58 protein-coding genes, 1 tRNA gene and 1 pseudogene are annotated in these 56,093 nt (G+C 50.6%); 34 read left to right on the top strand and 26 right to left on the bottom strand.

Annotated features, from left to right (window positions below; genetic code table 11):
• Positions 1 to 4: 4 nt before the first annotated feature.
• The 4 genes from ACO0LL_RS24510 to ACO0LL_RS24495 all read right to left on the bottom strand — a co-directional run bounded on the left by ACO0LL_RS24510 (position 5) and on the right by ACO0LL_RS24495 (position 4,012).
• Positions 5 to 433, bottom strand: a complete 429-nt coding sequence (locus tag ACO0LL_RS24510; RefSeq protein ID WP_422953427.1) for a VOC family protein — start codon at positions 431 to 433, stop codon at positions 5 to 7.
• A 90-nt stretch (positions 434 to 523) separates the two neighbouring features.
• Complete coding sequence (locus ACO0LL_RS24505) at positions 524 to 1,156, bottom strand: hypothetical protein (protein WP_422953426.1); 633 nt, start codon at positions 1,154 to 1,156, stop codon at positions 524 to 526.
• Between the two features lie 158 nt (positions 1,157 to 1,314).
• Positions 1,315 to 2,571: a DUF4861 family protein gene (locus ACO0LL_RS24500; protein ID WP_422953425.1), complete on the bottom strand. Its 1,257-nt coding sequence runs from the start codon at positions 2,569 to 2,571 to the stop codon at positions 1,315 to 1,317.
• A 37-nt stretch (positions 2,572 to 2,608) separates the two neighbouring features.
• Positions 2,609 to 4,012, bottom strand: a complete 1,404-nt coding sequence (locus tag ACO0LL_RS24495) for a glycoside hydrolase family 88/105 protein (RefSeq protein ID WP_422953424.1) — start codon at positions 4,010 to 4,012, stop codon at positions 2,609 to 2,611.
• Positions 4,013 to 4,283: 271 nt separating this feature from the next.
• Here ACO0LL_RS24495 and ACO0LL_RS24490 point away from each other — a divergent pair, with 271 nt between their 5' ends.
• The gene (locus ACO0LL_RS24490) at positions 4,284 to 5,300 is read left to right on the top strand and encodes an alpha/beta hydrolase fold domain-containing protein (RefSeq protein WP_422953423.1); all 1,017 of its coding nucleotides are present in this window, start codon (positions 4,284 to 4,286) and stop codon (positions 5,298 to 5,300) included.
• A 26-nt stretch (positions 5,301 to 5,326) separates the two neighbouring features.
• Here ACO0LL_RS24490 and ACO0LL_RS24485 read toward each other — a convergent pair whose 3' ends face one another.
• The 7 genes from ACO0LL_RS24485 to ACO0LL_RS24455 form a co-directional block, all read right to left on the bottom strand.
• The gene (locus ACO0LL_RS24485; RefSeq protein ID WP_422953422.1) at positions 5,327 to 5,644 is read right to left on the bottom strand and encodes a hypothetical protein; all 318 of its coding nucleotides are present in this window, start codon (positions 5,642 to 5,644) and stop codon (positions 5,327 to 5,329) included.
• Positions 5,645 to 5,694: 50 nt separating this feature from the next.
• Positions 5,695 to 6,177 carry a hypothetical protein gene (locus tag ACO0LL_RS24480; protein WP_422953421.1) on the bottom strand — a complete coding sequence of 161 codons (483 nt, stop codon included), beginning with the start codon at positions 6,175 to 6,177 and terminating at the stop codon, positions 5,695 to 5,697.
• Positions 6,178 to 6,274: 97 nt separating this feature from the next.
• Positions 6,275 to 6,682, bottom strand: coding sequence for a hypothetical protein (locus ACO0LL_RS24475; RefSeq protein WP_422953420.1), 408 nt, complete (start codon positions 6,680 to 6,682; stop codon positions 6,275 to 6,277).
• A complete protein-coding gene (locus ACO0LL_RS24470) occupies positions 6,679 to 7,176 on the bottom strand; it encodes a hypothetical protein (protein WP_422953419.1) in 498 nt (165 codons plus the stop codon). The genes ACO0LL_RS24475 and ACO0LL_RS24470 overlap by 4 nt, the downstream gene beginning before the upstream one ends.
• Positions 7,177 to 7,205: 29 nt before the next feature.
• Positions 7,206 to 7,469: a hypothetical protein gene (locus tag ACO0LL_RS24465; protein WP_422953418.1), complete on the bottom strand. Its 264-nt coding sequence runs from the start codon at positions 7,467 to 7,469 to the stop codon at positions 7,206 to 7,208.
• Positions 7,470 to 7,910: 441 nt separating this feature from the next.
• Positions 7,911 to 9,926 (bottom strand): sulfatase-like hydrolase/transferase, encoded by a 2,016-nt coding sequence (locus tag ACO0LL_RS24460; protein ID WP_422953417.1) that lies wholly within the window; start codon positions 9,924 to 9,926, stop codon positions 7,911 to 7,913.
• Between the two features lie 329 nt (positions 9,927 to 10,255).
• The gene (locus ACO0LL_RS24455; RefSeq protein WP_422953416.1) at positions 10,256 to 10,798 is read right to left on the bottom strand and encodes a hypothetical protein; all 543 of its coding nucleotides are present in this window, start codon (positions 10,796 to 10,798) and stop codon (positions 10,256 to 10,258) included.
• Positions 10,799 to 10,905: 107 nt separating this feature from the next.
• Between ACO0LL_RS24455 and ACO0LL_RS24450 the strand changes: the two genes are divergently transcribed.
• From ACO0LL_RS24450 to ACO0LL_RS24420, 7 genes are all read left to right on the top strand, one after another.
• Complete coding sequence (locus ACO0LL_RS24450; protein ID WP_422953415.1) at positions 10,906 to 11,799, top strand: LysR family transcriptional regulator; 894 nt, start codon at positions 10,906 to 10,908, stop codon at positions 11,797 to 11,799.
• A 90-nt stretch (positions 11,800 to 11,889) separates the two neighbouring features.
• Entirely contained in the window at positions 11,890 to 12,297 is a 408-nt protein-coding gene (locus tag ACO0LL_RS24445; RefSeq protein WP_422953414.1) for a RidA family protein, read from the top strand.
• Positions 12,298 to 12,665: 368 nt separating this feature from the next.
• Positions 12,666 to 12,848, top strand: coding sequence for a hypothetical protein (locus tag ACO0LL_RS24440; protein WP_422953413.1), 183 nt, complete (start codon positions 12,666 to 12,668; stop codon positions 12,846 to 12,848).
• Between the two features lie 72 nt (positions 12,849 to 12,920).
• Entirely contained in the window at positions 12,921 to 15,119 is a 2,199-nt protein-coding gene (locus ACO0LL_RS24435; RefSeq protein ID WP_422953412.1) for a TonB-dependent receptor plug domain-containing protein, read from the top strand.
• Positions 15,120 to 15,163: 44 nt separating this feature from the next.
• Positions 15,164 to 15,562, top strand: coding sequence for a glutaredoxin family protein (locus tag ACO0LL_RS24430; protein WP_422953411.1), 399 nt, complete (start codon positions 15,164 to 15,166; stop codon positions 15,560 to 15,562).
• A 62-nt stretch (positions 15,563 to 15,624) separates the two neighbouring features.
• Positions 15,625 to 15,771 carry a hypothetical protein gene (locus ACO0LL_RS24425; RefSeq protein WP_422953410.1) on the top strand — a complete coding sequence of 49 codons (147 nt, stop codon included), beginning with the start codon at positions 15,625 to 15,627 and terminating at the stop codon, positions 15,769 to 15,771.
• A 98-nt stretch (positions 15,772 to 15,869) separates the two neighbouring features.
• A tRNA-Gly gene (locus tag ACO0LL_RS24420) sits at positions 15,870 to 15,943 on the top strand.
• Positions 15,944 to 15,967: 24 nt separating this feature from the next.
• Here ACO0LL_RS24420 and ACO0LL_RS24415 read toward each other — a convergent pair.
• Positions 15,968 to 16,228, bottom strand: coding sequence for a type II toxin-antitoxin system RelE family toxin (locus ACO0LL_RS24415; RefSeq protein WP_422953453.1), 261 nt, complete (start codon positions 16,226 to 16,228; stop codon positions 15,968 to 15,970).
• Positions 16,229 to 16,257: 29 nt separating this feature from the next.
• Positions 16,258 to 16,476 (bottom strand): type II toxin-antitoxin system prevent-host-death family antitoxin, encoded by a 219-nt coding sequence (locus tag ACO0LL_RS24410; protein WP_422953452.1) that lies wholly within the window; start codon positions 16,474 to 16,476, stop codon positions 16,258 to 16,260.
• 210 nt (positions 16,477 to 16,686) lie between these two features.
• Between ACO0LL_RS24410 and ACO0LL_RS24405 the strand changes: the two genes are divergently transcribed.
• The 3 genes from ACO0LL_RS24405 to ACO0LL_RS24395 all read left to right on the top strand — a co-directional run bounded on the left by ACO0LL_RS24405 (position 16,687) and on the right by ACO0LL_RS24395 (position 19,647).
• On the top strand, positions 16,687 to 17,709 hold the full coding sequence (locus ACO0LL_RS24405; protein WP_422953409.1) for a ribonuclease T2 family protein: 1,023 nt from the start codon (positions 16,687 to 16,689) through the stop codon (positions 17,707 to 17,709).
• A 223-nt stretch (positions 17,710 to 17,932) separates the two neighbouring features.
• A complete protein-coding gene (locus tag ACO0LL_RS24400; protein WP_422953408.1) occupies positions 17,933 to 19,150 on the top strand; it encodes a hypothetical protein in 1,218 nt (405 codons plus the stop codon).
• Positions 19,151 to 19,311: 161 nt separating this feature from the next.
• Positions 19,312 to 19,647, top strand: coding sequence for a hypothetical protein (locus tag ACO0LL_RS24395; RefSeq protein ID WP_422953407.1), 336 nt, complete (start codon positions 19,312 to 19,314; stop codon positions 19,645 to 19,647).
• Between the two features lie 57 nt (positions 19,648 to 19,704).
• On the opposite strand, the gene ACO0LL_RS24390 is transcribed toward ACO0LL_RS24395, so the two are convergent.
• A complete protein-coding gene (locus tag ACO0LL_RS24390) occupies positions 19,705 to 20,613 on the bottom strand; it encodes a substrate-binding periplasmic protein (RefSeq protein ID WP_422953406.1) in 909 nt (302 codons plus the stop codon).
• Between the two features lie 383 nt (positions 20,614 to 20,996).
• Here ACO0LL_RS24390 and ACO0LL_RS24385 point away from each other — a divergent pair, with 383 nt between their 5' ends.
• The 6 genes and pseudogenes from ACO0LL_RS24385 to ACO0LL_RS24360 all read left to right on the top strand — a co-directional run bounded on the left by ACO0LL_RS24385 (position 20,997) and on the right by ACO0LL_RS24360 (position 26,755).
• Positions 20,997 to 21,890 (top strand): lysostaphin resistance A-like protein, encoded by an 894-nt coding sequence (locus ACO0LL_RS24385; RefSeq protein ID WP_422953405.1) that lies wholly within the window; start codon positions 20,997 to 20,999, stop codon positions 21,888 to 21,890.
• A 181-nt stretch (positions 21,891 to 22,071) separates the two neighbouring features.
• Positions 22,072 to 22,173 (top strand): annotated as a pseudogene (locus tag ACO0LL_RS24380) (IS30 family transposase); the annotation flags it as partial.
• Between the two features lie 144 nt (positions 22,174 to 22,317).
• Positions 22,318 to 23,496: a basic secretory protein-like protein gene (locus tag ACO0LL_RS24375; protein ID WP_422953404.1), complete on the top strand. Its 1,179-nt coding sequence runs from the start codon at positions 22,318 to 22,320 to the stop codon at positions 23,494 to 23,496.
• A gap of 31 nt (positions 23,497 to 23,527) precedes the next feature.
• Positions 23,528 to 24,097, top strand: coding sequence for a DUF922 domain-containing protein (locus ACO0LL_RS24370; RefSeq protein ID WP_422953403.1), 570 nt, complete (start codon positions 23,528 to 23,530; stop codon positions 24,095 to 24,097).
• A 167-nt stretch (positions 24,098 to 24,264) separates the two neighbouring features.
• Positions 24,265 to 25,815, top strand: coding sequence for a DUF4214 domain-containing protein (locus tag ACO0LL_RS24365; protein WP_422953402.1), 1,551 nt, complete (start codon positions 24,265 to 24,267; stop codon positions 25,813 to 25,815).
• Between the two features lie 133 nt (positions 25,816 to 25,948).
• Positions 25,949 to 26,755, top strand: a complete 807-nt coding sequence (locus ACO0LL_RS24360; RefSeq protein WP_422953401.1) for a hypothetical protein — start codon at positions 25,949 to 25,951, stop codon at positions 26,753 to 26,755.
• A 14-nt stretch (positions 26,756 to 26,769) separates the two neighbouring features.
• Here the strand turns inward: ACO0LL_RS24360 and ACO0LL_RS24355 are convergent, their stop codons facing one another.
• Complete coding sequence (locus ACO0LL_RS24355) at positions 26,770 to 27,324, bottom strand: carboxymuconolactone decarboxylase family protein (RefSeq protein WP_422953400.1); 555 nt, start codon at positions 27,322 to 27,324, stop codon at positions 26,770 to 26,772.
• Positions 27,325 to 27,462: 138 nt separating this feature from the next.
• Between ACO0LL_RS24355 and ACO0LL_RS24350 the strand changes: the two genes are divergently transcribed.
• The 4 genes from ACO0LL_RS24350 to ACO0LL_RS24335 all read left to right on the top strand — a co-directional run bounded on the left by ACO0LL_RS24350 (position 27,463) and on the right by ACO0LL_RS24335 (position 30,976).
• Positions 27,463 to 27,810 carry a winged helix-turn-helix transcriptional regulator gene (locus ACO0LL_RS24350; protein ID WP_422953399.1) on the top strand — a complete coding sequence of 116 codons (348 nt, stop codon included), beginning with the start codon at positions 27,463 to 27,465 and terminating at the stop codon, positions 27,808 to 27,810.
• 20 nt (positions 27,811 to 27,830) lie between these two features.
• Positions 27,831 to 28,964 (top strand): tetratricopeptide repeat protein, encoded by a 1,134-nt coding sequence (locus tag ACO0LL_RS24345; protein ID WP_422953398.1) that lies wholly within the window; start codon positions 27,831 to 27,833, stop codon positions 28,962 to 28,964.
• A 21-nt stretch (positions 28,965 to 28,985) separates the two neighbouring features.
• On the top strand, positions 28,986 to 30,227 hold the full coding sequence (locus ACO0LL_RS24340) for a metallophosphoesterase (RefSeq protein WP_422953397.1): 1,242 nt from the start codon (positions 28,986 to 28,988) through the stop codon (positions 30,225 to 30,227).
• Positions 30,228 to 30,427: 200 nt separating this feature from the next.
• A complete protein-coding gene (locus tag ACO0LL_RS24335) occupies positions 30,428 to 30,976 on the top strand; it encodes a hypothetical protein (RefSeq protein ID WP_422953396.1) in 549 nt (182 codons plus the stop codon).
• Between the two features lie 265 nt (positions 30,977 to 31,241).
• Here the strand turns inward: ACO0LL_RS24335 and ACO0LL_RS24330 are convergent, their stop codons facing one another.
• The 3 genes from ACO0LL_RS24330 to ACO0LL_RS24320 all read right to left on the bottom strand — a co-directional run bounded on the left by ACO0LL_RS24330 (position 31,242) and on the right by ACO0LL_RS24320 (position 34,495).
• Positions 31,242 to 32,366 (bottom strand): DegT/DnrJ/EryC1/StrS family aminotransferase, encoded by a 1,125-nt coding sequence (locus tag ACO0LL_RS24330; protein ID WP_422953395.1) that lies wholly within the window; start codon positions 32,364 to 32,366, stop codon positions 31,242 to 31,244.
• A 77-nt stretch (positions 32,367 to 32,443) separates the two neighbouring features.
• A complete protein-coding gene (locus ACO0LL_RS24325) occupies positions 32,444 to 33,622 on the bottom strand; it encodes an MFS transporter (RefSeq protein ID WP_422953394.1) in 1,179 nt (392 codons plus the stop codon).
• Between the two features lie 93 nt (positions 33,623 to 33,715).
• Positions 33,716 to 34,495, bottom strand: coding sequence for a substrate-binding periplasmic protein (locus ACO0LL_RS24320; protein ID WP_422953393.1), 780 nt, complete (start codon positions 34,493 to 34,495; stop codon positions 33,716 to 33,718).
• Positions 34,496 to 34,690: 195 nt separating this feature from the next.
• On the opposite strand from ACO0LL_RS24320, the gene ACO0LL_RS24315 reads away from it, so the two are divergent.
• From ACO0LL_RS24315 to ACO0LL_RS24305, 3 genes are all read left to right on the top strand, one after another.
• Positions 34,691 to 37,408, top strand: a complete 2,718-nt coding sequence (locus ACO0LL_RS24315; protein WP_422953392.1) for a TonB-dependent receptor plug domain-containing protein — start codon at positions 34,691 to 34,693, stop codon at positions 37,406 to 37,408.
• Positions 37,409 to 37,899: 491 nt separating this feature from the next.
• Entirely contained in the window at positions 37,900 to 38,382 is a 483-nt protein-coding gene (locus tag ACO0LL_RS24310) for a hypothetical protein (RefSeq protein WP_422953391.1), read from the top strand.
• 11 nt (positions 38,383 to 38,393) lie between these two features.
• Positions 38,394 to 39,671, top strand: a complete 1,278-nt coding sequence (locus ACO0LL_RS24305; RefSeq protein WP_422953390.1) for a phospholipase effector Tle1 domain-containing protein — start codon at positions 38,394 to 38,396, stop codon at positions 39,669 to 39,671.
• A gap of 64 nt (positions 39,672 to 39,735) precedes the next feature.
• Here ACO0LL_RS24305 and ACO0LL_RS24300 read toward each other — a convergent pair whose 3' ends face one another.
• The 5 genes from ACO0LL_RS24300 to ACO0LL_RS24280 form a co-directional block, all read right to left on the bottom strand.
• A complete protein-coding gene (locus ACO0LL_RS24300; RefSeq protein WP_422953389.1) occupies positions 39,736 to 40,179 on the bottom strand; it encodes a thioesterase family protein in 444 nt (147 codons plus the stop codon).
• A 67-nt stretch (positions 40,180 to 40,246) separates the two neighbouring features.
• On the bottom strand, positions 40,247 to 40,951 hold the full coding sequence (locus tag ACO0LL_RS24295; RefSeq protein WP_422953388.1) for a hypothetical protein: 705 nt from the start codon (positions 40,949 to 40,951) through the stop codon (positions 40,247 to 40,249).
• Between the two features lie 325 nt (positions 40,952 to 41,276).
• The gene (locus ACO0LL_RS24290) at positions 41,277 to 41,651 is read right to left on the bottom strand and encodes a nuclear transport factor 2 family protein (protein WP_422953387.1); all 375 of its coding nucleotides are present in this window, start codon (positions 41,649 to 41,651) and stop codon (positions 41,277 to 41,279) included.
• A gap of 16 nt (positions 41,652 to 41,667) precedes the next feature.
• Complete coding sequence (locus ACO0LL_RS24285; RefSeq protein WP_422953386.1) at positions 41,668 to 42,276, bottom strand: transglutaminase-like domain-containing protein; 609 nt, start codon at positions 42,274 to 42,276, stop codon at positions 41,668 to 41,670.
• Between the two features lie 55 nt (positions 42,277 to 42,331).
• The gene (locus tag ACO0LL_RS24280) at positions 42,332 to 42,745 is read right to left on the bottom strand and encodes a GNAT family N-acetyltransferase (RefSeq protein ID WP_422953385.1); all 414 of its coding nucleotides are present in this window, start codon (positions 42,743 to 42,745) and stop codon (positions 42,332 to 42,334) included.
• Between the two features lie 352 nt (positions 42,746 to 43,097).
• Here ACO0LL_RS24280 and corA point away from each other — a divergent pair, with 352 nt between their 5' ends.
• The 3 genes from corA to ACO0LL_RS24265 all read left to right on the top strand — a co-directional run bounded on the left by corA (position 43,098) and on the right by ACO0LL_RS24265 (position 45,075).
• On the top strand, positions 43,098 to 44,066 hold the full coding sequence (corA, locus tag ACO0LL_RS24275; RefSeq protein WP_162043097.1) for a magnesium/cobalt transporter CorA: 969 nt from the start codon (positions 43,098 to 43,100) through the stop codon (positions 44,064 to 44,066).
• 37 nt (positions 44,067 to 44,103) lie between these two features.
• A complete protein-coding gene (locus ACO0LL_RS24270) occupies positions 44,104 to 44,499 on the top strand; it encodes a VOC family protein (RefSeq protein WP_422953384.1) in 396 nt (131 codons plus the stop codon).
• Positions 44,500 to 44,664: 165 nt separating this feature from the next.
• On the top strand, positions 44,665 to 45,075 hold the full coding sequence (locus tag ACO0LL_RS24265) for a VOC family protein (RefSeq protein ID WP_422953383.1): 411 nt from the start codon (positions 44,665 to 44,667) through the stop codon (positions 45,073 to 45,075).
• Positions 45,076 to 45,078: 3 nt separating this feature from the next.
• Here the strand turns inward: ACO0LL_RS24265 and ACO0LL_RS24260 are convergent, their stop codons facing one another.
• A complete protein-coding gene (locus ACO0LL_RS24260; protein ID WP_422953382.1) occupies positions 45,079 to 46,278 on the bottom strand; it encodes a DUF4272 domain-containing protein in 1,200 nt (399 codons plus the stop codon).
• A gap of 216 nt (positions 46,279 to 46,494) precedes the next feature.
• Positions 46,495 to 47,310: a substrate-binding periplasmic protein gene (locus ACO0LL_RS24255; RefSeq protein WP_422953381.1), complete on the bottom strand. Its 816-nt coding sequence runs from the start codon at positions 47,308 to 47,310 to the stop codon at positions 46,495 to 46,497.
• A gap of 312 nt (positions 47,311 to 47,622) precedes the next feature.
• On the opposite strand from ACO0LL_RS24255, the gene ACO0LL_RS24250 reads away from it, so the two are divergent.
• From ACO0LL_RS24250 to ACO0LL_RS24220, 7 genes are all read left to right on the top strand, one after another.
• The gene (locus ACO0LL_RS24250) at positions 47,623 to 48,651 is read left to right on the top strand and encodes a YHYH protein (RefSeq protein ID WP_422953380.1); all 1,029 of its coding nucleotides are present in this window, start codon (positions 47,623 to 47,625) and stop codon (positions 48,649 to 48,651) included.
• Between the two features lie 121 nt (positions 48,652 to 48,772).
• Complete coding sequence (locus ACO0LL_RS24245; RefSeq protein ID WP_422953379.1) at positions 48,773 to 49,435, top strand: SCO family protein; 663 nt, start codon at positions 48,773 to 48,775, stop codon at positions 49,433 to 49,435.
• Between the two features lie 1,000 nt (positions 49,436 to 50,435).
• The gene (locus ACO0LL_RS24240; protein WP_422953378.1) at positions 50,436 to 51,452 is read left to right on the top strand and encodes an SPFH domain-containing protein; all 1,017 of its coding nucleotides are present in this window, start codon (positions 50,436 to 50,438) and stop codon (positions 51,450 to 51,452) included.
• A 14-nt stretch (positions 51,453 to 51,466) separates the two neighbouring features.
• Entirely contained in the window at positions 51,467 to 52,444 is a 978-nt protein-coding gene (locus ACO0LL_RS24235; protein ID WP_422953377.1) for a sugar kinase, read from the top strand.
• Positions 52,445 to 52,665: 221 nt separating this feature from the next.
• Positions 52,666 to 53,604, top strand: coding sequence for an ADP-ribosylglycohydrolase family protein (locus ACO0LL_RS24230; protein WP_422953376.1), 939 nt, complete (start codon positions 52,666 to 52,668; stop codon positions 53,602 to 53,604).
• The gene (locus ACO0LL_RS24225) at positions 53,601 to 54,059 is read left to right on the top strand and encodes a macro domain-containing protein (protein WP_422953375.1); all 459 of its coding nucleotides are present in this window, start codon (positions 53,601 to 53,603) and stop codon (positions 54,057 to 54,059) included. Before ACO0LL_RS24230 ends, ACO0LL_RS24225 begins: the two co-directional genes overlap by 4 nt.
• A gap of 73 nt (positions 54,060 to 54,132) precedes the next feature.
• Complete coding sequence (locus ACO0LL_RS24220) at positions 54,133 to 55,179, top strand: ADP-ribosylglycohydrolase family protein (protein WP_422953374.1); 1,047 nt, start codon at positions 54,133 to 54,135, stop codon at positions 55,177 to 55,179.
• Between the two features lie 35 nt (positions 55,180 to 55,214).
• Here ACO0LL_RS24220 and ACO0LL_RS24215 read toward each other — a convergent pair whose 3' ends face one another.
• Complete coding sequence (locus tag ACO0LL_RS24215; protein ID WP_422953373.1) at positions 55,215 to 55,835, bottom strand: hypothetical protein; 621 nt, start codon at positions 55,833 to 55,835, stop codon at positions 55,215 to 55,217.
• Positions 55,836 to 56,093: the final 258 nt, after the last annotated feature.

Genomic DNA, 56,093 nt, shown 5'->3' with positions numbered 1-56,093 from the left:
ATTGCTATTGCTCACCATCTTGCTCCCAGGCCGGATTCCACACTACTTCCCACAGATGCCCGTCAGGGTCCTGGAAGTAGCCTGAGTAGCCGCCCCAGAAAGTATCGTGCGCAGGCTTGACGATCCTGGCCCCGGCTGAGTCCGCTTTTGCCATGACGGCATCCACCTCTGCTTTCGATGCCACATTGTGGCCCAGCGTCATTTCTGTCGCGCTTGCGGTTTGCACTTCAATGCCAGTGTCATGTGCAATACTCTTGCGTGGCCACAGGGCGAGGCGCAAACCCGCTTGCAGTTGAATGAATACCACGGCACCGTATTCGAACTCTTTACCGATGATACCTTCAGTGGCAAAGCCCAAACCATCGCGGTAAAAATGCAAGGATGCTTCCAGGTCATCGACGCCCAGGGTAATGACGGTGATTTGTGGTTTCATGGCAGGCCTTTATTGGAAGCTTTGTCAGAAGCGGGTTATTGTCAGCACTTATTGTAAGCTGCTACTCATCAGGCAAATGCCATGAATTATTCAGCAGAACACAATTGCCGTCTTGTGTTCGAGGCTAAGGCGTGCGGCTTCAAACAGTGTGACCCATGTTTCCAGCTCACGGTAGCAGGCAGCTTCTTTTTCGGTTTGTTCCTGTATGCGCGCCACTTCAGCATCTGACAATTGCCCGTTGTCGAGCTGTATGCCCAGCGCCGGTGCAACCAATATCAACTCTTCCATCAGGCGGTAAGTGGAGCCGAGCATGCCGCCTGGCAAACCAGTCTCTTCACTGTCGAACAGAACTTCATCAAAATCGACAGGCACATAATAGCCTTCTGCATCTGAATGGCAGACGAGATGGCTATCGAGATTGTCATATTCTGCCTGCAATGCCTCGTCCTGGCCCGGGTCTTCGTTGTCTGCCAGCGGTGTTGCTAGCCATGCAGGGTCTGCCTTGCGGTGTGCATAAGCACGGCGCAGATAATGCAGGAAGGAATAGGGGAAACCATCAAGCTGCGCACGGGATTGCAGTGCAGGCAAAGACCTGGGTTCTACGTGCGCAGGCAAACCGGCTTGTGCCAGCACGGTGTTAATTGCCGCAAAATCCTCCTGTGACCATTCAAGCTCTTCATCATCGCAATCTGCCAGAGTGCCTATGCTGATACCCAGTCCCATTACTTTCTCCTGTTGGCGCACCATACGATGCAAAGACGCATTGCCTTAAAATAGCAATGGTAGCTGCTCAACTGAGGAGATGCAACGTGAAAAAAAACCAGAAATGCATGGCGGCATATCTGGTTCTTTTTGAATGACACAGGACACAAGTGTCAATATCAAGGTTTGCTTACCGCCACAATCTTGACAGGATGTTGCATTCTCTCGGCATGGGCCTTCACATAGGCCTGCCATTTTTCATTGCTGTTATAAGGGCTGGCTCTTTCCCATGCAGCCCCTATGTAATAACGCAGTGGTTTACCGGATGAGACGTTAGCCAAGATCATGTCATTGAGCTTGTCTTCAGCATAGCCCTCTGCTGTTGGCAAAATAATGGCTGTGCCAATCGAACCGTTGCTGGCCTGGTCTACCCATTGGGTGATGGATGGCGTAGCCTGGTTTTTGCTTAGCTTGATGACGGGGTTCTGGCCCTTGTCTGTCGGCGTCTTGTTCAGGCCGAGAGCGACCTTCAGTTGTGCCGGGCCGCTGAAAGTGAAAGTGCTTTCCATTTGGTCAAACAAATGTCCGGCATCAACGGTGAAGCGTTTGACTTCAGACACCTTGACGCCAGCCGCATCCCAGTTATCGTAATTGAGTTCAAACACGGTGCGTATGGGGCCGTTGGCGATGATTTTCCAGGTGGCGTAGTTGGCGCTGGTATACAGGGTCTGACCATCCCAGATACCGGTGCCGCCGCAGCCACGTGAACGGCCGACGTTATACATGTCCATGCCCTCGCCTTCGTCCTTGTGGTAATGGTCGTGGCCTTTGTTGTACCAGCGATCGACGATAGGGTAGGACACACGTTTAAACCAGATGTCGAGGCCGCTGCTGCGCAGGACTTCTTTATTGCTGCCTGCCGGTGCAGGCGCCTCAAGTGCCGGGCCATAGGTACGGTGGCCTATCTTGTCATTCTCCCAGGCGAAGTCGTCCAGACGTTCTGGTATGTAGCGGGCAAAGGCCTTGGTTTCAAATACCGGTATCAGGGTATCGATTTTTTCTACGCTGAAGACAGCCTGCTTTTCACCTGGCGCAAAATCATACTGGAAAATCAATTCGCCATAAGCAATGCCTTCACCCTTGGGGTCTTTCGACAAAGGTGCAACATTGGTGACCTGGTGCGCCAGCACTTTGCCTTTGGCATCCTTGACCGCGATGCGCTGTATCAGTGCACCTGGCAAGGCCTTGTTGACTTCTGACCAGGGCAGCGTAATGGTTTCAGATGGGCGCGCGGCCTCAAGATCATGGCTGACCTGAATAGTGAGCTTGTCGGCAGCGTGGGCCGTTCCCGCACCAAACAGGCTCAGCAATACAAGCGGAAGTATCTGATGGCGCAGAGAAAGATGCAGAGTCTGTTTCATGGCGATGGATTTCATTGTTGGGGTCCTGTTGGTGTCCGTAAGATGTAATGCATCAATGGTGTTCGCGATAATCTGTCTTGCTGTTGCCAGCAGGCAGATAGTGGTAAGTGCGCACCTTGTGCTGGATTTCAATTGCCGGATTTTTCAACAATTTGATCATTTCAGCACCAGCCAGCAGCATGGGGCCGTAGCCATGCAGGGCATCAACACTGGTCGGGCGGTTATAGTAATACACCTGATCACTCGCAAAGGTGGTACCTACGCATGTGCCTTCGACCTGGCCTTTGGCATTAATGCGCGGGTACAGGGCATTCCAGCCAGCCTGGGCAATGGAGCCATAAGTCGTGGGACTGATCCAGCCCTGGTTGATGGCATGGGCAAATACATACACATACATGGCGCTGGCCGAGGTCTCAAGGTAAGAATCATTGCGGTCCAGCATCTGGTGCCACAGGCCCTGGCCAGACTGCAACTCGGCTACGCCATTCAGGGTGGCACGCAGTTGCGCCAGTACTTTGGGATAACCCGGATGATCCTTGGGCAGCACATCGAGCAAGTCAGACATGGTCAGCACTGCCCAGCCATTCGCGCGCGCCCAGTAAAAACGCGGCGCGTCAGGGTTATTCGCATTCCAGCCGTGGGTGTAGATATTCGCCTGCTTGTTGAACATATAGGCAGACATTTGCAGCACGTTGTTGACAGCATCATCAAAGTGGCTGCGGTCTTTGGTGTAATGCCCTATTTCACCAAGCGGCATGACACCCATATACATATCGTCAGCCCAAAGGGAAGATGCCTGCGGGCGCTTTCTGGCGAGCGTGCCGTCGGCCAGCCTGTACTGTTGTTTGGCGACGAAATTGCTGCACACCTTGATCATGTTACTGAGGTCTGGGCCGATATTGGCAAACCTGGCCCTGATCAATGCCGCACACATGGAACCGGCATCATCAAGCGAGCGCGGGTCCAGGAAGCGGGCAAAGCTGTTGGCGCGCTCAAGGTGGAACTGCTTTTCCTGCGCATCAAAATAAGGCATGGTCTTGGCAAAGAACTGGAAATGGCGCTCAGTCATGGCGGTGAATTTTTTGTCGCCCGTGACTTCTGCAGCCTTCATCAAACCTGCATGCACGACCCCCATTTCATAGACCAGGATGCCAAAGTCACCCTTGCTTGGCTCAAAAATCGCATCGGCAACCGGTGGCTTGCTGAAGTCTGTGATCTCGGCACCCGTATTCTTCTGGATCACGCGGGTAGGCGTGACTGATTCCATATACGCGCGTATGCGGTGCAGGGCTTCGGTGATTTCTGCCACTTCCGGCTTTTGGTAAGGCACAGGATAAGTACCCTCGCCTGCATCCTTGAGGTCTTTATTGTCCCTGTTACGGTAACCGCCATCAGCATAGGCCGTGGCACACAAAAACGAGGATGCGATGACCGTAGTCAATAAGCTTCTGGACAATAAGCTTTTGGTCAAAAAGTTTTTAATAAGGGTAGAACTTGGTTTCATGTGCGCCCGCCTGGAAGATTTGTTGGTTTGTCTCGTTTGGGTTTTTATTGAACTCATTACCTGAAGCGATATTATTGCTCTTAATTGGTCAGACCATTCTAAATTGGTCTGTCCAATAATGCAATGTGGACTAGCCGCTTATTCTGTGATTATGCGATAATTCTTGCGCCTGCCTTCTGCAGGCAAGCAGCAATATTGATATAAATACATGAAGGAGCAGTGCTTGAAGCCAGCCATCATCACCCTGTTTGCTTCTGTATGCATGGCAGCAAGCCCGCTCACGGCATGCGCAAAGCCAGCTCAACCCCAGCCGGCTGACTATGCCTATACAGCCGAGAGCACCTATAAAAAGCTGGCGGGGACTTACCCATACATCCACATTGCCAGCAAACAGCCGCCTGCGACTGTCAGGGTCTTGCGCAATATCAGCTATGTCAGCAATCAGGGCCAAGCCCTGCAACTGGATGTGTTCATGCCAGCCCGCAGCAGCAGTAGCAGCAGCGCAGCCGTGCCAGGCATAGTGCTGGTGCATGGCGGCGGCTGGCGTTCAGGCACACGCGACAACCTCGCCCCCATGGCGATACGCCTGGCAGAATGCGGCTATGTTGCTGCCACCATCAGCTACCGCTTGTCAGATGAAGCGCGTTACCCCGCCGCCATCCATGACGTGAAGGCAGCGATACGCTGGCTGCGCACGCATGCGGTTGAATACCAGCTAGACCCCACGCACATAGCCGTGGCCGGTGGCTCGGCAGGCGGCCAGATCGCCGCACTGGTGGGTGTCACCAATGACAGGCCAGAGTTTGATCCACAGGCACAGCACAGCGCGGTTTCCAGCGCCATTTCCAGTGCAGTGCAAGCCATCATCAATATCGATGGCCTGTCTAACTTTACGTCAGAAGAAGCGCGCAAGTATGAAGACGACCCGCGCAAGCAGCCTTCTGCGGCGGGTGCCTGGTTTGGCGGTACCTATGCTGAAAAAACCGAAGTATGGAAAGCAGCATCACCACTGACGCATGTCAGCAAAAATACCCCGCCCATCCTGTTCATAGGCAGCGCACAAAAACGCTTCAGTCTGGGGCGGGATGAGATGGTGGAGAAATTAAATGCTCTTGGCATCGCCAATCATACCGTGCTGCTACCGGATACACCGCATAGCTTTTGGTTGTTTGATCCATGGCTGGGGACAACGGTGGAGGCGATGGCAGTGTTTTTGGCGGGCGTGTTTGAAAAGCCCTGAACCTGCCAATTCATTGCCACACTGTTTCACTTAGGAAGGCGAATATCGATATTCTTCAGTTTTACCCAGGCACAAAATGCCTCGGGATCTTTGGGTGTAATCAATACTTGCCGCGTAAACCATCCATGCTTTTTCTCAAGCATGAAGCTACGGCCAAGAAAGCGATTTTTGAAATTATAGGTATTCCATGCGCCAGGCAATAATGGATGTGTTTCTACCACCGACTTGATGTTATCAACATCAAGGTGATGAACCGTCCATATTCTGAAGAGAAAAAAACGTATGCCGCTTTGATCGGGCTCCACATCGTAGAGCCAGGAGAACAAGCTGATCGGCTTAATCATTTGCACCTTGAAAATTAACTGCCCACCGCTTAGATAATTTTACTTAAATGCTATATCTGCCTGGGCACCTGTGACCTCGCATGCTCTTCAAAACCGAGAAGACGGCTCAATTCAAAGCATAGCAAGCCCAGCACGCCGATGCCTCCCAATGCGACCAGAATCATTCCTGCCACAAAAAACTCAACGCCAGATTCAGTTTTTTGTGTCAAGAACAAGGCCATCAGTGGTCTCGACAGCAAATTCAGCATACCTACCGCAGCACCAATATACAAGGCAAACACACCTGTCATGCGCAATACGCGCGCAACTCCTTTGACAGGAAATGAGATCAAGGCCTGTGGATTAGCAATGACAGTAATCACGCGGTAAGCACCAAGCAACAGCATGACAATTGGCCCAACATAAGGAATTCCCACACCACCGCCCATCGCAAGAGCAACCCAGCCAGAACTCGCCAGCCCCATAGGAAGCACCGCCGCGAGCAGCGCAATTGCATAGGCAATTTTAAGTTTACGTGAGGCGACCAGTTGCATGACAATGACTCCAGATGTGAATTCGACCCGCATGCTAGCATGCCTGTTCCGGGATTAGAATTGATTTCATCTAAGAGATGTGTATGGAAAAATTGATTCAATGTGCATGAACATCATCGCCATCTCCGTTTTCATCAATAGCATTGGGGCCAATAGAATAAAAGCTATACGACAGCAAGCTATTGTTATTGCGTTTGTACACAAGCGCATTTCCCCATGCATCACGTGGCGGAAACTTCCCGAGTTCTAAGACACTGATCCCTTCGCTTTCTTCAGGTATCCTGCCATTTTCATCAATCCATGTTTTCAAGGCATTATCGCAAAGCTTCAGCAATGCCTGAGTCCGCGCAAGATTCACAGCATCCTGATCCTCATCAAGTGAGCGCGACATCAGCCAGGCAATCAAGCCAATAATACTTATTGAGATCATCAATATAAAGACATATATTTTATTCCTGCCCTTGTTGATGAATATCGCTGAGAAAGCATTCATTTTTTCATTCATACGATTACTTCAGATTGAATCTTGTGCCTGTTACCTTTAAAAAACATGACAATGATCGCTAACAGAAGCAACGGAATAACAAAAATAAAAAAGATGAAATTCAATGAGTCAGCATCCCATTTTATTGGCAAAACATAGCTAAAAATTTTCTCAATAATGTCAGTCATCGCCATAAAGCGCACGAGCGAGAGATAAATGCCGATCAGACTGCCCCAGACTATGGTCGCAAGTGGCATTGCTTGCAAATGCTTTTTCAGTGAAATGGCAAGCAGGGTAAATCCAGTCACTGTCACAACTATCAGGAAAACAGGAGTGCCGATTATTTCTTTCCCAAACAGCTGAATAATATCCAAAGGCGACAATACTGAACGCACTTCTTCTGGAAAAAATTTTCTTAACAGGATTGCGATGATAACTTCAGAAAATGCATTGCCAATGGCTGCACATATACATGACAGCAGTAGTAGCTTCCCGTAAGTGCGGATGGTTTTCATGCTTTGCCCAAATTACTATAGTGCCGGAATTAGTGTGGCAGCTCGAGCTTGCGCTTATGCCCGCAATGGATGATTGCACCTTGCTGCTGCACGATAAAATCGTTTGATGAGTTCAGGTAAATTTGCATATAACCATCTTCTCTATACATGTCCAGTTCAGTTTCTGCGCTATCGCAAATGATCTGGATATCATCTCCCGGCTCCAGCGTAAAATCGTGGGCCCACGGCTCTATGCAGACAACTAGATCATCTGGTCCATTATTTGTAACAGTAAATTTAAATGGGAGGGTCATGCTAAAGAGGTTGCCCGGGGAATTTTCACTCAGAGTGGTTCAACAGAAAGTCGGCATATTCTACCGCATAAACAAGTGATAATTTTCCAGGGTGCGCCGTGCACGGACTACATACGGCAGTTCAAATTGATCATCCGAATCCCATCCCTAACCCAGCCTCTCCCTTGAAGGGAGAGGAGTTTACGGCAGTTCACCAGCAAGAAAGTACCTGCAATTGCCAGAACCAATCCACAGGGAATGCCCGGCAATGCCGATTCAAAGCCGTGACGTAGGGCGCATTGTAATGCGCCGCATGGGAGCATCGCACTCCCAAATCGAATATCTTTACTGCAGAAGATGATCACCAGGCAGTAGGGTGCGCCGTGCGCACCACTCCCGCAAATATCTCACAAACATAAATCAACACTCGGTGCACACATCACGCCACAACAAATCCAGACTTCAGCTCGGTGCCTGCCCATCTGCCACCGTACCCATGTCCTGCATGTTCTGCGGTGTATAACCAGCCTTGATCAGCGACTGGTTCAGCGCCTTGCGTAAATAGGCGAGGTCAAATTCTGTCTGCGCCAGGTTCAGCCCCAACTCAACGATCTGGCCTGAACGCAGCATGGGCGCACCTGTGCTTTTGTCCCATTGCAGCAGATTGTGGTTTTCATTCGGGTCGGCATCGAGGTTATACAATTCCCATTGGGTATTCGTGGGATTTTGCGGTTCCCAGTAACGCACGAGTTTCCATGGCTTCTCAAAATACGATTGTATGTGGTTGGGTTGTACGACCGGGCCGGATGCTGTCAGTGGTTGCTTTTCGGTAGGCTTGCCAGTAGAGCTGGTCATGCGTTCTGTGATATCGACATACCATTGATATCTGTCAGGCAGATAGTTGGTATCCAGCGGTGCAGTGATATTGTCGTCAGAGACAAATAACACGCCACGGCGTTCTGTTTCATTTGCCGTGCCACGGATGACGGGTGTCAGGTCTTCGCCCGCCAGGGGTTTGACATCATGGCCTTGCATGAATTTGGCTAATGCCTGTCTGTCGTTCTGGTCATAGCCTGCCAGACCCAGCAGGGTTGGCACCCAATCGACATGCGTGGTGTGGCATTGCACGGTGCGCATGGTTTTGTCACCATTGACCAGAGGTGAAGAAATAATGGCGGGTATATGCGTGGCCTCTTGATAGGCACCACACCATTTTTCTATCTGCCCGCCATGCGCACCTGCAAGCTCACCATGATCCGAGGTAAAGACGACTATCGTATTCTGGTCGAGACCGCTTTCATACAGGCGTTCAAGTATGGTGCTGACTTCGATATTGACGAGGTATTGCAGGTACAGGTAAAACGCCAGGTAGTTGCGGTACCAGTCCTCGGCATTGCTTTGCATCTTGAACGGATAAGGTGATGGAATGACCGCGTGCTGACCACGCAAGGTTGTCAGTGCAAGCTGGAATTTATAGGAATAATCGTACTGGCAATCCGGCTTGCTGGACAAGTCACCGCGCCAGTTGGCAGGCAGCCTGACATCACCGAGTTTGAAGCCATCAGGGTTCAGCGGTACTCGGTAAGTGGCTTTGAATTGATTGGGGGCATTGCCGTATACAGGTGGCTGGCTCAGCGTGCCTTTTACTGGCGCACCATAAGGTGCAATGATGTCTCCCAGCGTTGGCGGCGTGGCAGGTGTTTCTACCGCCGGTTGCCACGGAAAAGGGTAGGCACCTATATCATGCGGATTGACAAAAGACGCAACCGCCAGCCAGGGTCGCAGCTTGAAGCTGGCATTGGTAGGGTTGTTACTGTTGATCATATTCGCCTCCGCACCCACGCCCTTGCGGCGCAGGAAGGTGGTGACGAGGTCAGTATAAGTCTTGTCGCGATACACGCCGAGATTGGGTGTACCAAAGCGCTGGTCAGAAGGGGTTGAATATTCCCAGTCGCCAAAGCCCCAGTTCTCCAGACTGCCATCAGGCGGGTTTGACAAATCCCAGCGGCCAAAATAATGCGTCTCATAACCAGCTGCGCGGAACCAGTCACCCATGGTTGGCACACCATCTTGCGGCAACCATGGAAAGGCTGGATCAGTATCGACCTTGAACATGCCCTCGGTCTGTGTCACGCCACTATGTGCGCTGTACTGCCCGGTCATGATGGTGGCGCGACCAGGCACACAGGCAATGCTGGAACAGGTATGGTTTTGCAGCGACACCCCATTCTGACGCAGCTTGACGAAACCGGGGAACTGCTCCGCATACGGATTGTCCGCCAGGCTACCCTCTTCAAATCGCAAAATCTGGTACAGCGGGTCCAGCGGGTCATCTGCATAACACGGTGGGTAACGCATCTGATCAACCATGATGAACAGGATATTCGGCCTGACTGGCTGCGCGCTGCTATTGCTGGCATTGCTATTGGAATTACCGGAGTTACTGGCATTGCTGGCATTGTGGCTTGCTGTGCTCATGATCATCCTTTTTGCGTTAAGGGCTAGAACATCGCGGAGGGATTGCGGCAAGGAGAAGACGGTTTATGCTCGCATTAAAATTATCTAATTATTAATTCTAATGCGGCTTGTCGAAAAAACAAAGGCATAAGTTGTACAGGCACAAAAATTTTCAATTGGCGCGAGGCAATAGGAAAATTTATGCCTGACGAAGGATAAGCATTATTAGTGGGCACGGTAAGTGACGCTGCATCTGCTCAGACGCAGCACCGGTTCAGGCATTGCGGCCAATGCGATGCACATCAGTGTCTTAATCAGGATATTTATCAGGATCTTTATCAGAATCGTTATCAGTATCTTGAATATAAATATTTCAAATTTTTCTCATACACTGCTTCTGCATCAATGCGGGTAATCAAATCCAGGGCAAGCAAAGTATGCTTCCTGTCGCGGTTTTCTCTGGTTCCATATTCGTGCAGCACCAGAAAATCCTGATCAAATTCTTCTACTTCACCAATAAAACAGACATCATTGCGCACGCGCTCTGTATGTAAGGTCACATGCCCAAACTGCTCCTGGATTGAGCCTAGTGCTTCATGCAGAGAATTGATGACAATCCCGGGCATAAATGGCACAGCCTGGTTGCGCTTGATTAATGCGTCCAGTGATTCAAGGAAATTGCCACCCCAGCGTATCCGGGTAATATCCTCGCCATAGACAAGGCTGAATCCATTCGCCACGCCCTCTTCGCTAAACAGGCTTAACAGTACAAATTTGTCCGAGTAATCGGCAATGATGCCAGTTAATGCATTGTTATCCAGATCGTCGCGGTACAGGTCTATCAGCTCTTGATTCTCTTTTAGTTTGTTTATCGTCTTGTAATGCACACTCATTTTTTATCCTTTCAAACTGTATGCGCTGCCCGGCATTCATCTTGAAAATGCTAAAATGAATTACCGGAATTAAAGTAGAAAACGACCATAGCACGAGACGAGGCCGCATGATAGAAAAGCTGGAAATAAATCATCTCAGAACCCTCGATGCCTTGTACAAGTTTGAGAACCTGTCGGCAGCGGCAGAATATCTGAACATCTCGCAACAGGCCGTCAGCCTGCAGCTTAAAAAGTTGAGAGATATCCTCAGTGACCAGCTCTTTGTCAGGACAGGTCACGGTGTTGTCGCCACGCCATATGCAAAACTGATACAGCCGCATGTCCGCCAGGTATTGATGCATCTCAATGAAATCCCCTTGCCTGGCTCAGTCACTCCGGCAAATACAGCAAGAACCCTGGTCATCTCTGCCACTGACTATACGCAAAAAATCATCGTTGGGGAGCTCATCAATGAACTGAGGACCTCTGCACCAGGGGTAAAAATCATCGTCATCAATATCGAGAGTGCTAACCTGATCCAGAAAATGCACCAGGGTGAGATTGACCTGACGCTGACATCGAATGGTTATGTGCCTGAGGGCCTGGTGTCAGATGCGATTTTCACAGAAAGATATGTCTGCGTATCCGCCAACAAAGACATAGTCTTTGATGACTATTTACCGCTGGAACGCCTGGTCGACTATGACTTCGTCGTGACATCGCCCGGCATCGCCAGCTTCCAAGGTTCGGCAGACAGCTGGTTTGAACAACAGAAGCTGCACCGCAAGGTCCAGGTATCCGTACCCTCTTTTTTCATGGCGCAGGAATATTTAAAGCAATCAGGCATGGTCGGCTTTTTACCATCGCGCCTGATGCCATGTGCCGGCTTGTTTGAAATACCACTGAAGAAATATCCACCCGGATATGAAGTCGTTGCCGCCTACCACCCCAGCGCGAGGAACGATGCATTCATGATATGGTTGCTGGACAAGATAAAGCAAAAATTCCCGCCAGCTACATAAATCGCTTGTATCGCTTACAAGCCTGCCTTGATGGTCAAGCGCGGCCAGTTCCTCCAAACTCTCTGCATGTTTATTCAATAGAGAGCTCATATGACAATCAAGAAAATCAATCCTGCAACGCTGTATGACGGTGCGCCATTTGGCATGTCACAGGCAGCAATAGACACAGACAGCGGCCTGGTTTTTATCTCAGGCCAGGTCGATTGGGACGGCAATTATCAGGTTAAAAATAAAGACATCGCAGCACAAGCAGAAGGTGCAATCAAAAACCTGCTGGCCGTGCTGGAAGCAGCAAATGCCTCCGTCGCCAATATCCTGCAACTACGCGTCTATGTCAGGGGTGAACTCGCCGATAATATGGAGAAGGTGGTACCTGTGCTGCTAGCACACCTGGGCACATCACGCCCTGCATTAACCGGCATCGGCGTCGCATCTTTGGCGACGGTGGATACGCTGATAGAGATTGAGGCTGTGGCTAAACTGCGGCCTGCGCTGTAGCCTGCGAATAATCAATACCTGATGGTGATATCGGCGTAGATCACTGCAAACATTAAAAAAATGCATATTAACTGCAAGTAGCATTTTCAATTTAATAACATATCGACCGTTTGTAAAATTCCCAACAACCTTCAAATCTTGAATAAAAATATTATTTTTTTAGTAGAATTTTACACTTTATAAAATTTAATTATGGTTAATTAAATAATATTTTTAAAAAAATACTGATTCATGATTTAAATTACCAATATAAATCAAAGGCATATAAGTTTTCTTTCATAAAAACAACTATATTACTTTTGTGAAAAGTTGACATCATAAAAATACTAAAGCACAATAATATTTCACCAACATTCCCGGAGGGAAATATGTTTCGTCGTTTAGGTTTTGTATTCTTATTTTTTGCAAGCATTTCTGCCACAGCGTATGCTTGGGATGGATCAGATGATCCTGAGGAAAAAATCAATCCAAATTGCGACTACGGCTGCTTTGGCCGGTGTGGATTGGCTGGCGTTGATATTGACTCATGCAGAATGATATGTAATTGCTGATTTTAAAATCGTCCCCTTCATTTGTAGTGCTGAGGGGGATGTGAACAGGTGCAACAGTAGAAAGATATAAGTTTGATCAAGCATCATAAATTCTGGGTCGTGCCATTGATAGCAGGATGGAGTTCTGGGCTGGCCCTGGCGCAAGAAACACCGCAGAAAAATCCTCCTCAAGAAGTGACAGTGACCGGTAGCCAAACTGACATAGAAGCTGGCCGGGATTTTATTGCTGGCCGCATCATCATAGGACGCAAACGCATTGACGAAAGTGGTTTGCATAATGTCGGCGAACTATTGAAACAGGTACCCGCTATCAGCATAGGCAAGGATGGCCGCATAGGTTTGCTGGGTTTGCCGGGATATACGCAAATCCTGATTGATGGTGAAGCCGGTGTCAGCCAGGGGAAAAGCCCGACTGAACTGGAACTGGTCCGCGTAGAAAAAATAGAAATCATCAAATCCAGTGTTGCCGAATTTGGCCCTTTTGGTATCGCTGGCACCATCAATATCGTCACCCGCAAAATTGACCGCAAGAAAACCGAACAATTGCGCCTGGGCGCAAATAACCTTACAAGCAAACTGGGCGGAGATCTGTCGTGGGCGTATAGCCAGACAGAAGCGGGCTCACCACTAAGCTTTAGCCTGCAATTCTCAGCCAATGAAAAAACCAGTACAGAAGATAGTCAACGGCAATTGACCAGCCTCGCGCCGCTGACCATGCCGGGCACAACCAGATTGTGGGCAGGCGACATGCAATCTGAAACGAAGTCTTCGTCCCTTAGCCTAAGCAGCACACTGAACTGGCAGATAGACGCCAAGAATAAAATCAGTTTTTCACCCAGCATCAACAGCATGTTGGGTAAACAAACCAATATAGAACACAGGCGCTGGGCTGACGGCAATATACTTGATGCTGTGCAGCGCAACCGTACGCCGCTGGATTCATTCTGGTCTGGCCTGACGTGGACACATACGCCCGACAAACAGCAACGCCTGGAATTGAAATGGAATTCCAACCATTTTCATTCTCTGCTTGAAAACCGGCGCTTTGAATTACAGAATGCACAGACCAGCAGTCTGCGCATAGACACACAAAGACGGGATACTGATGCGGATGCACTCAGGCTGGATTACAAAGCTGGATTGCCCGGAGGGCATGATGTCAAAGCAGGTGTGCAACTTAACCTGAGCAAAGAAGAAAGTGACTACACTTATCTTATCAACGGCGCTACTGACAGCAGCCTGGCCTATTTAGGCAAGCAACGCAGCGCCCGCCAGGAAAAACGCCGCATTTTCTTGCAAGACGACTGGCGATATAGCGAAGCCCTGGCGTTCAATGCAGGCATCTCTACGGAAGACAGTGTGGCTGATATCCATGAAGGCAGTTATTCCAGCCAATCCAGATATCGTCTGTGGTCGCCGTCATTTCATATCGCAAAGAAATTTGATGGTGACAGTGATCGTAGCTTGCGCATCAGTCTGGCACGCAGCTTTAAATCACCCTGGCTGGACCAATTGACGGCGCGGCCACAAATCAATCCGCTGGCCCCCTGCCCTGTGAACGGTTTGTGTGCAGCCAATAGCCTCGACACTGCGGACAGCGCAGGCAACCCGGCCTTGCAGCCTGAACGTTCACTGGGCTTGAATATTTCGTATGAACACGGATTTGGTAAAGATAGCCAGGTCAGCCTTGAAATGTATACGCGCAAGATAGAGCGCAAGATAGGCATCGATATTGCGCGAGAAATTGTGGCTTGGGCGAATGCACCCCGCTACGTCAGCCGACCAGTCAATCTGGGAGATGCAAGTGTACGCGGGCTGGATCTGGAAATGCAACTGGCTGCGCGCGATGTCTGGCCTGATGCCCCAAAACTGGATGTGCGCGCCAGCATAGGCCTGAGCCAGTCAGAAGTATCTGCCATTCCCGGTCCGGATAACCGTCTAGACAAGCAAACTCCTTGGCGCGCCAAACTGGGTGGTAGCTATGCTTTCAAAGACCTGCCCTTGAAGATGGATATCGATGCCAACTGGGCACCTGGCAACTGGGTGCGCAATAGCGTCAGCCAGCGTGTTTTCCAGGACAGGACTTTTGGCCTCAGTAGCAATGCTGCCTGGACAATCAGCCCAAGCAAGCGCCTGTTTGTCAATCTTGACAATTTGGGGGCCAGAAAATCACGACAAATCAACGAATACATCAGCAATGAGATTGTACGCCAGCAAATTGATACAGATTCACATCCAAGACTATCCATCAGGTTGGAAATGAAGTTATAGATCAGCCGACAGCAGCCGACAGCAAAAGTAAAACTCTTATTTATATGAAAAAAAATCTCAAAAAAACAGCAACTGAAGTTATCCTGATAGTGCTGACTATCGCAATTGCAATTGCCATTGGCAGCCAACTACCCAAGTTATATCAAAAGTGGCGAGGACCATTTAAAACTGGCGATTATTCCATGCATGTTGCCACATCAGGAAAGCCGATTACCCTGTATGGCACATCGACTTGCCCACATTGCCAGACAGCCCGTGAATACCTGACTAAAAACGGCATCCCTTTTAATGATGTACTGGTGGATAAATCCAAGTCAGCAGAAGAAGCATACAAGTCACTCAATGAACGAGGCGTTCCCGTCATCGTCTCTGCGCATAAGCTGATGGTGGGTTTCAATGCCAAAGCCTATGACGAGTTGATCAGCAGTGACGTAAAAAAATAAATTGAAACAATATCGCCCATCAGGCTATATTGAGCATTATCTTTATGATCAGGAGAAATTAAATGAAAAAATACCTAATCCTCTTCCTCGGCGTCACCATCTTTGCCGCAGTAAGTGCAAGTACCACGGACTATAAAGCATGTTACAAACGCTGCATGGAAAAAATCGACGACAAAGAAAAATGCGAAAAAATCTGCAAAGACGATTAAGCTGAATTAGCTTACCGAAACACTGTCGCAGCGTGTTTCAAAACAGACTAGCTGACAACTTGCAAACACCCGTCAAACCCGCTTAGAATGTGGGAATCGCGGGTGTAGTTTAATGGCAGAACGGCAGCTTCCCAAGCTTCACACGAGGGTTCGATTCCCTTCACCCGCTCCAGCATACTCCAAACTTAATCAGTACTTATCCAGTATTGTCGCGCTGCAGTCCGGCTTTGTAGGCAGCATTGTCCTGTCGTTTGCCAACTGACAAGACGTAGACCACAACTGTTTGATCAATAACCTTATAAACCAGGCGATAGCCCAAAGCAGCCAGCTTGATTTTATACAAATCACTGCCGCCACTGACAGCCGCTTTAGGAACGCGCGGCTGTACCAGTCTTTCGCTCAATTTTTTCTTGAGCTGGGTCTTGATAGTCTCATCCAGCTTGCGCCATTCCTTCAGGGTTCAGGGCATCTGGATGGAAATCGAGTTCATAAGTCATCCAGCTTTACTCTGATGGGCTTTTTCCGGTCTTTTAGCCTGGACTCGACTATCTTTAGTATTTCCTTGTCTTCCAGCAGTTCGTTTACTTTTTCCCAGGCAGCGGCTGTCACCATATAACCAACCGGCTTATTGCGATTCAGAATGGCTACTGATTGATCGCCTGATGCCTCAAGAACAGCAGTAGGATTTGCTTTGAGTTCACTGATGCCGACGCAACTTGGTGCGAGTATGGCTTCCGTGAAAAGCCCCTTTAACTAGTCTTTTAACAATGCCGATATTAATACTACTCAGTAAATATTGCTTCATGTACTGTGAATACACAGCTTGCTGAAGATACAATAGAAAGTAATTTCGCACTTTTTGCGTCATAAATACACTAAGCCGCTGTCACCAGATGATAAAAGGTAAAAATTGACATGAAACAACTGAGATCACGCATCATCGTCGCGCTTGTATTGCTGATTACGGCAACATTCCCTGCTCATGCCAGCGAACCGGTGAATGGCAGCTTTACCGCCGGCAAATCTTGCGAGCTGTATTCGTCTTTCAACAAGCAAAGTAACCCTGGTGCTGTGCATGCGGTGGTCGGCAAGAGCTATGCGGTGAAAGAGATCAACAAGCCGGGTGACTATGCGTGGTTGCGGGTGGATGTGGATGGGGCCAATCCTAATTTACGCTGGGTGGCGCGGGACTGCGGAACGGCACAGCTGGACCAGGTGCCGCAAGACAATCCGCCAGCAGGCCGGGCCAAGGCGAACCGGGAGGCTGACCGCCAGACTATGTGCAGCACACCGAATCTTGAAGACAGCTATGTGCTGGCGATCACCTGGCAACCAGGCTTTTGTGAGCACTTTGCCTATCGCGGCAAGAAGCCTGAGTGTGATGCTATCAACAGTGGCAAGCTGAAAATCAATAACCTGACCCTGCATGGCCTGTGGCCAAATAAAAAAGAATGCGGCATCAATTACGGCAGTTGCTCTACCGAGCCGATGAAGCTGTCTTCTGACACGATAAAACGCATCGCCAAGTGGATGCCGAATTTTCAGTTTGAAAGCAAGTTTGGTGAATACGAATGGAGCAAGCATGGTACTTGCCAGGCACGCGATGCGGATACTTACTTCAAGACTGCAGCGGCAGCCGTCGAGGAAGTCAATAATTCAGCGGTAGGCAAGTTCATTCTGGATCACGCTGGTAAATCGTTCGCGGTGAAAGATTTTTTTGAAATGCTCAAGAAACAGGAAGGCGAAAAAATCGCGCAAAACTTCATGCTCAGTTGCGCTGATGGCAAATACCTGCAAGAGATACGCCTTAAGTTGCCAACAAATTTTGAGACGGGCAAGGGCCTGACAAAACTGATTGGCGATGCAGAGGGATTTAACCGCCAGACCGACAAGTGTGACAATGAAATTATTGTCGAAACGAGTGGCCGCGGGCGGTGATCATTTTGCAGGATGCGCCATACCCACCGTTTTCATATGCATGTGAATTGGTGATGGCGCGCCCTACGTCATCTTGAATTGACAGCACAATAAAATCAGATTTCGCCGCTGAGGTTATCATAAGGAAATAGAAGGCGCGATAGTTACATTCAGTTGCGCACTTTATTGTTTGGTGGTTTCTTGAAGACAAGACAATATCATTACTTAAGCAGACAGGAATTTCATGGGATTCTTCGATTTATTCAAGTCCAAGCCATCGACGCATAAATTTGCCCAGATCGTCATCAAGTATGCCCGCAACCAGGGCATTGCCCAGACCATGCATTTTGATGAGGCAGAGTTCCGTCTGGTGGTCGGTGAAAATGGCTCGCACATCCTGAATCTGCACAATGCCTACCGTGATTATTGTGCTGCGGCCAAAAGTCAGCGTGACCATGTGCTGCTGAAATATACCGCAAGCCTGCAAGTGAATGGCATACCCGACGATTTTGCCAGTGCCAGCAAACATCTGATGCCTAGCCTCAAACCCTGCGGCCAGGGTGAATACCTGCGCCTGACTTCGCTGATGCAGGACAAGCCCATGTCTTATCAGCAGGCTGCCCTGCCCTTTGGCGACGATGCCATGCTGATGCTGGCCTACGATACCGAGCATTCAATGGCGCTGGTCAACCAGAGTAATTATGAAAGCTGGAATATCAGCCTGGAAGATGCCTTGAAAGTGGCGCTGGATAATTTGCGCGACCGTACTGAAGACAAGTTTGTCAATCTTGGTGAAGGTGTCGTCGCCGGGGTGTGGGAAGACGCCTATGACTCTTCACGCATATTGTTGCCTGACCTGATTTACCGCGCCGGTTGCGGCAGTGACCCGGTATTGATGGTGCCCACCCGTGGCAGACTGTTGCTCTGCAATGCCAATTCCAGCACCTCGCAATTAGCAATGCTGGAGCACGCACAATCCTGCATGGAGCAGGAAGGTCGGGTAGTCTCCGCTGGCATGTATAAACTCAGGGATGGCAAAGCCGTCAGCTATGTGCCTGAGAATGCTGATGTACTTGATCGCCTGAAGAACTTGCAGACTGCGCAAAGAGCAGAAGATTATGGCTCGCAAAAAGAATTGCTCGAAGCCCTGCATGACAAGACCCAGGAAGATATTTTTGTCGCCAGCTATACCGTGCTCAAGAACAATGATACCGACAAGCTGACTTCACTCTCGACCTGGACCCAGGGCGTAGTATCGCTGCTGCCCAAAACCGACCTGGTCGCCATGGTGATCCCCGGTAGCCAGGAGGGTGAATACACCAGCAAGATACTCAGTTGGGATGACTTGTGCAGCACGGCGGGTGAGCTCATGCAAAAGACGGAAGGCTATCCAGAACGCTATCTGGTGACAGAGTTCCCGGCGCAAGACAAGCTGGATGCGGCGACGGAATCGACTTTGTAAGACAGCACATAAGCGTCTTATGGATCATGGCGATTTGCAGGGTGCAGGGTGCATAGTGCGCATCGATAGATTTGCCACGTAGCGATAAACGGTGCGCACGGCGCCCCCTGGCCTATGCTTTTTAACCAGCTTTCATATTTCTCTTTTGCTGAAGCTCCTCTATGAAAATGTATATCCTCGTCAAAGAAGACGTTCCTCTTGGTTTTGCAATGGTGGCCGTGGCCCATGCCTCCCTGGCGGGCTACCTGCGCTTTCAGGATACCCCTGAAGTCAAAGCATGGCTGGCAGGGCCATTTTTTAAAGCGGTATGCCGTGTCAATGCCAAAGAATTTGAGAATGCCAAGCTGGTTGAAGATCATGTAGTGCTGACAGAATCTGCGCTTGATAACCGGGAAGTTGCGATTGTATTCAAGCCGCGAGAAGAATGGCCAAAGATGTTCAAGTTTTTGAAATTGTACCGAGATTTGCCTGTGCAAGAAACCGTGGGTAAGCTTTGAGAGGTGCGCACGGCGCATCCTACCCCAATTTTTCAGCAATAAAAGTGTCGTTGCTTCTCACGGTTTAAACCACAACTCCGGCCTGTTCAACGGCATCTTTTCCGGGCTCAGCAAGGGGTTGCGCAGGCTGATGATGGTGCGGGATTTGAGGTTGATGTTTTTGATCGTGGCTTGCTGGTAGCGCTGGAATATTTTTTCAAAGCTGCCATTCCTGATCATTTCTTCCAGTCCGTTCTGTATGTCTTCAGCCATTTTTTGCTCGCGCGGACTGACAAAAAAATACAGGGCCGATGGATAATACAGAGCGATGTATTTGTCGATGACCAGTTTTTGGCCTGGACGGCCATTGAGTTCTACCTGCACTTCAAAAACAGAACGCGGGAAATAATCAAAGCGCCCTGCCTTGAGCATATTGAACAGGGGTTCATAGGATGCCGAGGTTTTTACTGGCAGGCCATTGCTTTTCAATATAGGCCCATCGGGCCAGTCCAGTTCTTGCCCGGCGGTGAAGGCTGCCAGGTCTTTGAGGCTTTTTACGTCCTTGAAAATATTTGCATTCGCTGCTGTCAACAGGGCGATGCGCCAGCCTATCAGGCCCTTGTCTATGGGGATGCGGATGGGAATAAGCTGCGCCTCCCTTTCATCTGTCGTCATGGTCCAGAGGACATCGACATTCCCCTGCGCCGAGCTGAGCTCATAAATACTGCGCGCCTGTTGCATGGGTGCCTCGCTGGCCTGCAACTGATAAGGCTGGCCACTGGCCTTGATTGCTTGCCTTAAAATTTCCAGTACATAGTCACTATGTGGATCAAGTTGGGCAGACAGGCGCGGATAGCGTATGAGTTTGCCCGTATTGCTGCTGGCATTACTGGTATTGCCCGTATTGCCGGGAGCATCACTGGCGTGCGCAGGGTACAGGCAACCCATGGTCATCCATAGCAGTGTCAGCAGTCTGAGCAATTTCATCTGATGTCCTGGATAAAAAGATTTTCGGCAGCGCCCGTGCATCATTAAAGTGTAATGCGCGCTGCCCTGTCTGTGTCAGGAATCCGCTGGTCAACTGCAACTTAATCCTCAGGATTGGCAGGAAGCAGACAAAATACAGGGATTTGCAGTAAACGGCATGACCGGCCGCTGGCTAGCAGCCTGGTGGGCTCTCAATTCCGAGCTTGCTTTTTATCGCCGTATTTTCCCATTCAATCCCTGTTTTTTACACTTGGTCTTATCGGGGATGTAAATAGTTTGTCATCTGTTTATAGTGCCAGCCAGTCATTCATATGCTTATTGCAGGACATTGCTAGGCGTGGCTGACGCGGACTATACTCACAACAAAATCCATGGGGATATTTATGACCACAGCAGAAATCAACGCCAGCCTGGACAAGCCAGTCTGGCATCAAAAACTTTTGCAATATACCATCGTCAAATTCCTGCTGGCGGTACTCATCGTCGGTGGCGTGCAATTTATTTCCCGCAAGGCCATGTCGCATTTTCTCGCCGGGCCGGACTGGATGGTATTTCGCAATATCGCAGCCATGCTGCTGGGCTGGCTGAGCTATGCTTTCTATGTACGCATCATAGAAAAACGCAAGGCGACTGAGCTGGCCTTATTCTCAGCCTGGAAAGAATGGCTGATTGGCCTGGTGCTGGGTGCCATGCTGTTTGTGCTGGTGCTGGGCAGTTTGTCTTTGCTGGGCGTGTTTCATGTCGATGGCTACAATGACCCCAGGCTGATGCTCAAATACCTGCCCATCTTTGTGGTAGTAGCGGTCATGGAAGAGCTGTTTTTCCGCGCCATGATCTTTCGCATGATGGAAGAATCCCTGGGCAGTGCCGTTGCCATCCTGATCTCTGCCCTGGCCTTTGGCTTTGCCCATGCGTCCAACCCGGGTGCCACCATCTTCAGTTCAATTGCGATTGCACTGGAAGCGGGTATCGCATTCGGCGCAGCCTATATGCTGACACGTCGCCTGGCGCTGTGTATCGCCATGCATTTTTCCTGGAATTTTACCCAGGGCGCGGTGTTTTCTGTCGCGGTATCCGGCACAGACAGCAAGGGCTGGCTGCAAACCCATATGACAGGTTCCGAATGGCTCAGCGGCGGTGCTTTTGGGGCTGAAGCTTCGGTGCTTGCGGTTTTTCTGGCGACCTTGATGGGTGTGGTGTTCCTGTACCTGGCCTGGAAGAAGGGTGAAGTCAAATCAGGTTTCTGGAAAAAACAGCGCCAGCTTGCGGCGGCGTGATATCTACTCTGCATTAAGTCTCCAACACCAGCGCCCTACTGTTCCAGGTAGTTTTGCATCACGGTCATTTCATCATGCAGCCAGTGAATGAAATGACCGACCTTGGCAGTTGTATTGCTAGCAGTGACGAAGCGGTAGCTATAGCGCTAAATCAGCCCTGCCGAGTGCAGCACATGCAGACGACATGGCTGACGCTATGGTTTACTTGAATCATCGACCTAGAAAATACCTTGGCTACAAAACTCCGCAGGAAGTCTTTATGACTCAGATGCAATCACTATAACAAAGGGTTGCACTTCGAACTTGAATCCGCCAATTAAGTATAAGCTCGTATAAAGACGTTACTCCGATTTTTTTCTTATAGAATACTGGCATATTCAATAACTCTTGAATGCTCCTCATGCGAGCTTCCCTGATTCTCACAGCGATGGCAACAAGCATCACCTTGCTGATCAACTTGCCCGCCATCGCCAGTGAACCAGGCAAGTTGCCTGCACAAATGCAACTGACCCGCATAGCAGCCGACAAATGGCGTGCAGACTACAGTTTTAGCGAAGCGATCTCCCGGTTCAGCATGCCTGCCGCTGGCGATTACCGCAGCACAGCCTGGAAGCCGCTGACAAGCGGTGTGCGCTATCAGGCGGAGCCATCTGCCCAGCCTGATCAACAGAAGGACAGCTATATCCTGGATCAACCTGCGCGCCAGCTCAGTTTTCAAATCACCTCTTACAACGGCTTTGCACCAAAAAACTATGCGCCGAATAACCGTTTCAGTGATGGCGGTGCGGGTATCTATATGGGATTTTTTGACGGCGATGTGCAAGAAGGCGGCAAGACACGCGCCATGAATTTGACAGTCAGCTATCAGGGTCTGTCTGGCGAGACTGTCATACCCCCACCGGCGTTTGCCGATGCAGAACGCAGCTTGCGTGCCTATGCTTATTTCGGGCCGCAAAAACCTGCCCCTGCGGGCGCAGCCAGGCTGGTGCTGGACCCGGCCACACCGGAATGGCTGGCCAAACTCGTTCTCGACACCACCAGCACCATGTCGGCCTATTTTTCCAGCACCTACCAGCGCCCTCTCTTGCCTGAACTGGTCTTGATGATTTCTGTCACAGATACAAGCACTGCCGGGTTTTCCATGAAGGGCGGTGCCACCAACGGGCAAATCACTTTCCGCCTCAGCGGCAAGGCCATGCTCAATGAGCATCCTGCGATACGCCAGCTAGTGCAAAAGTTGGTCTCCCATGAAATGGCCCATATCTGGCAGGAAAATGTAAACCAGGGTGGCATAGGTGAAGCACCCGCCTGGATACATGAGGGCGGTGCCGAAGCCATGGCTGTTGATGCCCTGCAAAAAACAGGAACATGGACAGCCGCCGAGGCCAGCAATTACCAGCAAACTGCAATAGCCAATTGTAAGAAGGTCGCAGACCAGACCGACAATTACCAATATGCGTATGCATGTGGCCTGCAAAAATTCATGGCCCTGGACAGTGACATCCCTTTGCTGTGGCGAAAGCTGATCACAGAAACTGAAAAAACCGGACGCAATTATGATGAGTCCATGCTCAATGAAGTCAGCAAACATCTGCATTCATCATGAAGAAAGGTAGCAGCCGGATTAAGGAGAGTATATGCAGATAAAAAATTTGAGCATGTCAGTCCTGCTATTGGTGAGTTGCGCACTCAGGGCAGAGGTCACAGAGAGCCTGAGCTACAAGTTTTATCCCGTTAGCCATACTGCGGGCAGTTCCCTGATACAGGCCGTCAATGCAGCAAGCCCCATTAGAGCAGGGGAAAAGAAATACCATGGCAATACCAAATGGGAGGTGCACTGGAAGTATCTTTACGACCAGTCTTCAGCTCGCAACTGCAAGGTCAAATCTGTCAGTGTCGCCTTGTCTGCCGTGATCACCCTGCCCGAATTGCATAGCAATGACGTTGCTGCCATCAGGCAATTCAATCAGTATTTGCCGGCACTGAAACGGCATGAACTCGGGCATTTGCAAACAGGGCAGGATGCTGCCAGGAGAATTGAGAAAAGCCTGTTGCAATATCCCGCTCAGGCAACTTGTGAGCAATTAGGTGTAGCCCTGAACCAGCGTGGCAACGCTTTGTTGGCAGAGGCTGCGTTGCTCGACCGTGCGTACGATGAGCAAACTCAGCACGGCAAAACCCAGGGCGCCGATTTGACTGGGCGCTGAACGTAAATAGTTCATGATTGAGTGTCAGAACAGTATCTGACTGACATGCATCAATAACAATGAATGATAAAATTCCTACAATAAAAATAATACATTCACGATGTGCATGAAATTCGTATGAGCATGAAATGCCATCGTCTCATAAAACTTTGAAGGAGTTTTTTTACATGGCTGTAGTAACGATCACGCAAAGCATAGAAGCCGGCAAGTTAGTCATTAAATTGTACTCTGACGGATTGGCTGCGACCAATTCAGTCAACCTGAAATTTTCATATACCGCAGCACAACTTTCGCTGAAGGATGTGTCATTCAGTGGCACCTCCAGCACCTCGCTGTCCAGCACTATCGTCGGTAGCGCAGGCAATGCAGAAATCAGCGGGCAATTTACCGGCGTCAGTGGCAGCCAGCCATTCGCCACCCTGGTTTTTACTGGCACAGGTAGTGGGAATTTTGACCTGGACTTCTCCAGCCTGAGAATTAATGGTGCACAAGCCAGCTTCATTGATCCACCGGCTTACGCTTTTTCTCTTGTCAATACAGCGGGGTCTCTGAATATCAGCCTCAATGAAGACTCGTCCTATATGGATACTTATGATCCATTCAAATCAGGTTTTGGTAGCAAATTGCAAGTCCTGAGCGAGCCCAAACATGGCAAGATCCTTATTAGCAATGGCTTTTCATTTCAAACTTACACCTATGTACCTGACGCGAACTACTATGGTACAGACACCTTCAGCATCCAGGCCAGGGACGGCATAGACACACAAACCGCTGTCGTCACGGCGACCATCAAGCCTGTCAATGATCCTCCAGTCGGCACAGTGACTGTCAACGGCGAAAAAGTCGTCGGTGGACAGGTGAGTGCAACCAGCAGCATTACCGATGTTGATGGCATGGGAACAGTACAGTATTCATGGCAAAAAAGCAGTGATGGAACAAGCTGGGTCGATATTGCCGGTGCCAAGTCTGCAACGCTGACGCTGCCCAATGACCTGGCCGGTTTGGCGGTCCGTGCAGTGGCCAACTATACAGATATGGCAGGCACCGCAGAAAGCGTCGTCAGCAGGCTGTATCTCGTCAATGCCAGTACTCCACCAAAAGTTGTCACTGGCACTGCTGCCAATGATATTTTACAAAACAGCCATGACGGCGAAATGGTCGATGGTGGTAACGGTCTTGACACCTTTGTCTATGCAGCACTGCGTAGTGACTACACCATCACCAAAACTGCAAACGGGTTCAGCGTTCTGGACAAGCTGGGCATAGATGCGAGCGACACCCTGAACAATATCGAGCGCATCCAGTTCTCGGACAGGAATGTGGCACTGGACATCAATGGTACTGCTGGCCAGGCATATCGTCTGTACCAGGCAGCATTTGGACGCAAACCCGACCTCGAAGGCCTGGGTTACTGGATCAAGGACATGGACAAGGGCTCCAGCCTGACCACGGTGGCGGCTGGTTTTTTTCAGTCGGCAGAGTTTCAAAAACTGTTTGGCAGCAACCCCAGTACCACGACACTGATCACCAATTTTTACCAGAATGTCTTGCACCGTGCACCGGATCAGGCTGGCTTTGATTACTGGAATGAACAGATCAGCAAAGGACAGATCACTGCCGCCGGAACACTGGCCAGTTTTTGCGAGAGTACAGAGAACCAGGCGCAGGTCATAGGATCAATCCAGAATGGCATAGACTACAAGGTGTGGGTGGGGTAATCCCGGCATGCTGGCAGGTAGTATGGTGATATGCTCTGGCCGTGTTCATCCGGGTGAGCAAGGGCCTGCCAGCATGCTTTGTCTATGACTGCTGCTCCTTGTGATCCATTTTCACCTTATTTTTTCGTTTCATATGAATGCCATCACCCACCAGCAAGCCCTCGACAAACTGGCCGCCCATCAATTGATGCAGGTCATAGAAGATGATGTCGCCAGCCTGACATCAACTGCCATGAGCTATGCCAAACATGATCAGCAACTGACTGTGACTGGTTATGTCTTGCCCCAGCTGCTGGCGCGCTGGAATTGTGTGCTCAACGCCAATGATGATGAAGCCACGCCCTTATACAGAGACAAGACTGTACTGGCACTGGCGCTGCTCTTGCACAAGCACGGTATGACCGAAGCAGCTATTACAGTGTGTGCATTGCAGGCCATAGACAACTTGAATGCAGCAGTGGCACTCAGTGACGCTTTTTTCAGGAATACCGATGCCATCAAGGCCTTGCTGAACAGCCCTGCCCAGGCTTTGAAAAAGCGGCCATCGACCAGAGACAACCTGACATTTCTGCGTGCACAAGATGTCATCGCCATCCAGCTTGAGCAATACTATTACGCCGCTTATGTGCATGAGATCAAGGGCTTTAATGAATACCCCGTCATTGAGTTTTACCGGGCGCGCTTTGAACACAGGCCGGACATCGCCGCCTTGCAGGGATGCACGGCGCAAGGTGAGACCTATAATGATGGCAAGACACGCATTTCATTACATGCAGTCTGTGGCATGCGCCATGTACCTGACCCGGCTAACCAGTTCCACCTGATTGCCACGGGCATTACTGACAAACCAGACCAGAGCCACCTGACTGCGTCGGTAGGCCTGTATGCAATGAGTGACTTATTCAGGCTACAGGCCATGATGCGCAAAACCGGCAACTGATTCAGAATGCCGGCTCACTGGTATTGCGCAAAACGCGCGGCGAAAGTTTCCAGCTCTATTCTTGCAGCATTGGTGACGAAGGACACGGTGTGATAACTGCCCACCAGGCTAATGATTTCGAGTAGTTGCGCCTGGCTGAAATGCTGTTCCAGCTTTGCCCACAATGCATCCGTGATGCTTGAAGTTTCATGCAATTCATCGACGGCTTTGAGCAAGAGTATTTCGCTGGCTGCCAGAGGGCTTGGTTCGGGCACTGTGCTGAGCGTGGCAGCAATGTCTTCCTTGCTCAAGCCTGCCCTGACGGCAAACAGGGTGACATGTACACCCCATTCATATTCCGAACCGCAACGGGCACAGGTGCGCAGGATGAGCAGTTCGCGTTCCCGCAAGGTTATCTCGCCCTTATCCAGCAAATTACCGGCAAACATGCGCAGCAAGACACGCTTGTTATGCGCCTGGGTACGGAATAGCGTCAAGGGCGGCATGCCGGGTGGCATGATGCGGGCAAAAGCCTGTTCCAGGTCGATATCATAAGGTGGCTCCAGCGGGGCAATTCTTGGCATGCTCATCGTGTTCTCCTGAAAAAATTCGCAATGAAATAGGGGCCAATGCCAGCAAGGCATCACCCAGTGTTAAAATCCACAAACCGCTACGCTATCAGTAGCAAACAGCATATCGCTACATTTAATGTAGCGCAAGGAGAAAATATGATGACACCAAAACCGGGGCAGGCAGTGCGGGGGTCGCAGACTGGCCGCCCCATCATGGCCTTGCTGGATTTGCTGGGCCGCCGCTGGACTTTGCGCATGATCTGGGAATTGCGGGGCGAGCCGCTGAGCTTCAGGGAACTGCGTGAGCGTTGCGACGCCATGTCGCCCACCGTGCTCAACCAGCGCCTGCGTGAACTGCGCGAAACCCGCATCGTCGAGATGGGTGCTGCTGGCGGTTACAGCCTCAGCCCATCAGGCTTGAACCTGGTCAAGGCAATGCTGCCCTTGCTGGCCTGGTCAGAAGAGTGGCAGCAGATGCTTGATGATACTCAGCAGCAGCGCTGATTTCACCTGCACAGAGCAAGATGAATTACACTAACACCCTCAATAGCAAACCTGAGCCGTGCGCCTGCAAGCCTATCTCATCATCCATGTACAAATCCACACTCTTCGCTACCCTGCTCTTGGCTTCGCTCTCAGCCTATGCACTGACTAACGCTGCCACCGCCAATGTCATTGCCACTGCTGTCACCGCACCAGCCAAACCTGCTGCTACAGCCGCACCAGATGTCGGCGCAGCCGCCTTCAGGGAGGGTAATTTTGCCCTGGCCTTCCAGGACTGGAGTACCCGGGCAGCAAGTGGCGAAGCTGCAGCCCAGCATAATCTGGGCACCCTGTACATGAGCGGCAAAGGGCCAGACAAGGATGAAGCCAAGGCCATGGAATGGTTTGGCAAGGCCGCTGCTTCTGGCTATGCCAGTTCACAATTCAATCTGGCAGAAGGCTATCGCCTGGGCATAGGTGTAGAAAAAGACATGGCACAAGCCATTGCCTGGTATCAAAAAGCTGCTGCGCAAGGTCTGGCCAGCGCCCAGGTCACCCTGGGCATTTGCCATGAAATGGGTCTGGGTGTGCCCAAGGATATGGAGCAGGCCAACAAGCTGTACCGGGCCGCTGCTGATCAGCAAAATGCAGAAGCCCAGTTCCGTCTGGCGCGCATCTTTGCGCTGGGCCTGGGTACCGAGGTTGATCAACGTGTTGCTAACATCTATTCAGCGCAGGCCGCCGACCAGGGTCACCCCCAGGCACAGACTTATCTGGCTACCCAGTACCTGTCCGGTGCCAGCATGCCACGCGATGTCAATCTCGCCATCCACCTGCTGGCACAGGCTGCCCGCCAGGGCCACGCCCGTGCATTTGCCTGGCTGGGCAATATCTATAGCGAAGGCAATGGCATTGCCGCCGACCTGCCCCGCGCCTACCTGTATTTCTCTATCGCCGACAGGCTCGATACCGCCAAGGAAATGCAGGACATGCCCAACAAACAAAAACTGGGTCTGGCCTTCCGTCTGAAGACAGAAGAAATACAGCAAGCCATGACACTGGCCAGTGAATGGAAGCTCGGCAATCTGCCACCGAGGCTGGTCTTGCCTGTCCTGAACACGAATCAGGCCAAACCCGAGATTTATCGGGGTGAGGTTTATTATCTAAAAAACTAAGCAAAAATTTCCAGATAGATCATGTCAGCATCAACATTACTATTTCGCCTCCGCTCGTTCAATTCATTCAATTCATTCGCATTGCGCAGTAGCGTTGCCGTCCTCGCCAGCCTGTTAATGCTGAGTACGGCGCTGGCGCAAAATGCTGCGCCAGTGCCTTCATCGGCTGCAGCAGCGGCATCTGCAGTTTCAACGTCCACAACACCGGTCACCGGCATCAATGATGGCCCGTATGCGTTTTACCAGTCGCCGGGCCAGCCCGACAAGGGCGGCCTGGATGTGAACTGGATATGCAATGACCAATTACAAAAGCAAAGTTTTACCAGCTCTGCCAACACCAGCCTGCCTGCAGTTTGCGGTTATCCACAGGTACTGACGATACGTCCGGCAGAAACTGCCTTTCCTGCGACCATCAAATTCAAGACCGACAAGCTCGCCGCCATCAGTGATATCCACGGCCAGTTTGACCTCATGCTCAAGCTCTTGCAGGCCAATGGCATCATCAATCAGGACTGGCAATGGATCTATGGCAAAGGCCATCTCGTCATCACCGGTGATATGCTCGACCGTGGCCCCAAGGTCACTGAAGCCCTGTGGCTGCTATATGCACTTGAAGCACAGGCCGGCGCCGCTGGTGGCGGCGTGCACCTGCTGCTGGGTAATCATGAAGCCATCTCCATGGCAGGCGACATGCGTTATCTGAATAAAAAATATGCTGCCGTCGCCCAGCACCTGAATATCAGTTATCAGCAAATGTTTGACAACAGCAGCGTGCTCGGCCGCTGGCTGCGCAGCAAGCCTGTGATCGTGCAGGTCAATGACATGCTCTTCATGCATGGCGGCCTGCATCCCGATCATCAAGACCTCAACATGAGCCTGCAACAGATCAATGAAAAATACCGCAGCACACTAGGTTTGAGCAAGGCGCAAATCAAGACTGATGACGTACTGAGCTGGCTGTATGGCAGCATAGGGCCACTCTGGTACCGTGGCTATTTCAATGCCCCCAAATTACCGGTTACCGACCTTGATAAAATGCTGCAGCAACTCAAGCTCGAACGCATCGTCGTTGGCCACACCACCATGGATGGTGTGTATTCCCATTACCAGGGAAAAGTCATCTCGATAGATTCCGGCATCAAGGGCGGCGTCAAAGGTGAAATGCTGTTCTGGGAAAAAGGCCAGCTCAGCAAGGCAGGCGTGGACGGACAAAAAGTCGCAGTGCCGGATGCGCCGGAGAAGCGCAAGGATGCGGGCGATTGAATTTACATAGCAAAAGATTTCTGGGTCAAAGCAATACTCTTGACGTACGGCGCATTGCAATGCGCCGTATGTTTGCCAGATCAACAGCCAGCCTGATCTCACAATTAAAAGAGCAATGCACTCAATTACTTTGTCAAAGTGAGTTCATCCCTTGATTCCTGCGTAAGATTTCAAAATATTTAGCAAGTTTTTTCCATTTCATGAAAACAATCGTACCCATCTTCGCCTATATCCCTCTTTTAACAGTGCTATTGAGTTCGTGCGCTTCAACGCCAATAGCATCATCGACGACATCGCGTCCGTTCAAGAATTCTAAATTTGAAGTGGAAATCAAAGGTGTCAGAGCGACGATGGTCATCGTCAACGATACTCCTTACCAGGTCAATTTTCAAATGTACAAAAATGCTGATAACTGCTCTGAGCCAGCAGGAAACGCGATTGTATATGCGCCTGACAAACTACGTCTTGCATTCCCGGCTGACGACAGCGTTGCATTTACAGCGTCCTATAGCTATCGCTCTGGCACCATGACTAACATTTGCACAGGAACCTATTCATTCAAACCACTTGCAGATGCCATCTATAAAACCGAAATCACAGCTGTGCCTAATATCTGTATTTTCAAAACTTCAGAAAGTGTAGATAAGGGAAACCGTGAATATAGGGACATACCGGTTCATATCACCACGAGAACGGCAACTTCGTCTTTTCTTTCAGGGGGAGCATGCAAGTCCCTGAAGTCTGAATAAAAGTAAACCCTGGTCGGGTAGCCGAGCAAAAAATGTCAATACCGGATGCATCAAAGAAGGGTAAGCATGTGGGAGATTAACTTTGCATAGAGCTTGCCAGATTTAAGCACCGGTCTGAACGTAGGGCGCATTGTAATGCGCCGCATGTTTGCCTGATCAACAGATCGCCCTCATTTCACGATCCCATGCGGCGTATTACAATACGCCCTACGATATTCAAATAGCTGAAAGACCGAATAATTTCACTAAAACCGTTGCGGGATAATCACCCCATCAATATTTTTTTCACCACCGCACAAATCTCATCCACATCACCCACCGTTAAACCCACATGCAAAGGCAGGGTCACAGTCTCGCGGGCGATGCGTTCTGCATTGGGGAACATGCAGTCGCCATAGCCAAAACTCTTGCCCACGGTAGTAGTGTGACAGGCTTCATACGAAACACCTGTGCCTATGCCTGCATCATGCAAAGCTGAACGGAAGCTGCTGCGGGTGTGGCCAAAGTTTTCGTAAGGGATGAGTACGCAAAACATATTCCAGGTCTGCTCTGGCTGGCCCTGCGGTGGCAGCACGACACCAGGTATCTGCGGAAAGCTGGCAAAATAGCGATCTGCCAGCACCTGGCGCTGGGCCATGAAGTCATCGAACTGGGTCAGTTGATGCAGGCCTATCACGGCCGATACGTCCGACATATTGAACTTACCGCTGGCCTCTACCACATCGCGGGTCTGGTCTGGCAGTTTGGCGATGCCGTGAAAGCGCAGTACATCTACCCGCTGTGCCTCAACCTCATCGTTGACGACAATCGCACCACCTTCTATGGTCGTCATGTTTTTGTTTGGATGGAAGCTGAAGATGGCGATGTCACCAAATGAGCCTACGGGTTTACCCTTCCACTTTGAACCCTGCACCAGCGCGGCATCTTCAATAACACGCAGTTTGTACTTCTTGGCCAGCGCATACAACGCATCCATATCACCGAGCGCACCGGGGAAATGCGTGGGCATGATGGCTTTGGTTTTAGGTGTGATGGCAGCTTCTACCTGGGCCAGGTCAATGGCGCGGGTGACGAGGTCACAATCGACAAATACGGGTTTGGCACCGCATTTGTCGATCATGTTCATGGCCGAGAAAAAAGTCTGGGCAGACGTGATGACTTCATCGCCCTCACCGATATTACACAGTGCCAGCGCCACCTCCATCGCTCCTGTGGCTGAGGTCAACAGCCTGGTCGGGCGATGTCCGAAAGTCTGTGACAATGCCTGTTCCAGTTCACTGACCCTGGGGCCAGTCGCGATCCAGTTGGAACGCAGCACCTCGGCCACGGCCTGTATGCTGGCTTCGGATAATTGTGGCTGGGCGAATTTACGGTATGCGGATGAAGTCATGGCGAAAATTGTAGGCTGAAAATGAAAGCCTATTGTAGCTGAAGATTTTTTGAAACAGCTTTACGCCAACGAATCAATCAGACTGAGCCACCTGCAAACAGTTTCAACCTCGCACTGGCAGCCACCAGCAACATTGCCACACCCAGTCCTGCAAATGCCATGTTGAGGCTGATGGCATGGGCAACAAAGCCTATCAGGGCAGGGCCAGCCAGCACACCGGCATAGCCTATGGCGGTGATGGCACCAATGGCCAGGCTGGCAGGCATGGTGTTTTGCTTGCCTGCCGCGCTGAACAAGATGGGCACGATATTCGATGCGCCTATGCCTATCAAAATAAAACCCAGGATGGCAATGACTGCTGAGCTGGCCAGTACAGCGGCAAAAAAACCCAGCGCCGCACACACGCCCCCAGCCAGCATGACTAGCTTGCCACCCAGGCGCGCTACTACGCGGTCACCTGTAAGACGGCCGAGTGTCATGGCGACCGAGAATGCGGCATAACCCATGCCGCCCTGCCCGGCATCCAGCCCACGCCCGGCAGTCAGCAATAATGCGCCCCAGTCGAGCAAGGCACCTTCAGCGAGGAAGACCACGAAGCACAGGACACCGATAAAAATCACAGCACCATGCGGTATTACAAATTGCGGGCCATCACGCTCGGATGCTTCCAGTTCATGCAGCAGATTCGGGCTGGCAATCAGCAACATCAATGCGACCAGCAAGCTCAGGCAAATACTGGCGGCCAGCACAGGTATGTTCAACCATAACAGCAGAGCCATGGTACCTGCGCCGAGAAAACCACCGGCACTGAACATGCCATGAAAGCCGGACATCAACGCGGCACCACTGTTTTTTTCAACAATCACAGCCTGTATATTCATCGCCACATCGAGAGTGCCTACTGAAGCTCCAAACAACAGGAGTGTCAGACCAAACAGCAAGGGGCTGCCCACGACAGCGAGACAAGGCAGGATCAGGCAAGTCAGTACACCTGCCGTCAAGATCACTGGGCGGCAACCAAAGCGTGCAGTCAGCATGCCAGTCACAGGCATGGCACACAAAGAACCACCACCGAGGCACAGCAAGAGCAGGCCAAGAGCAGCTTCATCAAGGCCTAGCCTGTCTTTGGCATAGGGCACTAGCGGCGCCCATGCAGAAACAACCAGGCCAGCTGCGAGGAAAGCAAGGCGGGTGGAGAGGCGGTGTGCAGAATCTGTTTTATTGATGAGACTTGTTTTGCTTGAATGTTCAGACATGAAATAGTTTGGATACTTACCGTTTTCAACGGCAAAGAGATTGTTTAATGATGGAAGCGCATCTTGCCGTTAGAGACGCAGCTTGCTGTTCGTTCATGGCTCCGGCCTGGCCCATTTCTTTTCTATGGCCGCATACACACCGTTCGCCTTGATCTGGCGCAGACCTTGGTCGAGGGCGTTTGCGTATTGCTGAGATTCCGGGCGGCGTTTGGAAAAACTCACATACAGACTGTCTTCCAGCAGGATGCCGGTTTGCTGGATTTTCCCTTTGAACTCATCAGGATGGACGCTGTTCAGGTAATCTGCAATACGGGTATAGATGAGGGAATAATCTGAGCGGCCAAGCAAGAGTTTGCGCAGGTTGGACAAGTCATTTGGTGCAGGTTCACGGACTATACGGGTATCGTTTTCAAATGCGCTGCCATAGGTATAACCATGCGTCACGCCGATGACATATTTATGCAATTCCTGCACATTGATCTTGCTGACTCTTGATTGCGGGCTGTCTGTCCTGGCATAGATGCCGACGCTGGCCTTGAAGATGGCTTCCTTGTGGAAGATAAAATCCGGTTCCAGTGCAGTATCCCTGAGGCTGTCGAAACAACCGAGCTCCTGCCCACTTTTGACCAGCATCAGGCAGCGTGAATATGGGGTGGCGATGAAGCGGACATCAACATTCACCGCCGCATAGGCGGCCTTGATGACATCGACGGCAAAACCCCGATTCTTGCCATCCTTGACGGCAGAATATGGATACCAGCTATCCTCACCAATGAGCGTGATGGTTTCTGCCTTGCCGTCGGTGCTGCCTGCGCATGCGAGACAGCACAACAGGAGGCAGAGCAAGTTATGCAAGGGTTTTTTGAGAAACACTGCGCGTATTCTGAAATATTGGAAACGAAACCACTTTCGTAAGTGTGCCACACATTCCTTATGCGGATGTTGATTGGGAGCAGAGGATAAGTAGTAATACCAATCATGCTATGCATGTGGATATACGGATATATTCGTTCTAATATAAATATATTCTTGATATTTTTCGGTCTTCATTCATTCCCGAGAAGACCCATGCAACAAAAAAACTATCCCCGCAAAGCTGTAAGCCAACCCGCACTGAAACCCCTTGCAGCCTGTTTACTGGCACTCTTTTACAGCCAGACCCTGAGTAATTCTGCCTTTGCCCAGACGATAGAAGGTAAACCAGAAGCCGTCGTCATCACTGGTTCACGCATACCGCGCGCCAGCCTGGAAGGCCCCGCTGCTGTCACTATCATCACTGCAGAAGAAATCACCAGACAGGGCTACAAGAATGTCTATGATGCGATCAATAACTCGGTACAAAACTCTGGCTTTACCCAGGGTGAAGACTTTGGGAATACCTTCACACCTTCTGCCAATACCATCAGCCTGCGCGGTCTGGGGCCTAACCATACCTTGATACTGCTTGATGGCAGGCGCATGGCCGATTTCCCTATCGCTTATGAGGGCACGGTCAATTTTACCAACCTGGCGAATATCCCGTCGAATATTGTAGAGCGCATAGAAATCCTGAATGGCGGTGCGTCGGCAATTTATGGTTCTGATGCGATTGCCGGTGTGGTCAATATCATCCTGAAAAAACAAAGCCAGGGTTATAACCTGAATGTCAAACTCGGCGATACTGACCGCGGCGGTGGTAGCAACAAGCGCGTGCAATTCTCTGGCACCGCCAATGTTGATCAGCTGCGTAGCCTGTTTAGTTTGGAATATAGCGAGCGTGAACCACTGCGTGCAACCCAGCGTGATTTCATGGCGACCCGCAGCACACCGAGCGCGACGCTATACCGCAAGGATATGAAATCTGGCAAATACCTGGACCTGGGTGATGCCTGTAGCCAGCTCAGCGATTTTTTTGAAGGCACGCAGATCAGCTATAAAACCAGCAAGGGCAGCTATTGCGCCAGCCCGCGCCTGAGCCCCATGCACTGGACAGTGCAAACCAAAAACCAGAGCCTGAATTTTTTCTCCAGCAGCAACCTGGATTTGAACGCAGACACTACCCTGTTCGCCGATATCCTGCTGGGCAAGAACAAGACAGAAAACGATACACGCTCGCCAAGCTGGGTATCGTCTTCGACCAACCAGAGCTATTTCTGGAACAAGAACAGCAATGCCTATGAAGCCTGGAGCAAGGTATTCGCGCCGGAAGAAATCAATGGCGTGAACCGCTTCAACCGCCTGTGGGATGATCAGTCAGCAGGTATCAATCTGGGTATCAAGGGTGTCATCCCTGGCACGCAATGGAATTATGAGGCTGCCTATAGCGCTTCTGCTTACCGCAGCGAGAACGTGGCACCGCGCACGCTGGCCAACATAGACCAGTTTTTTCTGGGACCCAAACTGGGTCTGGATGCCGCTGGCATCGCCATCTATGCACCTGATCCAAAACGCCTGACGCAAAGACTGACACCAGCAGAATTTGACCAGATTACCTCGGCATCACGCAGCTCAGACAGTTCACGCTCACAGACCCTGAGCCTCGCTGTGAATACCGAGTTATGGAAACTGCCCGCAGGCGCTGTCAAGACTGCGGCCATTGCCGAGATAGGCCGCCAGAGTTTTGATAACCTGCCTGACCCCAAGATCAACCAGGGCGTGTTCAACACCGTCACCAAATCAGATGATGTGCGTGGCTCGCGCCAGCGTTATGCACTCGGTGCAGAAGTCTATGTACCACTGCTCAAGGAAGTCACCGCCAGCCTGGCTGGCCGCTATGATGATTATCACTTCGCTGGCCGCAAGGATGGCAAGCTGACCTATAACGGCGGCCTTGAGATTCGTCCGACTTCTGAGCTTTTATTCCGAGCTAATTACGCCACGAGCTTCCGCGCACCGGACATGAACTACATCTTCAAGGCACGTGGTACTGGCTATTATTCCAGCACCACCGACTATTACCGCTGCAAGGCCGAAGGCCAGGAACTCAAGGATTGCGACTACGCAAATTACTCGCCGGGTGCCAACTATGTGCAGTTTGGCAGCCCTGACCTGAAGTCAGAAAAAGGCAAATCCTTTGGCCTGGGCGTGGTCTGGTCACCCAGCAATCAGTTTGATGTCTCGCTCGATTACTGGAATATCAAAATCAGCGATATGGTGGTCAACCTCAGTGCAGACCAACTCTTGCGCGATGAAGCTGATTGCCGCACCGGCAAACGCGATATAGGCTCCAGCCTGTGCGCTGACACCATCAACCGCATCAAGCGTTATCCCAAAGATGCGCTGAGCCATGCCGGTGAGATACAGGAGATCTGGGTCAACCCCATCAACGCAGCTTACCAGGCTACCAGTGGTATCGACATCAGTGGTAAATATCAGCTCAAAACCAGTGCTTATGGCAGCTTCAGCATCAAGGCCAATTACAGCAAGACCCTGAGCAAAAAGTCCAAGCAGTTTGAAGGCGATGCCCTGTACGACGACCTGGCCGATCTTGGCAACAGCGACTGGCGCGACAAGCTCATCACCAGCGTCAACTGGGCAAAAGGAGATTTTTCCAATACCCTGACAGTCACGCGCTATGGCAAGATACCGAATGGGTCAGGCCAGTATTACTTGTCACCTACCGGCATCGCCAACTGGAGCACAGTGTATCAGGCCAATAAAAACCTGAGCGTTTCCGTCATCGTCAACAACGTCTTGAACAAGATCAAGTATGACTATAGCGGTGGCTGGCCTAACTACCCGGTCGGTTCATTCAGCCCGCTTGGCCGCCAGGGCTGGGTGGAAGTCAATTACAAGTTTGGTGCATGATGATTTAGTACTTATTGCTACTCTCCGGCCTGGAGAGTAGCAATCGCTGGCTGATGTACAGTTCCCCTTCAATCTCCCAATGGCATGCTGCATGGCTACCCATGATGCAAGCACCTCCAAAGATAGACCGTTCAAACCGTTAGCCCTATAAATATCGCATGCAGGAATGATGCAAGGAGCTCTGGACAATTTCGCACTATTAGTGATATAAACATAAGAAATATTTAATATTGCACAGGGTGACACTTGAATTTACCTGAGGCAACTAATTAATGCACTCAATCTGGATGAAAGGCAGTGAGGCGAGTGATTAAAGTAATTGATTTCCACGCTCTTTTTCCAGCCTCGCCTGATTCAAATCAGCATGCACTATCACGGTCTAATTGCAAATGTTAACGGTAAAAACTGACACTGTATCAAGAAGAAAAGTGCTGAAGTGGACGGCGTCTATACTGACTATTCTTTTACAAACACAAATGGGAAGCCTCGCCATGGCAGCAGAAGATGATGTTTTGAAATTCGATTCACACGACCTCAATCTCCAGGTCTATAGCGCTGGCGATTTCCGACTTGTTTATGCGGGCTTGCCGCACGAACTCGCGTTTGGTGAAACTGCCAGAGAAAAAACCCCTGCAGATGCAACCCGTTACCCTGGGTCTGGCTCAGGCCCCTATTTGAGTTTCGCGAGTTTGGTGGAAATGGAATGGCGTTCAAAAGATGGGACTCATTTTAAACATACGCTTGATCTGGACAGCATTTTTAAAGACAGGAAAGTGCTGCATGATGAAAATCCAGCTGACATTTACAAACCCATGCCTATATCAGGCCGTCGCCCCACCCTTATTATTGAAGTAAATGACAGAACTGTGAATGTATATATGTTCACCAGCATACAACTGATTCCCAAAGACCCAAATGCACTTCTGAGAGACGAGCGGGATCATCGCGTTCTTGCCTATTCCAAGACATTTTGACTGACTGAATTATGACGACTGCAGGTAACGACGGCGTAGACGTAAAAATCGCAACGCCTGAACAATTAGCCAGTTATACGAAAGCACAAGAACAGATAGATACATTTAAAGTACCCAATCTGTATGACGCTAAAAATCCAAATGCCAGAGTTTTCGTTGCACTATTTGATGGTACGGGCAACGATGCAATTAATGATCCGGCCCATATTACCAATGTTGGATTGTTCAGCAAGCAACTTGAAAATATCAATGGGAAGAACCCTAATATAGTAAGTCAATATGTTGCAGGTCCAGGAACGCAAAGCGGTGTAATGGGTACGGTTGATGGCGCACTTGGCGTGACATACAACGCACGCATAGAAATGATGTATGAGAAATTTGAACGGCAGAGTAACCGTTGGCTCCAGGAAAATCCGGATGCCAAAATCAGTGTCGTTTCTGTGGGTTTCAGTCGTGGTGCTGAGCAAGCTGCTGGCTTTTCCCGCATTGTTGCTGAGCGTGGTGTTCAGAACATTCTAGGCAAGGTCGATCACCCAGCAAGCAATAATTCTGAACGGTCAGATATCTCTTATACAGTTCCCCCATTAGTCAAAGGTAACACCATACCGCAAGCTCTGGGTTTGTTTGATCCTGTTGCCACCGGCGTGCCCTCATTGAATGACAGAAGGCCGCCAGATACCGTGATTACGGGTATCCAGATTCGTGCGGCGGATGAGCGCAGGCTGCAATTTCCGGCAACCAATTATGGCAATGACGGCTTGTCTGCGGACGGTAGATTCTTGAAAGTCATGGTCGCCGGTGCGCACAGTGATATTGGCGGTGGCTATGAAAAGAATGGCCTGCCTTACCGTAATTTCAATATGATGTCGCAGTTTCTGAATGGCACGCTGGACGACAATCTCATCAAGAAACTTGATGTACCTGCAGACCCTGGCATGAGCGTGATACATGATTCATCACAGCATAAAGTGTACTGGATCAAGATGTCAGAACGTGGGGAAAGTAATAGCCTGGATTTATTCGGTAAAAAAATGGAGCCCATGAACCCGGCAATGGAGCAGTACACAAAAAATGCCAAAGCCCTGGGTACCCAGGCGAATAGTGTAGACGACATCAGGCTGGACAGTAAGGACGCCGCCAAACCCTTGCCAGCCACGACACAGGAGGGCAAGAGTGGTGCCAAACCAGCAGCAGATACTGGCTTGCTGACGGTGGCAGACAGCCCTTCCAGCCGCATGCTGGCGCAATTCAGGGAAGTGCCCCGGACTCCGGCTCAACCGAAGTTGTAGGAATGTCTTCTTCATCTGGCCACATGTCTTGACCAAGAAAAACATGGCCTGCGTTTCAGGAAAATCAATCCAGAAAATTCACCCGTGCGAACTTGGCCTTGAAATCTTCCGGCATTTCCACCACGCGCCCGGCGCGGTAATCAAAAAACACAAAACCTGATTTCGCCATCGCAATGGCAGTCTGGTCTGCCGGGCGGCTGATGCGGAAAGTGATGTCGCCACCATATTTGTTAAAGTCCATGACACCGACTTCAAACAATAACTGGTCACGTGCATGAGCCTCGGCCTTGTACGTCGTTGCCAAGTCGGTCACGATGATGCCACTGCCACCAGCGGCAGTCTCCCGTATGCCAAAGTCATACAGGAAGCGTGCCCGCGCTTCAGAAATCATGGAGATCATGGAATCATTACCGAGGTGGTTGGCGCCATTGATGTCAGTCACCCTGACTGTTAATTGGGTAGTGAAATAATATTGGTCTTCGGGAAAATGCAGTTGCAGGCGGGCCATGATAAACAAGAAAACGCGGTAAAAGACGTATTTTACCGCGTCTGCTGTACATCCTTTGCTTTATGCCTCAACCAGCCATCCAATCCGTCACTGCCTGCCATTGAGGAATTTGCGGCAATACAATAAAACTCAGTTGCTGCAAGATCAGGATGCCCAATACCATCCAGTATGGCGTCTTGAATTTACCGAGACGCAGGTCATAGGCGATAAGGCCAAGCAGGATGATGTCAGTGAAAAAATAACCTGCATGAAACGCTGACGGGAATGAATTGATGCCAGGAATAAAATTGCCAAATACCCTGGCAGCGGCAGGAGGGAAGGCCAGCAAGGCCGTACATGCCATCCAGCGGGAATGCAGTGCGCGGGTGCGGCGATAATGGATAGCCAGGCAATATGCTGCCGCAAAGCCTATCAGGGTCGTGATATCGACAAAAGCCAGGCGACTGCCAAATGCCTTGGAAAAACCATTTTTCCCCGACACCATCACCTGCATGATAAGGATGCCAGAGATAATGAATAAAGGCGCAATCACCATCGACAGCTTGCCTATCGTACGGTGTATGTTCAATTGCCTGTGCGTGGCCAGCCAGCTTTGCAAAACCAGCATGAGCATCCAGACCGTGGCGACCATGCCGTGAAAATGATGCTTGAAATCCAGCTGCGCCAGGCGGCCAAAATAAGAAGGATAAAAACCAATCAGCACCAGCAGGAACAATGATGCAAAATAAATCGGTGACCTGGGATTATTGCTATTACTGATGGCTGTTTGCATGGGGCTTTACTCTTTCCGCGAAAAAAATCAGACAGGCAAAAACAGTGCGGCGTCCACTATTATCCCTCTCCAAATGAGGGATGAAAAAGAAATGAAATGCTTAAATTTTAAGCAAAATATCGCACCCCCGAACAGTAGTCCAGAATGCATTAGCTGTCAATTGAGCAAGCAAATACTGTGTAAGAAAATGCCTGAGCACAGCGCTGCCCAGGCATTTTTCATGCACGCTCAAGTGTGTTTTTGCAACACGGATCTCGGGAAGCCAAATAGTGAATATCCATTAGTGAATATCCAGTAGTGGATATCCAGAGCAACCTGGCCTGACTCAGGCGTCCAGTATTTTTTCTCCCAGAGCGACGGACGCACTCTGTATCAAGCCATTTTTGATTTCATAGATCGCGATCATTTCCATTCGCCCTGTACCTTCTGGGAAAGTACGTGTGACTTCTTCATGGTCAATGACGATGTGACCTATTACTTCACGACGTATGAGTCTTGCATGCAGATTGGGTTCGGCAAAGCGTACCGCCATGCGTGGGCGTATTTCTACATGGCCAGTTGCCAGCAGTTTGCCTGGAAATTCAAATTGTTGCGCATCAACGGCATAAGTTTTGAGTATGGCATCGACATCGCGTGCATTATAGGCATCGAGCTGGGCCTGAACGACGGTTTCAGGACTTGGGTCATTGGTAGTTGTCATGGTTTCAGTAATCCTTTCAAAGTAAATGTGCGAGACGGACGGGTGTTCGATCAGTACTCAAATCACCATCAGGCAAGTGGGTCATCACCGCTTCTACCGTTGGCTGTGTCAATAATGACTGCAGCACCGCTGCATGCGGTTCTGCCCAGATACCGGCGAAATCTTGTTCGCCTGGCGTAGTAATGGCAAAGGCCAGTTGTTCTTTTGGCGGACAAAATTCTGCATCCACACCAAGCTTGTTACCACGTGCGTCCAGCCGGTACCAGCCATGCTCTGGCAAGTAGGCGGCATTCAGGCCATGCAGGCAAAATGGTGGCTCTGTGCCTATGGTCAGGCGCTGGTAACACAGGCCAGCAGGAATGCCATTGGCACGCAACAAGGCAGCCAGCAAATGGCTCTTGGCATAGCAATAACCGGTACCATGCGCCAACACATCAGATGCCTTGCAAGTGACAGGATTCTGACGGTAATCCCAGCTATGCCTGATCTGGTCACGCACAAAATGAAAGCAGCGTCGAGCGATATCAGCCTGCTCGCCACCGGCGGCTGCCAGTGCTTGTGCCTGTGCCAGTACGGCGGCGTGCTGCCAGTCGATGTAGGTGGTACTTACCAGAAATTTTTGCATGCGTTTTCCCGTAAAATGGGTGCTGAAATGGATTCTGAATTGAGTTTGAATTGCGTCAGATTTTATAAGCCATGCCCACCGAAGCGGGTGCCGTGTGCAGGAATCCAAATTGCGCGTACAGGTTCTGCGCCGGACCGTCAGCAATGAGGCTGACATAGGCTGACTCTGGCGCATTTTGTTGCAGGTAGTGGGTGATCTCGCGCATGATCATCTTGCCCAGGCCCTTGCCCTGATGCCCTGGCAAGACCGCGATATCGACAACATGGTATGAAGTACCGCCATCGCCAACAACACGCCCCATGCCAACGACCAGCTCACCTAACATGATTTGCACGGCAAACAGGCTGGCAGGCAAGCCACGCGCCGCCGCTTCTACTGTCTTGGTGCTTAAACCGGATGCCTTACGCAAGTGGCAGTAAGTGGCAATATCAGGAGTGGCGGCAACCGCCTGGTAAGTGTTTGTGCTCATGCTGTTCTTCAGATTAATTTTTACACTGGTTTGTTGATTTCAATGAGCAGAGAAATTTATCACAGATAGGCAAGGAATGTGTGCCAGCACCCAGCACGGTGCGCCATGCGCACCGGTTCGTATCAACTCCAATGTTCGCCCCGGACATCTACGCAAGCTAAAAGACACGGCAATGGTGCGCACAGCGCACCCTACAAAAATGCCAAATCCCCTTCAATAAGAAAAAATTAAACAAAAGACATATAAATCCTCACCAAAAACCCAAATAAAATCCCGCCCCAACCCGCCCACAGGCATAAAACAGGTTTACAATCCAGCCAAACCAAAGACTTTGCTTTCCTGGAATTTGCCTATGATTAATGTCTTCGTCTTGCATAACGGCCGCCTGAGCCAGATCAATGTGGAAAACCGCGCTGATCTTGAAAATACCCTGCCTATCTGGGTCGATCTGACTGACCCCAATGAAGAAGAGCGCGAATGGGTAAAGAGTATCTATGGCGTGACCTTGCCGGGGGAAGACGAGGTCAAGGATATCGAGGCATCAGCCCGCTATTACGAAGCTGATAATGGTGACCTGCATCTGCGCACCGATTTCTTGATTGACGATGACGATGAGCCAGCACGCACGGTGACCGTGGCCTTTATCCTGGCGCGAGATATTTTATTCTCAGTCCATACCATCGATTTGCCAGTGTTCCGCCTGGTGCGCATGCGTGCGCGTTCACGTCCGGGTTCGATTGCTGATTACAAGGATGTGCTGCTGGACTTGTATGCGACCGATGCTGAGTATTCTGCCGATGCGCTTGAAGGCATCTATCAAAACCTGGAAGACGTCAGCCGCAGCGTGTTGCAAAAAAACTTCAGCGATCAGGATGCCGCCGCCGCGCTGAATTCGATTGCTGTTGAAGAAGATTTGAATGGCCGCATACGCCGCAACATGATGGACACGCGCCGCGCTGTCAGCTTCTTGATGCGCGGGCGTTTGCTCAATGCCGACCAGTTTGAAGAAGCCCGCCAGATTTTGCGTGATATAGAATCACTTGATGGTCATACATCCTTCCTGTTCGACAAGATCAACTTTTTGATGGACGCAACCGTTGGTTTCATCAACATCAACCAGAACAAGATCATCAAGATTTTCTCGGTCGCCAGCGTGGCCTTCCTGCCGCCTACCCTTATTGCCAGTATCTATGGCATGAACTTCAAGGGCTGGTTCCCGGAACTGGACTGGCAACTCGGTTACCCGTTCGCACTGGCGCTGATGCTGGCTTCGGCGATTACACCGTTCTGGTATTTCCGCCGTCGCGGCTGGCTGAAGTAATCAGTAACTATAGTAAGCAGATAGAAAGTACAAGCCTATGCCCGCCATCGCCCTTGGTCACTACAATCTGCGCGGCGACCGTGCCACGCTGGAAAAGCTTAAGGATTTTTATATCCACTATGTGGGCTTGGCAGAAGGCCCCCGCCCGCTGAAGAGCTTTGGTTATTGGTTATATGCCGGTAGCCGCGATGTCTTGCACCTTTCAGAAAACCGTCCGGGTGAAACGCGCCAGACAGCATTAAAAACCGGTTTCGACCATGTCGCTTTCGCCTGTACCGATCTGCCTGCCATGCTGGATAAATTGCAGGCCGCTGGCATTGTGTATCGCCATGCCACGGTGGAAGCATCAGCAGGTTTTGCAACCCAGCATCAGGTATTTTTCAGTGACCCTGAAGGCAATGGCATAGAGCTTAATTTTTCTGAAAATGTTTGAGTAATCTTTTGCGCTCGCCCGGCTAACACGCTTTCTGTAGGGTGCGCCGTGCGCACCGATTATGTACAAGATCAGGGTGCGCACGGCGCCCCCTACTTCCCTCCCCTGCACAATTCATCAAACAGGTTTAAGATAAGAAATCGCCACTACTGACGAATCTTAACCATGTTCAAGATACGCGAAATCGATCATCTGGTGCTGAGGGTAAAAGACCTGGACAGCATGCTGCATTTTTATTGTGATGTATTGGGCTGCACTATCGAACGCAGGCAGGAAGAAATTGGTCTGACGCAGTTGCGTGCAGGCAGGTCACTGATAGACCTGATCACGGTTACTGGCAAGCTGGGCCGCATGGGTGGTGCCGCACCAGGCAAGGAAGGCCGCAATATGGATCATCTGTGCCTGCGCGTTGAACCCTTTGATCTGGCCGGCATACAGGCACACCTGCAAAGCCACAATGTCAGCGTTGGAGAAGTCGGACAGCGCTATGGTGCCGAGGGTGAAGGCTTGTCGATCTACATCAGCGACCCGGAAGGCAATGTCGTTGAATTGAAAGGGCCGCCAGACAGCCCCTAAAAATCAGGTTGGTGTATCCACCCCGTCCCAGTCTGCATTCTCAAAGTTGACCAGCCAGTTCAGGGCATAGTGCCGCTCATAGATGACACCGGCTTCCAGGTTCAGCGGTAGCGCTTCTTCTTTGATCCTGTTCTGGCGTACCAGCCAGTGCAGGCGGTAATGCAGGTCCAGGGCATCGAGTATCTGGCTGGCCGGACGTGTTTTTGCCTTGGCCATGGCTGCTTCAAAATCCATGTTCATGATAGTACGTGCCGTCAGCGGCACATCGCAGATGTCGTCAGCAAAGGGCAATTCTTCCTGCAAGCCCAATGCCCATTCCAGCACATACAGGGATTCATAACGCCAGGCAAATTGCGGCAGGATATCTTCTGTCGGTTCTTCTGTCTCGAGAAATTCGCGCTCTACGAGTGACAACCACGCATGTACCTGCGGGAAGCGATCTGTCAATTCATAAGCAGGAATGGGCTGGTTAGTTGCCACAGATTCTGCGCGCAAGGCGACGACATACAAGGCCAGCGCCCGCCCCAGTATCTCAACCGCCGGACGTAATTGCAGCTCGGCCTCGCTGACCAGTGGCGGCAGATGGGCTGGCAGTTGTATGCCCATTTCAGCCAGCAATGTATCGGTACGCGCTTTTCTTTGCCAGGCCAGTGCCGGATAAGGGATAGTCGCGCCGGTTTCGATGCCGCCGTCAGCAGCGCCCAGCAAGACATAGCCATGCGGGTCGCGGATATCACCATCAGGCATGAAGGCGATGGCATTTGTAGCCACCGCCCAGTCAGAATAGGCATCAAGCTGGCTTTCATCCAGCCACAGGCTCAGGTGCTGCTGCACCCGCTGGATATGACGCATCACATGATAACGCTGATGTGTCATCTGCCCGTCACCACGCTTGAGTACATAGCCGATAAAGCCTTGCAGATGCCCATGCAGCTCCGGGTCACTCATATCGCGCTGGCTATTGAGCTTGTGCGGGAAATTCAGAGGTGGCAATTGCGCACAGGTGCAATAGGCATTAATCAGTATGCTGCTGGCGCTGTCAGTATCAATCTCGGTTTCTGCTACTGCAGTTGCGTTCGCGCTTGCTTCTGCAGTTGCTACCGCCGCTACCTCTGTCACGGCTGAACTTGCAGAGCCTGATGATGGCGCCTGGACTACCGCAGAAGATTTTCCGGAAATGAGATTCTTTAATTTTTTCAGCATGACGCAAACAGAAATGGAGATTGATCTGCTGATTCAGGATTGACACATGTTATGCAGCCTAGATCACTGTTCAGCATGAAAGCGTAACAGGATAAGGGCAATATAAAAGCTGTGGGCCAGCTTTTACATGTAGAAACAGAATTGGAAACAGGCAATGTTATGCCTGCATGGCCTGCAGGCAAATACAGATTGGCACGCACGCGTCTGATGCAGGAATCAATGCCCACCCTCTACCCTGTGCACTTCCATGGGAGGTACTTCGCCGGGCAACCATTTCTGGTGTATTTTTTGAAAGCTGCCATCCTTCTTCATTTGCCGCAGCGCGTTTTCCCACAGCGTGATGCTTGCTGCCGGGGTTTTAAGGGAAAACGCCAGATACAGTTCCAGGCTATCCAGCACCATGACTTCTTCTACATCGGCCACGCTGCGGCCACTTTCTTGCAGGATGGAATTCACTGCGAGGCTACCCTCAACCCACAGATCAAAACGCCGGGCGAACAGCATTCTGGAAGAATTGAGCGGTGAATCAGCCTGGGCCAGATTGATGAAGCCTTTCTTTTTTGCGGCATCGGCAAAGATGCTGCCGCGGTAGGCCCCGATTGGCAACTTGTAGATATCCGTATCAAGGGCTTTGAGTCTTGCTGCCTCACCCTTGCGTGTATAAACCGCGGTCCTGGATACCGCGATCGGCCCCAGCATGTGCATGAGTTTTTCCCGCTCGGGCGAGCGGCCGAGGCTAAACAGCAGCACGTTGTCATCTTCCAGCACGGCCTTGTAGCCACGCGCCCAGGGCACCAGTTGTATCGCTTCCTTATTGCCTGTGATGGCTTGCATGGCCTGGACGATATCGACCGCCATGCCATCAATACCCGATTTTGTCTTGAAGTTCATTGGCGGCCAGTCTTCCGTGTAGATTGTCAGCTTTTGCGCTTGCGCCGCATGGGGAAACACAAGACACAAGATGCCAAACATCAGCACCGGCAAGCACCGTGCGCACATCTGCTGCAAAAACAAGAGAGCCTGGCTGAGCATATTTCTCCTGAAGCATGGCATGCCCTTACTTGGGCATATTTTGATAGTACGCCCGTGCTCTCCTGTGGAAAATGTCAATATGAGGTTTTAAGAACTCAAGTAACGATTTTTAACTTTTTCCATTGGCATAAATTACATAGTTTTTGACAATGAATCGATAGCACTGGCAATCGCTACAGCACTGCGCACTGCGGGCAGGCGCAAATCGTTTTCACTTCATATTTCCTCCATATTTAGATCGCAAGCTACATCTATCGTGCGTCTATCACCATAAATGATGATCTGCGCCGCCTTATGTGATCAGGAGAAAATATGAAACAAGCTCAGTTGCAAGCCCTCTTGGTCGCCAGCCTCATTTTCAGCATTGCTGCCTGCGGCGGCAGCTCTGGCGGAGCGACGGCAACAGGCAACAGCACTGCCACTGCTACTACAGGAACAACGACTGGAACGACGGGTACAAATACCGGTACGACTACGGGTACAACTACTGGCACAACTACCGGAGCAAATGGTGGCACAACTACTGGCACATCCGCTGGCAGCACCAGTGTTGATGCCAGCAAACTGCCTCTGGGCGATGGCAAGTTCAGCCGCACCACTCCGGCGATTGGTTATGTCTATGCCTGCTATACCGCAGGCTCGGGTGGTGCGAGCAGCAAGGGGCCATGGTTCAATGCCGATGGCATGACTTGGAATTCTCTAAGCAAGATCAGCGTACAGGGTGCGGTCAGTTGGGTATCGAGTTTCATGGTGACCCTGGGCAGCACCCTGGGTATTACCGGCAACGGCCTGCCACCCAATCCCACCGGCACTTTCCCCATCGCCAGCACTGATCCTGCCTATGGGTATGACCGCAACCCCAACAGCATCAGTCAGGCCAATATCGCCTGGGGCTTGCCAGCCAACCCTGTCGTCGCCGTACAGCCAACCTGCACCAGTCTAGGTGCAATCGGCGTGCTGCTGGATGGCGTGCGACTCTACAATGCCGACGATGGCGGCTACCGCGATGCCGTCGCCTGGGAAATCCAGGATACCTGCCAGGGTCACCCTGAGCGCACGGGTCAATACCATCATCACAACATCACTTCCTGCCTGACGCAAAAAGATGCCCCGGGCCAGCACTCGCCGCTGGTCGGCTACATCGCTGACGGCTTTGGCATCTATGGCAATCAGGGCGAAAACGGCAAGTCCCTGGCCAATGCCGACCTCGACGAATGCCATGGACATACCCATGCCGTAGAGCGCAATGGCGTCATAGTCACGCAATATCACTACCACCAGACCAGGGAATTTCCATACACCATTGGTTGCTACAAAGGGACGCCAGCGACTGTGCATTAGTGCAGCTCAAGTAAACCGGGAACAAGAGCAGGAGCCGAAGCAGAAAAACATCCTGAACTTGCTTGGCGCTGCGCGCACCGGGAAATAAAGACCACACAAAATTTACTAGGCCTCATTCAATATGTCCCTACTAAAATCATTGCTCTTGTCCATGCTCAGCTTCATCGCCACCGTCGTGACCCTGGGCTGGCTGACTGGTGCGTTCGCCGCACCACAAAATGCCCTCAACAACGACAAGCTCCCCTACTACTATCAACAAGACCTGCAAGCGCATTGGGACACCTGGGCATCCCTGCAGCGCATTGCCAGGTTTGAACTCATCAACCAACATGCGCAAGAAGTCGATCACAGCCTGCTACGCGGCAAAGCCAGCTTTGTCGGTTTCTTTTACGCAGGTTGCGTCACACTCTGCCCCATTTCACTCGAGGTCATGCGTGAACTGCAAACACAGATCAAACAAAAATCCATCGCCACACCCCAGTTCATTTTACTGACTGTCACTCCAGAACAGGACGACGCCCAAACCATGGCCGCCTATGCACAAAAACTGAAACTGCCTGCCAACTGGAACATGCTGACAGGTGATTCCAGGCAAATGCAAAAGCTTACCACCAGCCTGATGACCGATATCAACGCCCGCGCCAGCAATGGCGAACCCCTGCACGGCCAGCGCGCCTTCCTGATCGATACGATGGCCCGCATCCGCGGTATCTATGATGCATCGTCGATGCTGGAAATGCGGCGTATGGTGGGGGATTATGAGAGGTTGATGATGGAGGAATAGAAAAAAATTATATTTCCACCTCATTGACGTTTCGCATTTAATTCATGCTCCCGCGTACAAGGCACCTAAACGCAAGCCTAGACTGTTATCGCAGCGAGCATCAGTTTTCAACAACAAAATCAAATCAATCAGGGTTGCTTTCCTTGTCTCAAAAAATCTCTCAGTCGAATTTAAGCTGAACAATCTTAATATTACAAGAACAAAAATATTGAAACCCTCGCTACTTACAGTTTCAAGATACAAGAAATCATGTCCCTCATTATCATAAACTTGGTAGATTTCATTCTTTAAATAAAATTCACTCTCCAAGTAAAGAGGACGCATTTTCTCAAGCAAATAGTCAAAGCTAATTGAGCTCAATGTAACTGACCTACCCTTTGATATAAATATCGTCCCGCTCATAAAATGATTTTCAATCCTTTTATCAATTGTATATGACTGCTTTCTAAGTTTTCTCTATGCAATCAATCAAAAAGCGAAAAAAATGCTCTAAAAACTTTTCGCCACTCTTCTATTTCTTGACATCGCTCACGCCGCAAAAAAATAAAAACCGTGTGCATCAATGTCGGTAACTATCGCCTTGCTACCAATCTATGAAATGATTTCGGTCTTTTCATCTTCCGGCAAATCATGGATGAGCCAATCCGGCACACCCAGCAATCTGACCTAATCACCGATATTCATCGTCTTTGCACTCATTCCTGTTTTTTCTGCATAGTCTAACCGAGAAAATGTTAACAAGTTTTCCAAGCCAGTAGGGTGCGCCGTGCGCACCATGCATGCCAAAACTTGGTGCGCACGGCGCACCCTACCAGTCTTTACATGCCCCGTCTGAAAATTACCTGCGTCTCAACTTAGTTAAAATAAAAAACTAACTTAGTTGCATTTTATATTTAAGTGGACTATTCTATATTCAAGCAAAGGAAAAGAATCATACCGAGATCAAAATAAACGATCCAAAAATACCTCAGCGCACCTGAAGACAAGAAAAGGAATAGTCATGTTCAGCATCAAATTCATCAAGTTCCAACCCACCACCTATGTGCTGCAATTCAAAAACGGCAAGCTCAGGCGCGAGGGTGCCGGGCTGGCGTTCTTTTACTATGCGCCTACCACGTCCATGCTAGCCATACCCATGGCAAGTACGGATACACCGTTTATCTTTGAAGAAAATACCGCTGATTTTCAGACGGTTACGGTGCAGGGCCAGGTCACTTACCGTATCAGCGATCCGCAAAAGGTCGGTGCCTTGCTCAATTTCGCCATCAATCCTGTGACCCAGCAATACATCTCGGATGACCCGCAAAAACTGTCGCAGCGCATCGTCAATCTCGTTAAAGTGCTAACCCGCAAGGGCTTGCAAAGCCTGGCGCTGCGTGATGCCCTGAAAGCGGCTGATACGCTTGGTGCAGCGGTGAGCATGGCAGTGCGCGATAGCAAGGAATTGCAGGCACTGGGGGTGGAATTGCTGGGCCTGAATTTTCTGGCCCTCAAGCCCACGCCAGAGGCAGCCAAGGCGCTGGAAGCGCAGGCGCGCGAGCAAATCCTCAAATGCGCAGACGATGCCATCTATGAACGCCGCAATGCTGCCGTTGAACAAGAGCGCCGCATACGCGAAAATGAATTGAATACCGAGATCGCCGTCGAAAGCAAAAAGCGCCAGATACGCGAAACCCAGATGGAAGCTGAAAAAAGCATACAACAAAAAGAAAGCGAACTTAAACTCGCCCAGATGCAGGCCAAAATCGCCGAAGAAAACCAGCAAACCACGCTCGTCAAACTATCGACAGAAAACGCCAGGGCAGAAGCCGACAGCCGCGCCTATGCTGCTCAAACCCTGATGAATGCCTATAGCGGCGTTGATCCCAAAGTCTTGCAGGCACTGGCCATGGGCAATATGCAATCCGGCCAGTTGATCGCCCTCGCCTTCCAGGAACTGGCAGAAAAAGCTGGCTCCATAGGCCAGTTGAATATCACGCCAGACCTGTTGCGTGAATTGATGAACCAGCCTGGATAGACCCGGGAAATGATATGAGCAGCATCCATAGTACAACAACGCGCCAGACAGAAAACAAGATCATCCTGATCACCCGCAAGACCAGACTCGAAGAACTTATCGTCAAGTACAACACGGTCGGCCAGGCACGCTTTTATATAGAACATCTGGGTGGCGACTTTGCCGCCTACCAGGCCGAGCATGACAATTACCTGGCCTGTGTCAGCGCGGCAGAAAGCAGTCTCACACAACTTGCGCGCCTGCAAAAGATAGATCGTAGCTTCTTGCCCAACATGATCTTTGGCCGTGACGATATCGTCATAGCTGTGGGGCAAGATGGCCTGGTCGTCAACACCATGAAATATCTGGATGGTCAGCGCCTGATAGGCGTCAACCCTGATGTGCAGCGCTGGGATGGCGTGTTGCTGCCTTTCCAGGTCAGGGACTTGCCCAAAATCGTCCCCGAAGTACTGCAACAGCGCCGCCCGGTGCGCGAAGTCACCATGGCCATGGCCAGGCTGAACAACGGCCAGACCATGCTGGGCGTGAATGACATCTTCATCGGACCCAAATCCCATATCTCTGCCAGCTACACCATACAACTGCAAGAACACCAGGAACGACAGTCATCCAGCGGCATCATCATCTCCACTGGTATGGGTTCCACAGGCTGGATGAAGAGCATACTGACAGGCGCAGCAGCACTGCAAGAGAGATTTGATGATCCGCGTCAGATGATATATAACATCGCCGCCGAGCCGCTGACATACACCGCAGAATGGGACACCCGCGAACTGATGTTCGCCGTGCGCGAACCCTTCCCCAGCAAGACTTCATCTGCGACTTTAGTGCGTGGTCAGATACAGGAAGACAGCAAACTGCAAGTCACCTCCCTGATGCCGGAACATGGTGTCATCTTCAGCGATGGCATAGAAGCAGATTACCTGGAGTTTAATGCAGGCCTGACGGCCGAGATAGGCGTGGCCGACAGACGCGGTTATCTGGTGGTGTAGTCAACCAGATGCGCGATACGTATCAAATTTTCCTCCCGCATTTACACCGCGTTTGTACATATTAGTGCGCGCGGGGCTCGCAACACGTTGATAGTTGTGCGCGAATCTCTCTTTTATCCAAAATAAAACTAAGATAGTTGCAATTAAATACTAACAAGATTAATATCTGTTGATCAAACTACTTAACGCAAGCTTTGAGCATGCCAACAATGGAATAAATCATGGGTATCACTTTAGAACAACGCTATCTCGGTACACTGGCTGGCCTGGCCTGCGGTGATGCCGTTGGTACGACAGTAGAATTCTCAGCGCGCGGCAGCTTCGCGCCTGTGACTGACATGGTCGGCAAGGGACCCTTTGGCTTGCTGCCCGGTGAATGGACAGACGACACCTCGATGGCGCTGTGCCTGGCAGAAAGCCTGCTGACGAAAGATGGCTTCGACGCCAAAGACCAGATGGGACGTTACCTGAACTGGTGGAAATGGGGTTACCTCAGTTCTACCGGCATCTGCTTTGACATAGGCAATACCGTGCGCGCTGCCCTGTCACGCTATGCCAGCAGCGGTGAGCCTTACTGCGGCGCAGAACATCCCAGCACGGCTGGCAATGGTTCGCTGATGCGGCTTGCCCCTGTTGTGATGTTTGGCTACCCAGATATAGCCGCAGCTATTCACTATGCAGGAGAAAGTTCACGCACCACCCACGCCGCGCCAGAGGCCATACAAAGCTGTCAATTACTGGCGGCGATACTGTGCAAGCTGTTTGCCGGATGCAGCAAGGCTGACTTATTTTCAGACCTGTCTTTCACGCCGACCGAGCCAAAAATCATCGCTCTCAGCAAGGCTGGTTTCATTGATAAAGACAGTACACAAATACGTGGCAGCGGTTATTCAGTTGAATCCCTCGAAGCCTCGCTGTGGTGCTTCATGCACACCGACAGCTTTGAAAGCGCCATTCTCACCGCTACCAACCTGGGTGACGATGCAGATACCACAGCCGCCATCACAGGGCAAATTGCCGGTGCCTATTACGGTGTGGAAGGCATACCTGCAAAATGGCTGGAACGCCTCGCCATGCGTGAAGAAATATTGCGCATGGCGCGGGACTTGTATGAGAGGTTTGGTAGCAGGGTCATTTCACCAGCAAGAGAGTCAGCATGAAAGAACGCACAGGAGACTTATTAGCACTCGCCCTGCAAGGGGAGTTTGACGTTATCGTCCATGGCTGCAATTGTTTTTGCAATATGGGCGCTGGCATCGCCAGGAGCATCAAAAAACAGTTCCCTGAAGCCTATGCAGCAGATCAAACCACCTTGCCTGCCGATCATGCCAAGCTGGGCAGCTATAGCCAGGCTCGGATACAGAGAGGCGACAGGCAGTTTGTCATCCTCAATGCCTATACCCAATTTGACTGGCGTGGTCAGGGGGTGAAAGCCGACTATGCAGCAATACGCAATGCATTTGCCGCAATACGTAAAGAATTTAATGGCTTGCGCCTCGCTTACCCACTGATAGGTGCTGGCCTTGCTGGTGGCGACTGGGTAAAGATTGCAGCCATCATTGATGAGGAATTGGATGGCATGGATCATACGCTGGTGCGGTTTGATGCCGTTTAATGCCAATTAAAATACGGGTACTCGGCAAAATGACGATGACGCAATGCGATCCATAACTATCCAGAAAGAGGCTATGCCAGTTTCAGCATCTGATGCAATCGCGGGCTGCCTGATGGGCGGCGCAGTCGGTGACGCTATGGGTTTGCCGTTTGAAGGCCTATCGCCACGCAGGATAACGCGCCTGCGCAAAGGGCCACTACAGTATCGCTTTTTCTTTGGTCATGGTATGGTCAGTGATGACACGGATCACGCGATCTTTGTGACGCAGTCGCTGATCAAGAGCGAGGGAGATGTCAGTAAATTCAAAAAAAGCCTGGCATGGCGGTTACGACTTTGGTTGATATGCCTGCCTGCAGGCGTGGGGTTTGCTACCCTGCGCAGCATTATCAAGCTATGGCTGGGATTTAAGAACAACGGAGTCTACTCGGCTGGCAACGGCCCCAGCATGCGCAGTGCCATGATAGGGGCCATACTCTCAAATGACGCGTCAGCGCGCCATGCCCATGTACTGGCATCTACCCTGCTTACGCACACTGACCCCAAGGCTTTTACTGGTGCATTGGCAATTGCTGAAATCGCAGCACGATTGGTTAATCAAGAATGGCAGACCAGGCCTCCTCTGAATGAATTGATTAGTATGCTGAGCAATTTGTCTGACGATGCAGAATGGCAGGCTGTCGTTAAAGGCATAAAAGAATCTTGTCTTGCACCCGACCCTGTATTAATTGCGCAAAACCATTTTGGCGGCAAGCATGGTATCTCGGGCTATACCATGCACACGGTGCCATTCGCCATCATTGCTTGGTACCTGCATTTTGGCAGCTATTACGACACGATAGACGCGGTGGTAAATGCTGGCGGCGATGTAGATAGCGTAGCCGCTATTGCAGGCGCATTGGCAGGTGCCAGTGTAGGGCTAACTGGGATCCCGCAAGAATGGCGTGATGGCTTGATGGATTGGCCACATAGTCGCCAATACTTACAGACATTGGCTCGCAAGGTGAATGACCCTGAAGTGAAAGCCGGGCTATATTTTTCTTTTTGGCTATTTCCACGCAATATTATTTTTTTGGTGATTGTCTTACTACATGGGTTCAGACGCTTGCTGCCACCTTACTAGGTAAGGATTAATCGAAAAAGAATGCAGGGAAAAAATTATTTACTATAGAAATACACCACTAAATTCTTTTCGGGACTGACGACGATCAAACCAGTTCGTCCATGGGCGTAATAGCTCCCCGGATTATTGATGATGCCATTCACCACTTCCTGTACTACTGGTTTGACATCTATACCGAAAGCATCGCCACAAATCTTATCGCAAATATCCATGCGCCCTGATTCTTTGTTCACTGCCCAACGATAAGTTGGCTTAATTGGTGTCACAGCCCAGTCTTCATAGTGACCACGAGAGGAACGACTTTGCTGATTCTTGTTTTCTGGCATGCCTCTGAAAAATTCCATGCCGCGCTTCTTGATGTCTTGGGAAGTATTTTCTGGCATGGGATATAGCCGTATCCCTGCTTCATTCCCACCAGGTCCGAATCCCCACGACTCTTCCTTGTTGTACGAAATTGAGTTCACACCCAAGGCATCAGGCACGGCTTCCAGCATGAACTGATGCTCATAGAGTTTGAAGGCAATGTATGGGCCGCCGATAACAGTCAATGCTAATAATACAAAATAGCGACGCGAGATTTTTTTGTAGACATAGATGAATCCACCCAAGATTGATACAAGGATGAGTACCAAAATTGCAAGAAGAAAATAGATCATGTAGCTGAGTTCGTTTTTATTTTGAGTTTGCTACGATAGCAGGGTGATGGGTAATGCATAACAGACATCAGGTCCTCTGACATCAAGATGATTTTATGCGCCTTTTCAAACCGTCTGTTTGGCAGGTGAAGAAATTAAATTACCTCCGGCAAAGCCGGAGGTTTATTGCTGGGGCGCCTCAAAGGCGCTGGTAACCCTTGATCCGCCTAAAGGCGGCTACAGTCCCAATTTCATTTGGTCGTAACGCTCATCTTCCTG

Origin of the sequence: Undibacterium sp. TC4M20W (assembly GCF_049340245.1) — a bacterium.
Classification (GTDB): Bacteria; Pseudomonadota; Gammaproteobacteria; order Burkholderiales; family Burkholderiaceae_D; genus Undibacterium.
This window is presented reverse-complemented; position numbering and strand designations above follow the sequence as displayed.

What these genes read in the sequence shown, in the direction of transcription:
- ACO0LL_RS24425 (WP_422953410.1), top strand. Translation starts at nt 15,625, where the DNA reads ATGAAAAAATACCTAATCCTCTTCCTCGGCGTCACCATCTTTGCCGCA.
- ACO0LL_RS24370 (WP_422953403.1), top strand. Translation starts at nt 23,528, where the DNA reads ATGCAGATAAAAAATTTGAGCATGTCAGTCCTGCTATTGGTGAGTTGC.
- ACO0LL_RS24365 (WP_422953402.1), top strand. Translation starts at nt 24,265, where the DNA reads ATGGCTGTAGTAACGATCACGCAAAGCATAGAAGCCGGCAAGTTAGTC.
- ACO0LL_RS24455 (WP_422953416.1), bottom strand. Translation starts at nt 10,798, where the DNA reads ATGAGTGTGCATTACAAGACGATAAACAAACTAAAAGAGAATCAAGAG.
- ACO0LL_RS24260 (WP_422953382.1), bottom strand. Translation starts at nt 46,278, where the DNA reads ATGCTGAAAAAATTAAAGAATCTCATTTCCGGAAAATCTTCTGCGGTA.
- ACO0LL_RS24460 (WP_422953417.1), bottom strand. Translation starts at nt 9,926, where the DNA reads ATGAGCACAGCAAGCCACAATGCCAGCAATGCCAGTAACTCCGGTAAT.
- ACO0LL_RS24395 (WP_422953407.1), top strand. Translation starts at nt 19,312, where the DNA reads ATGAAAATGTATATCCTCGTCAAAGAAGACGTTCCTCTTGGTTTTGCA.
- ACO0LL_RS24385 (WP_422953405.1), top strand. Translation starts at nt 20,997, where the DNA reads ATGACCACAGCAGAAATCAACGCCAGCCTGGACAAGCCAGTCTGGCAT.
- ACO0LL_RS24430 (WP_422953411.1), top strand. Translation starts at nt 15,164, where the DNA reads ATGAAAAAAAATCTCAAAAAAACAGCAACTGAAGTTATCCTGATAGTG.
- ACO0LL_RS24390 (WP_422953406.1), bottom strand. Translation starts at nt 20,613, where the DNA reads ATGAAATTGCTCAGACTGCTGACACTGCTATGGATGACCATGGGTTGC.
- ACO0LL_RS24440 (WP_422953413.1), top strand. Translation starts at nt 12,666, where the DNA reads ATGTTTCGTCGTTTAGGTTTTGTATTCTTATTTTTTGCAAGCATTTCT.
- ACO0LL_RS24480 (WP_422953421.1), bottom strand. Translation starts at nt 6,177, where the DNA reads ATGCAACTGGTCGCCTCACGTAAACTTAAAATTGCCTATGCAATTGCG.
- ACO0LL_RS24485 (WP_422953422.1), bottom strand. Translation starts at nt 5,644, where the DNA reads ATGATTAAGCCGATCAGCTTGTTCTCCTGGCTCTACGATGTGGAGCCC.
- ACO0LL_RS24345 (WP_422953398.1), top strand. Translation starts at nt 27,831, where the DNA reads ATGAATTACACTAACACCCTCAATAGCAAACCTGAGCCGTGCGCCTGC.
- ACO0LL_RS24375 (WP_422953404.1), top strand. Translation starts at nt 22,318, where the DNA reads ATGGCAACAAGCATCACCTTGCTGATCAACTTGCCCGCCATCGCCAGT.
- ACO0LL_RS24405 (WP_422953409.1), top strand. Translation starts at nt 16,687, where the DNA reads ATGAAACAACTGAGATCACGCATCATCGTCGCGCTTGTATTGCTGATT.
- ACO0LL_RS24500 (WP_422953425.1), bottom strand. Translation starts at nt 2,571, where the DNA reads ATGAAATCCATCGCCATGAAACAGACTCTGCATCTTTCTCTGCGCCAT.
- ACO0LL_RS24270 (WP_422953384.1), top strand. Translation starts at nt 44,104, where the DNA reads ATGCCCGCCATCGCCCTTGGTCACTACAATCTGCGCGGCGACCGTGCC.
- ACO0LL_RS24295 (WP_422953388.1), bottom strand. Translation starts at nt 40,951, where the DNA reads ATGCAAACAGCCATCAGTAATAGCAATAATCCCAGGTCACCGATTTAT.
- ACO0LL_RS24215 (WP_422953373.1), bottom strand. Translation starts at nt 55,835, where the DNA reads ATGATCTATTTTCTTCTTGCAATTTTGGTACTCATCCTTGTATCAATC.
- ACO0LL_RS24450 (WP_422953415.1), top strand. Translation starts at nt 10,906, where the DNA reads ATGATAGAAAAGCTGGAAATAAATCATCTCAGAACCCTCGATGCCTTG.
- ACO0LL_RS24280 (WP_422953385.1), bottom strand. Translation starts at nt 42,745, where the DNA reads ATGAGCACAAACACTTACCAGGCGGTTGCCGCCACTCCTGATATTGCC.
- ACO0LL_RS24335 (WP_422953396.1), top strand. Translation starts at nt 30,428, where the DNA reads ATGAAAACAATCGTACCCATCTTCGCCTATATCCCTCTTTTAACAGTG.
- ACO0LL_RS24350 (WP_422953399.1), top strand. Translation starts at nt 27,463, where the DNA reads ATGATGACACCAAAACCGGGGCAGGCAGTGCGGGGGTCGCAGACTGGC.
- ACO0LL_RS24325 (WP_422953394.1), bottom strand. Translation starts at nt 33,622, where the DNA reads ATGTCTGAACATTCAAGCAAAACAAGTCTCATCAATAAAACAGATTCT.
- ACO0LL_RS24465 (WP_422953418.1), bottom strand. Translation starts at nt 7,469, where the DNA reads ATGACCCTCCCATTTAAATTTACTGTTACAAATAATGGACCAGATGAT.
- ACO0LL_RS24255 (WP_422953381.1), bottom strand. Translation starts at nt 47,310, where the DNA reads ATGCTCAGCCAGGCTCTCTTGTTTTTGCAGCAGATGTGCGCACGGTGC.
- corA (WP_162043097.1), top strand. Translation starts at nt 43,098, where the DNA reads ATGATTAATGTCTTCGTCTTGCATAACGGCCGCCTGAGCCAGATCAAT.
- ACO0LL_RS24400 (WP_422953408.1), top strand. Translation starts at nt 17,933, where the DNA reads ATGGGATTCTTCGATTTATTCAAGTCCAAGCCATCGACGCATAAATTT.
- ACO0LL_RS24285 (WP_422953386.1), bottom strand. Translation starts at nt 42,276, where the DNA reads ATGCAAAAATTTCTGGTAAGTACCACCTACATCGACTGGCAGCACGCC.
- ACO0LL_RS24220 (WP_422953374.1), top strand. Translation starts at nt 54,133, where the DNA reads ATGCCAGTTTCAGCATCTGATGCAATCGCGGGCTGCCTGATGGGCGGC.
- ACO0LL_RS24290 (WP_422953387.1), bottom strand. Translation starts at nt 41,651, where the DNA reads ATGACAACTACCAATGACCCAAGTCCTGAAACCGTCGTTCAGGCCCAG.
- ACO0LL_RS24300 (WP_422953389.1), bottom strand. Translation starts at nt 40,179, where the DNA reads ATGGCCCGCCTGCAACTGCATTTTCCCGAAGACCAATATTATTTCACT.
- ACO0LL_RS24310 (WP_422953391.1), top strand. Translation starts at nt 37,900, where the DNA reads ATGGCAGCAGAAGATGATGTTTTGAAATTCGATTCACACGACCTCAAT.
- ACO0LL_RS24240 (WP_422953378.1), top strand. Translation starts at nt 50,436, where the DNA reads ATGTTCAGCATCAAATTCATCAAGTTCCAACCCACCACCTATGTGCTG.
- ACO0LL_RS24225 (WP_422953375.1), top strand. Translation starts at nt 53,601, where the DNA reads ATGAAAGAACGCACAGGAGACTTATTAGCACTCGCCCTGCAAGGGGAG.
- ACO0LL_RS24265 (WP_422953383.1), top strand. Translation starts at nt 44,665, where the DNA reads ATGTTCAAGATACGCGAAATCGATCATCTGGTGCTGAGGGTAAAAGAC.
- ACO0LL_RS24470 (WP_422953419.1), bottom strand. Translation starts at nt 7,176, where the DNA reads ATGAAAACCATCCGCACTTACGGGAAGCTACTACTGCTGTCATGTATA.
- ACO0LL_RS24505 (WP_422953426.1), bottom strand. Translation starts at nt 1,156, where the DNA reads ATGGGACTGGGTATCAGCATAGGCACTCTGGCAGATTGCGATGATGAA.
- ACO0LL_RS24360 (WP_422953401.1), top strand. Translation starts at nt 25,949, where the DNA reads ATGAATGCCATCACCCACCAGCAAGCCCTCGACAAACTGGCCGCCCAT.
- ACO0LL_RS24475 (WP_422953420.1), bottom strand. Translation starts at nt 6,682, where the DNA reads ATGAATGAAAAAATGAATGCTTTCTCAGCGATATTCATCAACAAGGGC.
- ACO0LL_RS24245 (WP_422953379.1), top strand. Translation starts at nt 48,773, where the DNA reads ATGTCCCTACTAAAATCATTGCTCTTGTCCATGCTCAGCTTCATCGCC.
- ACO0LL_RS24230 (WP_422953376.1), top strand. Translation starts at nt 52,666, where the DNA reads ATGGGTATCACTTTAGAACAACGCTATCTCGGTACACTGGCTGGCCTG.
- ACO0LL_RS24510 (WP_422953427.1), bottom strand. Translation starts at nt 433, where the DNA reads ATGAAACCACAAATCACCGTCATTACCCTGGGCGTCGATGACCTGGAA.
- ACO0LL_RS24305 (WP_422953390.1), top strand. Translation starts at nt 38,394, where the DNA reads ATGACGACTGCAGGTAACGACGGCGTAGACGTAAAAATCGCAACGCCT.
- ACO0LL_RS24340 (WP_422953397.1), top strand. Translation starts at nt 28,986, where the DNA reads ATGTCAGCATCAACATTACTATTTCGCCTCCGCTCGTTCAATTCATTC.
- ACO0LL_RS24315 (WP_422953392.1), top strand. Translation starts at nt 34,691, where the DNA reads ATGCAACAAAAAAACTATCCCCGCAAAGCTGTAAGCCAACCCGCACTG.
- ACO0LL_RS24355 (WP_422953400.1), bottom strand. Translation starts at nt 27,324, where the DNA reads ATGAGCATGCCAAGAATTGCCCCGCTGGAGCCACCTTATGATATCGAC.
- ACO0LL_RS24330 (WP_422953395.1), bottom strand. Translation starts at nt 32,366, where the DNA reads ATGACTTCATCCGCATACCGTAAATTCGCCCAGCCACAATTATCCGAA.
- ACO0LL_RS24445 (WP_422953414.1), top strand. Translation starts at nt 11,890, where the DNA reads ATGACAATCAAGAAAATCAATCCTGCAACGCTGTATGACGGTGCGCCA.
- ACO0LL_RS24235 (WP_422953377.1), top strand. Translation starts at nt 51,467, where the DNA reads ATGAGCAGCATCCATAGTACAACAACGCGCCAGACAGAAAACAAGATC.
- ACO0LL_RS24250 (WP_422953380.1), top strand. Translation starts at nt 47,623, where the DNA reads ATGAAACAAGCTCAGTTGCAAGCCCTCTTGGTCGCCAGCCTCATTTTC.